This window comes from Kitasatospora sp. NPDC034533 (assembly GCF_055575155.1).
Map to the genome: position 1 here is coordinate 1 of NZ_JBVITE010000065.1, position 48251 is coordinate 48251.

Consider the following 48251-nt stretch of genomic DNA (forward strand, 5'->3'; position numbering starts at 1 on the left):
CGGTTACATTCCGAACCCGGAAGCTAAGCCTTTCAGCGCCGATGGTACTGCAGGGGGGACCCTGTGGGAGAGTAGGACGCCGCCGAACAATTCTTCTGAATGAACCCCCATCCGGTTTCCGGATGGGGGTTCTTCGCGTTTCCGGGCATTCCCGACCTCCTGCCCCCGGACCCTCCCGAACGACCCCCGCCGAGTGGCTGGTCCACCGTCAATATGCCGCTAAAACCGCCTGATCAGCGCACTGATCAGCGGAAAATCTCGTCGCACGCCGTAGTCTCGAAGGCGAGGGGAACAGGTGTCCGGGGGTGTCTCCCGGGCAGGGCCGGATCAAGAATGGTGCTCATGGGACGAGGCAGGCTGCGGATCTACCTCGGGGCGGCCCCGGGGGTCGGCAAGACGTACGCCATGCTCGCCGAGGCGCACCGGCGGCAGGAGCGTGGCACGGACGTCGTGGTGGCGTTCGTGGAGGACCACGGCCGGCGGCGGACCCTGGACATGGTCGCCGGGCTGGAGGTCGTCCTGCGCCAGCAGGTGATGCACCGGGGCGCCCGGTTCTCCGAGATGGACCTGGACGCCGTCCTCGCCCGTCGCCCGCAGGTGGCCCTGGTGGACGAGCTGGCCCACACCAACGTCCCCGGCTGCCGCAACGAGAAGCGCTGGCAGGACGTCGAGGAGCTGTTGGCGGCCGGGATCGACGTGATCTCCACCGTCAACGTGCAGCACCTGGAGTCGCTCGGCGACGCCGTCGAGGGCATCACCGGGGTGCGCCAGCGCGAGACCGTCCCGGACGAGGTGGTGCGGCGGGCGGACCAGATCGAGCTGGTGGACATGTCCCCGCAGGCACTGCGGCGACGGCTGGCGCACGGCAACGTGTACGCGCCGGAGAAGATCGACGCCGCCCTCGCCAACTACTTCCGCCCGGGCAACCTGACCGCGCTGCGCGAGCTGGCGCTGCTGTGGACCGCGGACCGGGTGGACGAGTACCTCCAGAAGTACCGGGCCGAGCAGGGGATCGAGGGCACCTGGCAGGCCCGGGAGCGGATCGTGGTCGGTCTGACCGGCGGGCCGGAGGGGGCGACGCTGATCCGCCGGGCGGCCCGGATCGCGGCCCGGGGCTCCGGCGGTGAGCTGCTCGCCGTGCACATCTCCCGTTCGGACGGGCTGGTGGGCTCCGGCTCGCCGCAGACCCTGATCGAGCAGCGCGCGCTGGTGGAGAGCCTCGGCGGCTCCTTCCACGCCGTGCTGGGCGACGACCCGGCGGCCGGGTTGCTGGACTTCGCCCGCGGCGTGAACGCGACGCAGATCGTGCTGGGCACCAGCCGGCGGCCCGCCTGGCAGTACCTGTACGGACCGGGCGTCGGCACCACGGTGACCCGGGAGGCCGGGGACATCGACGTCCACATGGTCACCCACGAGCACGCCGGGCACGGCCGCCGCGGCAAGATACCCGTCCGCCGGATCACCGACCTGGGCCGTACCCGGACGGTCGCGGGCTGGCTGATCGGGCTGGTGGGCCCGCCGCTGCTGGCGATCGTGCTGGCCACGATCGGCGGGCTGGGGCTCTCCACCGACATGCTGCTGTTCCTGTCGCTGACGGTGTGCGCCGCGCTGGTCGGCGGGCTGCTGCCGGCCATCGGATCGGCGCTGGTCGGCTCCTCGGTGCTGAACTACTACTTCACCCCGCCGCTGCACACCTTCACGATCAACGAGCCGCAGAACATCATGGCGGTGGCGATCTTCACCATCGTCGGCATCTCGGTGGCCTCGGTGGTGGACCTCGCGGCCCGGCGCACCCAGCAGGCGGCGCTCAGCCAGACCGAGGCCCAGACGCTCAGCGCGCTGGCCGGCACGGTGCTGCGCGGCGCGCCGAACGGGGACGGGGTGCTCACCGCCCTGATGGAGCAGGTCCGGGAGACCTTCGGGCAGGAGAGCGCCGCGCTGCTGGAGCGGCCCGATCCGCTCTCCGCCTGGGTATCGGTGGCCACGGCCGGGCCGCGCCCGCCGGAGCGGCCGGAGGAGGCCGACGTGGACGTCCCGGTCGGCGACAGCCTCGCGCTGGTGCTGCGCGGCCGGGTGCTGCCCGGCGCGGACCGCCGCCTGCTCGGCGCCTTCGCCGCCCAGGCGGCCGTGGTGCTGGAACGCCGCCGGCTGGCCCGGGAGGCCGCCGAGGCCCGCCGGGAGGCCGAGGGCAACCGCATCCGGACCGCTCTGCTGGCCGCCGTCTCGCACGACCTGCGCACGCCGCTGGCGGGCATCAAGGCCTCGGTGAGCTCGCTGCGCTCGGCGGACGTCGACTGGGACCCGGAGGACGAGGCCGAGCTGCTGGCCGGCATCGAGGCCGGGGCCGACCGGCTGGACCACCTGATCAACAACCTGCTCGACATGAGCCGCCTCCAGACCGGCACCGTCACCCCGCTGATCCAGGAGACCGACCTGGACGAGGTGGTGCCGTTCGCGCTCGGCGGGGTGCCGCCGGAGTCCGTCCAACTGGAGGTGCCGGAGACGCTGCCGATGGTAAGGGCCGACGGCGGGCTGCTGGAGCGCTCGCTGGCCAACCTGGTGGAGAACGCCGTCAAGTACAGCCCGGACGGCGTCAAGGTGCTGGTCAAGGCCGACGAGCTGCGTCGGCCGGGGACGCCGGCCCGGGTCGAGCTGCGGATCGTGGACCGGGGGCCGGGCGTGCCGGAGGAGGCCAAGGAGAAGATCTTCGCGCCGTTCCAGCGCTACGGGGACGCGCCGCGCGGCGCCGGGGTCGGCCTCGGACTCGCGGTGGCGCGCGGCTTCGTGGAGGCGATGGACGGTACCGTCACCGCCGAGGACACCCCGGGCGGCGGCCTCACCATGGTCGTCAGCCTGCCCGTGGTCGAACGGCCGCCCGAACCGGGGGAGCCGGGCGAGGAGGTCGGTCCGCTCTCCGAGCTGACCACCTGAGAACCGGCCGGGCCCGTCGCCTCCGGCCGGCGGCGCCCGCCGTACGCGGTATCGAAAGTCACACAGCCGGTCCCACAGTCCGTAAGTAGTCCGTGAGTCAGACAGCCCTGAAAGGCGGAGCCCGCACATGACCCGGGTCCTCGTCGTGGACGACGAACCACAGATCGTCCGCGCGCTGGTGATCAACCTCAAGGCCCGCAAGTACGAGGTGGACGCGGCCCATGACGGCGCGAGCGCCCTGGAGCTGGCCGCGGCCCGCCATCCGGACGTCGTCGTCCTGGACCTCGGCCTGCCCGACATGGACGGGGTCGAGGTGATCCGCGGGCTGCGCGGCTGGACCCGGGTGCCGATCATCGTGTTGTCCGCCCGGCACGCCTCGGACGAGAAGGTCGAGGCGCTGGACGCCGGTGCCGACGACTACGTCACCAAGCCGTTCGGCATGGACGAGCTGCTCGCCCGGATGCGGGCCGCCGTGCGGCGCGCCGAGCCGGTGGCCGGGGAGGCGGACTCGCTGGTCGTCACCGAGTCCTTCACCGTCGACCTCGCGGCCAAGAAGGTCAACCGGGACGGCGTCGACGTCCGCCTCACCCCGACCGAGTGGCACCTGCTGGAGGTGCTGGTCCGCAACGCCGGGCGGCTGGTCAGCCAGACCCAGCTGCTCCAGGAGGTGTGGGGCCCCGCCTACCGCACCGAGACCAACTACCTGCGGGTCTACCTCGCCCAGCTGCGCCGCAAGCTGGAGCGCGACCCCTCGCACCCGCGCCACTTCATCACCGAGCCGGGCATGGGATACCGGTTCGAGGGCTGACCGCCGCTGCCCCCGGCGGCCGCACGGCCTGCCCCCGGGGGCCCGGAACCCGGTACCCTTCCGGCATGAGTGGTGACAACAGCAGCGGCCAGCCGCAGGGGCGGTTCCGCCGCATGCTCAGCCGGCTGACCTCCTCGGCCGAGGAGCTGGACGCCGAGGAGCTGCGTCAGGAGAGCGCCGCGGAGTCGGGCTGCACGCCGATCGCCGGATGTGCGGACCGCGAGCTGGTCACCGTCGCGGGCACGCTGCGCACGGTGACGCTCCGCCCGCGGGCCGGTGTGCCCGCCCTGGAGGCCGAACTCTTCGACGGCACCGAGGCGTTGGACATGGTCTGGCTCGGTCGCCGCTCGATCGCCGGGATAGAACCCGGCCGCCGGCTGATCGCCAGCGGCCGGATCGGTCACGCACGCGGGCGCCGCGTGCTGTTCAACCCCCGCTACGAGCTGCGTCCGGTCGGACACGGGAGCGAATGAGCGTGAGCAACCAGCCCGGCGGCGAGGCCGCCGCCCAGCTCGACCCGGCCGCCGACCTCGCGGCCGCGGAGGCCGCCCGCAAGGCCGCCTCCAAGGAGGCCGCCGACACCGTGCTCCAGGCCTTCGGCGGCGTCCGCGGCATGATCGACATGACGCTGCCCGGCCTGGTCTTCATCGTCACCTACAACCTGACCCACCAGGTCAGCACCTCGGCCTGGGCCGCGCTCGGCCTGAGCGCCCTGTTCGTGGTGGCCCGGCTGGCGAAGCGGGAGACCATCCAGCACGCCTTCAGCGGGGTGTTCGGCGTCGCCCTCGGTGCCTGGATCTCGATGAAGAGCGGCAAGGCCGAGGACTTCTACCTGCCCGGCCTGCTCTGGAACGTCGCCTACTCCGTCGCCCTGGCGATCTCCGCCCTGGTGCGCTGGCCGATGATCGGGGTGATGCTCGGCCCGATCACCGGCGAGATGTTCACCTGGCGCAAGGAGAACCCGGGCCGTCTGGCCGCCTACACCAAGGCGACCTGGGCGTGGGTGCTGATCATGGGCCTCAAGCCGGTGATCCTCTTCCCGCTGTACTTCACCCACAACGTCAACCTGCTGGGCTGGCTGAAGGTCGCCCTCGGCATCCCGCCGCTGCTGCTGGCGATGTACGTGACCTGGCAGATCCTGCTGAAGGCGCCGCCGCCGATCAAGGCGCAGTTGGACGACGAGGACGAGCCGGCGAAGTAGCCGGCTCCCCCGGCGGGCGACGGCCGACGGCGGCGAAGCGCCTCGGCGGCGAGGAGCCACGGCGACGGGCCACGGCGAAGGGCCCGCACCCCGGCGAGGGGTGCGGGCCCTTCCGCTGCGCGCGGCGGCTACTGGGCGCCCGAGATGGGCGACAGCAGCTGCTCCAGCTCCTCCTCGCGCTCCTGCGCCGCGACGAAGAGCAGCTCGTCGCCGCCCTCCAGGGTGTCGTCCTTGCCCGGAACCAGCACCCGGCCCTCGCGGATGATGGTCACCAGCGCGGTGTCCTGCGGCCAGGCGACGTCCCCGACCCGGGTCCCGACCAGCTCGGTGTCGGAGGCCAGGGTCAGCTCGACCAGGTTGGCGTTGCCCTGGCTGAAGCGCATCAGGCGGACCAGGTCGCCGACGCTGACCGCCTCCTCGACCAGCGCGGACATCAGACGGGGGGTGGAGACGGCCACGTCCACGCCCCAGGACTCGTTGAAGAGCCACTCGTTCTTGGGGTTGTTCACCCGGGCGACCACCCGCGGCACCGCGTACTCGGTCTTGGCGAGCAGCGAGACGACCAGGTTGACCTTGTCGTCACCGGTCGCGGCGATCACCACGTGGCAGCGCTGGAGCGCCGCCTCGTCCAGCGAGGTGATCTCACAGGCGTCGGCCAGCAGCCACTCCGCCATCGGGACCCGCTCCACCGAGATGGAGTTGGGGTTCTTGTCTATCAGCAGGACCTCGTGGCCGTTCTCCAACAGCTCGCCCGCGATCGAGCGGCCCACGGCACCGGCCCCGGCAATGGCGACCCGCATCAGTGACCCTCCTCCTTCGGCCCCTGCGCGAACGCGGCCTCGACCGCCGTCAGGTCCGCCCGGCGCAGCATCACGTGCACCAGGTCGCCCTCCTGGACCACCATCTGCGGCGAGGGGAGCACCCCCTCGCCGAGCCGGGTGACGAACGCCACCCGGGCGCCGGAGGCCTCCTCCAGCTTGCTGACCCGGTGGCCGATCCAGCGCGGGTCGTACGCGACCTCGGCGAGCTGCACGCCGCCGCTCGGGTCCTGCCACAGCGGCTCGGCGCCGCTCGGCAGCAGCCGGCGAAGCATCTGGTCGGCGGTCCAGCGGACCGTCGCCACGGTGGGGATGCCCAGCCGCTGGTACACCTCGGCGCGGCGGGGGTCGTAGATCCGGGCGGCGACGTTCTCGACGCCGAAGTTCTCCCGGGCCACCCGCGCGGCGATGATGTTGGAGTTGTCACCGCTGGAGACCGCGGCGAAGGCGCCGGCCTCCTCGATGCCCGCCTCGCGCAGGGTGTCCTGGTCGAAGCCGACGCCGGTCACCCGGCGCCCGTTGAACCCGGCGCCCAGCCTGCGGAAGGCGGTCGGGTCCTGGTCGACCACGGCCACCGAGTGGCCCTGTTTCTCCAGCGCTCTGGCGAGGGCCGAGCCCACGCGGCCGCAGCCCATGATGACGATGTGCACCGGCGCTTACCTCACCCGTCCCGAAGGGCTCTTGACCTGCGCAAACACCGTTCAACTCCGTTTCCCGCCCGGTCGTCCGGGACGAGGGTCATCGTGGGGGCGCCGACCCGGCAACGCTCGACAACCAGAGTGTTGCCCGCCGACTCGTATCCGACACGCTAGCCGGTCCACCGAACGCAGTCGCGACGAAGGGGGGGACAAACGGCGGAGCCTCGACCTGGAAGCCCCTACGATTCCTTAACGTGCCTATGCCGACTGACCTTCCGAAACGCATCCTGATCGGGCGCGCCCTACGCAGCGACAAGCTGGGCGAGACGCTTCTGCCCAAGCGGATCGCGCTGCCCGTGTTCGCCTCGGACGCGCTCTCCTCGGTCGCGTACGCCCCCGAGGAGATCCTGCTCACCCTCTCCGTCGCGGGCGCCTCGGCGATCCACTTCTCCTGGCAGATCGGCGTCGTCGTGGCGATCGTGATGCTCGCCGTGGTCGCGTCGTACCGGCAGAACGTGCACGCCTACCCCAGCGGTGGCGGTGACTACGAGGTCGCGACCGTCAACCACGGTCCCGCCGCCGGTCTGGTGGTCGCCAGCGCGCTGATGGTCGACTACGTGCTCACCGTGGCCGTGTCGACCACCTCGGGCGTCGCCAACGTCGTCTCCGCCGTGCCCGCGCTGCGCGGCCACGAAGCGGTCCTGTCGGTGGTCGTGGTCGTCCTGCTGATGGGCATGAACCTGCGGGGGGTCCGCGAGTCCGGAAGCGCCTTCGCCGTTCCCACCTACGCCTTCATGGTCGGCGTGATCGGGATGGTCGGCTACGGCGTGTTCCGGCACTTCGCGCTCGGCCAGGACATGCCGTCCGAGAGCTCCGGCTTCCACCTCGCCGCCACCCCGGGCAACGACTCGCTGGCGGGCTTCGCGATGGTGTTCCTGCTGCTGAAGTCCTTCTCCTCCGGCTGTGCCGCGCTCACCGGTGTGGAGGCGATCTCCAACGGCGTGCCGGCCTTCCGCAAGCCGAAGAGCAAGAACGCCGCCACCACGCTGCTGATGATGGCGAGCATCGCCGTCGTGATGTTCATGGGCATCATCTGGCTGGCCCGGCTGACCGGCGTCCAGATGGCCGAGAACCCGACCGAGCAGCTGGTCGGCGCCTCGCCGGGCTACCACCAGAAGACCGCGCTGGCACAGATCAGCGAGGCCGTGTTCAGCAACTTCACGCCCGGCTTCTACTTCGTGGCCGGCGTCACCGGGCTGATCCTGGTGCTCGCCGCCAACACCGCCTTCAACGGCTTCCCGGTGCTCGGCTCGATCCTCGCCCAGGACCGCTACCTGCCGCGCCAGCTGCACACCCGCGGCGACCGGCTGGCCTTCTCCAACGGCATCATCCTGCTGGCGATCGCCGCGATCCTGCTGATCCTGGCCTTCGACGCCGACCCGAACCGGCTGATCCAGCTCTACATCGTCGGCGTCTTCGTCGCCTTCAACATGAGCCAGTCCGGCATGATCCGGCACTGGACCCGGCTGCTGCGCACCGAGACCGACCAGGCCAAGCGCCGCCACATGCAGCGCAGCCGGGCGATCAACGCCTTCGGCCTGGTGATGACCATGGCCGTGCTGATCGTCGTCCTGGTCACCAAGATCAGCCACGCCTGGATCGCGATCGCCGCGATGGCCGCGCTGTTCGTGATGATGAAGGGCATCCGGCGCCACTACGACCGGGTCTCCGAGGAGCTCATCGCCGCCGAGGAGCCGGACGACGTGGTGCTGCCCACCCGGGTGCACGCCATCGTGCTGGTCTCCAAGCTGCACAAGCCGGCGCTGCGCGCCCTCGCGTACGCCAGGCTGGCCCGGGCCCACACGCTGGAGGCCGTCACGGTCAACGTCGACCCGGACGACACGGCGGCGCTGCGGCGGGAGTGGGACGAGCGCGGCATCGAGGTGCCGCTCAAGGTGCTGGACTCGCCGTACCGCGAGATCACCGGGCCGGTCCTGGACTACGTGAAGAACCTGCGGCGCAGCAGCCCGCGCGACGTGGTCTCGGTCTACATCCCGGAGTACGTGGTCGGCCACTGGTACGAGCACCTGCTGCACAACCAGAGCGCGCTGCGGCTCAAGGGGCGGCTGCTGTTCAAGCCCGGGGTGATGGTCACCTCGGTGCCGTGGCAGCTGGAGTCCTCGGAGCGGCGCAAGCCGCAGAAGGCCTGGTCGGCGCCGGGTGCCGTCCGCCGTGGCGAGCCCCGGGCGCCGAAGGCCGTAAAGTCGAAGGATTCCGCCTCCACCGGTACGAACGCCGGTGACACCCCCGACCGCAGCAAGGACTCCTCCCAGTGACCCGCAACAATCCGTCCCGCTCCTCCGGCGCCTCCGGCAAGGGCGCCCGCCGGGGCGGCTCCCAGCCCGGGCAGGTCTCCCGGCCGCGCTGGGGCCGGCCGTCCCGTCCGGAGGCCACCGACCGCGACGGCCTCACCGCGCGCACCGCGCCGATCGTCCCCGGCGAACGGGGGGACCGGGAGCCCACCGGGCCGGAGGCCGGCAAGAGCGCGGGCAGGCCGGCCGGGAAGGCGGCCGGCAAGGGCGCGGGCAAGGGCGCGGCGAAGGGGGCCGGTCAGGACGCGTCGAAGGGCGCGGCCGGGGCCGGCCGCAAGGCGCCCCGCAAGCAGACGGTGCGGCCGCCCAAGGCGCTCCGCACCGCCGCCGCCCGGCCGTCGCGGCCCGAGGCGCCGTCCGGCGAGCCGCTGGCCGGGCAGCGCTACGAGGTCGAGGTCGGCCCGGTCGCGCACGGCGGCGGGCACTGCGTGGCCCGGCACGAGGGGCGGGTGCTGTTCGTGCGGCACGCGCTGCCCGGGGAGAAGGTCGTCGCGCTGGTGACCGACGGGACCACCACCTCGCGGTTCCTGCGGGCCGACGCGGTGGAGGTGCTGGAGCCCGCCAAGGACCGGATCGAGGCGCCCTGCCCGTTCGCCGGGCCGGGCAAGTGCGGCGGCTGCGACTGGCAGCACGTCACCCCGGGCGGGCAGCGCAAGCTCAAGGCGGCGGTGCTGACCGAGCAGCTGGCCAAGCTGGCCGGGCTCACCCCCGCCGAGGCGGGCTGGGACGGCAGCGTGGAGCCGGTCGGCGGCAAGCTGCCGGCCGGGCAGGTGCCGGCCTGGCGCACCCGGGTGCAGTACGCGGTGGACGCGGAGAGCGGCAAGGTCGGCCTGCGCAAGCACCGTTCGCACGAGGTGCAGGTGATCGACCGCTGCCTGATCGCCGCCGAGGGCGTCACCGAACTGGGCATCGAGGCCCGGGACTGGCCGGGCGTGGCGAGCGTCGAGGCGATCGCCGCGAGCGGCTCCTCCGACCGCCAGGTGGTGCTCACCCCGCGCGACGGGGCCCAGCTGCCGCTGGTCGAGCTGGACAAGCCGGTGTCGATCGCCCGGATCGACGAGCAGGGCGACGTGCACAAGGTGCACGGGCGCGGCTTCGTGCGCGAGCGGGCGGCCGGGCGGACCTGGCGGGTCAGCAACGGCGGCTTCTGGCAGATCCACCCGGAGGCGCCGGAGACCCTCGTCGACGCGGTGCTGGACGGCCTGGACCCGCAGTGGGGCGAGAACGCGCTCGACCTGTACTGCGGCGTCGGCCTGTTCGCGGGCGCGCTGGCCGACCGGGTCGGCGAGGACGGCGCGGTGCTCGGCATCGAGTCCGCCAAGCAGGCCGTCGTGGACGCCCGGCACAACCTGGCCGCGCTGGACAACGTGCGGATCGAGTGCGACCGGGTCGAGACGCTGCTGCCGCGCACCGGCATCACCGCCACCGACCTGATCGTGCTGGACCCGCCGCGCTCGGGCGCCGGCCGCGAGACCGTCGCGCACCTGGTCGGCCTGGAGGCGCGCCGGATCGCGTACGTGGCCTGCGACCCGGCCGCGCTCGCCCGGGACCTGAAGTTCTTCCGCGAGGGCGGCTACCGGCCGGTGTCGCTGCGGGCCTTCGACCTGTTCCCGATGACCCACCACTTCGAGTGCGTGGCGATCCTGGAGCCGGTCGGGGAGTGATCCCGGGCCTTCGGGCGCCCGGTGCGGCAGGAGGCGGCCACCCGTCGGGGGTGGCCGCCTCCGGCGCGTCCGGGGCCGGCTACCCGTTGTGCTCCTCCTCGTCGACGCCGTGCGGGAGGTCGATGCCGTGCTGGGAGGCGAGCCTCAGCAACGAGGCGATCCGGCCCTCGTAGGCCTGGACGCCGTCGGCGTCCCCTTCGGCGCGGGCCGCCGCGAGGTCCCGGCGGGCCCGGTCGAGTTGCTCGCGCAGCTCCTGCTCGAACATCGCTGTCATCCGTGGGCCTCCGCACCAGCCGCTCGGGGAACGCTCGGGGGAGTTTCAGAGTCCCGGACGGTGCGGCACTCTTCAAGTCTCGCTCCGCCGCCGGGGACGAGGGCGGCCGTCGGGCCGGGTACTCGTGGCACCGGTCGCGGGACGGGACGTCGGCCTGCCGGTGACGGCGAGGTTGCGCGGGGGCGTGCGGCAGGTGTGCGGGCGGTGTGCGCGCGCCCTTGTTGTGCTAGCACTTGAGCGCTAGCTTGAACGGCATGGGTAAGAAGCAGCTGAACGTGCGGGTCGACGCCACGACCGCTGAGATGGCCCGGGAGCGGGCGGAGCAGCAGGGGATCAGCATGAACCAGTACATCGAGCGCCTGGTCCAGCAGGACATGGGCGAGTCCGGACGGGCCTTCGTGGACGCGGCCGCCCAGTTCATGAAGGAGTACGAGTCGGCCTTCCTCGCCGAGTTCGGGGAGCCGGGCGACCTCCAGGGCGTGCGCCGTTGAAGCTGGAGGTCGACCTCTCGTGGCTGCTCATGACCGCCGAGCAGTACACACCCGGTGACCCGCAGGTCGCCGACTACGGCTCGCTCCTCGCGGCCGTCACCCGCCACCAGGCCGAGATATTCGACATCGCCGTCTATCCCGAACCGCAGGACCGCGCCGCCGCGCTGATGCACCAGCTGATCCGGGTGCCCGCCCTGGAGAAGACCAACGAGCTCTTCGCGACCGCCGTCGCCTACGCCTACCTGGTCGCCAGCGGCTGCACCGTCGCCACCACGGCCCGCGAGGTGCGCAGCCTCTCCCGGGCCATCCGCGAGGGGCGGCTCGGGGTGTCGGGCGTCGCCGAGCGGCTGGCGGCCTGGGTGGTGGACGAGGCGGAGGGGGAGGAGGTCGGCGGGGCGGACGACGGGGACGACGACTGACTGCCGCCGTCCCCGTCGGGGCCGGGCCGGGGCTCGGCTCAGGCGCGGGTGGCGGCCGGCTCCTGGGGCGTCGCGGGCTCCGGTGCCGCGGCCGGTTCCTGCGTTGCGGCGGGCTCCGGTGCCGTGGCTGCGGCGGGCTCCGCGATCAGTGCGGTGGCGAAGCCGCGGAACCCCGCCCGGCGGTAGATCCGGGCGACGTCCTCGTCGGAGGCGGACAGGAACACCGTCCGCACGCCGTTCGCCCGGGCGTGCGCGACCAGCGCCGCGGTGACCGCCAGGCCCAGCCCGCGCCGGCGGGCGGACGGGAGCGTGCCCACGCCGACCACCTCGCCGACCCCGCCCACCGGGTTGTACTGGCCGGAGCACACCACCGTGCCGGCGTCGAGCGCCGCGGCCTGCACGGTGAGGCCGTCGGCGATCCGCCGGGCGATCCGCTCTGTTCCTCCTTCGGACGTCACCCGCGCGACCTTCTCGGCCAGTTCGGCCACGCCGGCCGCGCCGACCGCGGTGCCCGGGGCGTCGAAGGCCAGGTGCGGGACAGCGATCGCCTCGGCCAGCTCGGGCGCGTCCGCCGCCAGCACCCGCACCTCCACGTGGTCCGGCAGCTCGGGCGCCGGGGCCGGCGCGTCGCGCGGTCCCAGCACCAGCAGCGGGTGCTCGTGCACCGTCAGGCCCGCGGCCTCGACGGCCGCCCGCAGTTCGGGGTTCTGCTCGGCGACCCACTCGAAGGCCTCCGGTGCGCCCAGCTCCCGCTGCCGCTCCAGCACCCGGCGGACGTCCTCGGCGGTGGCGGCCGCCCCGGTGTGGCCGAGGGTCGGGCGGGCGTAGTACGGCCAGCCGGCGTCGTCCTTGCGGACGAACAGGGTCAGCGGTCCGAAGTCCTCGGTGCGGGCGGCACCGCGCGGCACGGCGTCGTAGTAGCGCTCGATCTCGTCGAGCAGGAGGCGGTCGGGAGCAGGATCGGCAGGAGTCACGGCGTGCATCCAAACAGGCGCGGAGCCGGGGTGCCACCCGTTTTCGCCTGCGGTCCGACCCGTCGGCCACGGTCCGGGCGGCGATTGTTGCCCAACGCTTACCCACCCGCAGCGATCTTGCGTGGACGGGGCAGGCATGCTGATGCCTTCACAGCTCCGCCGAGGGGGACGGCGGACGTCTGCACGAGGCGAGGGGGGAAGACAGGCCGATGAGGCTCTGCTTTCTGGTGGAGGAACACTACCGGCGCGACGGCATGCCACTCGATGTGGTGCGCCAACTCGGGGAGTGGGGGCACCGGGTGGACGTGCTGCGCCCCGGGGACTCGCTGCTCGCGATCTCCGAGGAGGTCCGGGCGGGCAGCCACGACGCCTGGGTGCTCAAGACCGTGTCCGGCGGCCCCGGGCTGACCCTGCTGGAGTCGGCCGCCGCGGTCGGACTCACCACGGTGAACGACGTGCGCTCGATCCGCGGGGTCCGGGACAAGGCGATCGCCGCGGTCATCGGGCGCACCCGCGGGCTGCCCGTTCCGGTGACGTACGCGGCCGCGCGCTGGGAGCGGCTGGCGGAGATCCCGGCGTCCGAGTACCCGCTGGTGGTCAAGCCCGCCGACGGCAGCTCCGGGCGCGCCGTCCGGCTGGTCCGCAGCCCCGAGCAACTGGCGCTTGTCGGGCCGGAGCTGGCGGCGGAGGGGCTGCTGATCGCGCAGCCGTACGTGCCCAACTCGGGGACCGACCTCAAGGTGTACTGCGTCGACGGCGAGCTCTTCGCGACGGAGCGCTCCTCGCCGCTGCACCCCGGGCAGGCGGTGCGCGAACGGCAGGTGCCGCTGCCGGGGAGCGTCGCGCGGATCGTGGCGCAGGTCGGCGAGGTGTTCGGGCTGGACCTGTACGGGGTCGACGTGCTGCTCGGGCCGGACGGGCCGGTGGTGGTGGACGTCAACGACTTCCCGAGCTTCCGCCAGGTGCCGGACGCGGTGGCCCGGGTCTCCCGGGCGGTGCTGCGGCTCGCCCGCAGCGGCACGGCCGTCTCGGTGCCCGGTGCGCCGCCCGCCGAGCTGGTGTCCGCCGGTGGCGACCCGTACGCGCAACTGGGCTTCGGGAGCGGGGAGTTGCTGTGAGGATCGGACTGATCACCGGCGATCCGGGGCACCCGGTGCTGGCGGCGGCCGCCGGGCTGCTGGTGCGCCGGGGGCACGAGGTGGCGCTCGTCCCGCCCGCGGGGCCGGTGGCCGAACCCGCGGACGTCTACCTGCTCAAGGCCAGGACGCCGCAGGCGCTCGCGCTGGCGCGGGAGTTGGAGCGCATGGGGGCGCCGGTGGTCAACTCGGCGGCGGCCACCGGGCTGTGCCAGGACCGGGTGCGGATGGCCGACCTCGCCCGAGCCGCCGGGCTGCCCTTCGCGCGGACCGCCGAAGCCGGGCCGCTGGGTGAACTCACCGCCCCGGCCTACCCGTTCGTGGTCAAGAGCCGGCACAGCAGGCGGCACGACCTGGTCGCCCGGGTGGACGGGCCGGACCGGCTGCGGGAACTCGCCGGGCGGTGGCCCGAGGAGCCGGTCGTCACCCAGCCGTTCGTCCCGGGGACGGGCTGGGACCAGAAGCTGTGGGTGGTGGACGGACAGGTGTTCGCGGCCCGGCGGCGGTCCGAACTCGCCACCGGCACCGGGAAGTCGGGGCGGGCGGAGGACTGGGAGCCGTCCGCCGGACGGGCGGCGCTCGCGCTGCGCGTCGGCGAGGTGTTCGGGCTCGACGTGTACGGGGTCGACCTGCTGGACGGGCCGGCGGAGCCGGTCATCGTGGACGTCAACGCCTTCCCCGGGGTGCGCGGCCGGGCGGGCGCGCCCGAGGCGCTCGCGGCGCTGGCGCTGCGGGTCGGGGCGGCTGCGGCCCTGGGCCGCCCTCGGGGCGCGCTCGTGGGTCCGCCGCCCGTGGCCTCGGGCCCGCTCTCGGCCGCGGGCCCGCTGTCGGCCTCGGGGCCGCGCTCCGTCTCGGGCCCGCTCTCGGCCTCGGGCCCGTGCTCGGCGTCCGGCCCGGGAGGGCGCTCGCGGTAGGGCCCACCGGCGGGGTCGGGGTGCCGGGTCCGGCCGGGCGTCTAGGCTGGCTGGCGCCCCGACCGGCCGGGGCGCACGGCGAGAGAAGACGGAACCTTGCTCCAGGACATCGAGCGCTACCTGGCCTGCCCGCACTGCGCGCAGGCCCTCACCCGGCACGACCGCAGCCTGCGCTGCCCGGCCGGGCACAGCTTCGACCTCGCCAAGCAGGGCTACGTCAGCCTCCTCGCCGGCGACGCCCACACCGGCACCGGGGACACCGCGGAGATGGTCGCCGCCCGCGCGGACTTCCTCGCCGCCGGGCACTACCGGCCGATCGCCGAGGCGCTGGCGGAGGCCGCCTCCGCCACCCCGTCCGCCTCCGGCGGGGCCGACGGCCTGGTCGCCGACCTCGGCGCCGGCACCGGCCACTACCTGGCGCACGTCCTGGACGCGCTGCCCGGCAAGGTCGGCGCCGCGCTCGACATCTCCAAGTACGCGCTGCGCCGCGCCGCCAGGGCCCACCCCCGGATCGGCGCCGTGGTGTGCGACGCCTGGCGCCCGCTGCCGCTGCGGGACGCCTCGGCCGAGCTGATGCTCAACGTCTTCGCCCCGCGCAACGGGCCCGAGATCCGCCGGGTGCTGCGCCCCGGCGGCACCCTGCTGCTGGTCTCGCCGACCGCCCGCCACCTGCGCGAACTCGTCGGCGCGCTGGGGCTGCTGTCGGTGGACGAGGACAAGCAGCGGCGGATCGACGAGAAGCTCGGGCCCCACCTGGAGCCCGCGGGGCGACGGGAGGTCGAGTTCACCCTGCGACTCGGCCCGCAGGACGTGCGCACCGTCGTCGGGATGGGGCCGAGTGCCTGGCACACCGACCCGAGGCGGCTCGGTGCCGCGCTCGCGGAGCTGCCGGAGCCGGTCGAGGTGACGGCCTCGGTGACGGTGGCCGCGTACCGGCGCTGAGCGCTCCGGCGCCGTCCCCCGGGCGGGGGCGGGGCGCCACGTTGGGATGAATCTGCCGCGCAGGCACGTTTCTGCCCGGCGGCCTGCGGCTAACCTCCGACGGGTGAATCGCGAAGCCACCAGGCCCGCCGCCCCGGCCCACCGGCGACCGGGCGCCCCGGGGCCCGACCGGCCGCCCGTGCCGCGCCCCACCGTCGAGGAGCTCCGGCTCACCTCGTTCAAGTCCTACCGGCGCGCCGTTCTGCCGCTCGCTCCCCTCACCGTGCTGCACGGGCCTGCCGGGGTCGGCAAGTCCAACGCCCTCGACGCGCTGGCCGTGCTGTCCCGGCTCGCCCTCGGCGAGGAGATCGCCGACTCGCTGGACGGCCTTCCCGAGCGCACCGGCCCGCTCGCCGTACCCGTCCGCGGCGGCCTGGACGGGTGCGTCCCGCACGGGCGGGACGCGATCAACCTCGGGTGCACCGTCCGCTCGCCGCACGGCCTGATCCGGCTCGACGCCGTGATCCGCACCGACGGCCCGGTCCGGATCGCGCGGGAGACGCTCACCCTCGACGGCCGGACCCTGATGGACACCGCCGAGCAGGACGTCCGCAACCGGCGGGTCAACGTCTGCTGGCACAACGACACCCGCCAGGGGGACATCCGGGCGCCGTTCCCCAGCGGCACCCTGATCACCGCCCAGCTGCCGCTGCGGGTCGCCGGTTCGTCGGCCGGGGAGTGCCTCGTCCTCGCCGCCACCGAGGACCTGCTTACCGCACTGCGCGAGGTCTTCCCGCTGCACCCCGTCCCCGCGCTGATGCGCGGCTGGGCCCGGGCCGACCCGCAGGCCCGGCTGCGCGGCAACGCCGCCAACATCTCCGCCGTGATCCACCGGCTGGGCAACGAGTGCCAGCGCCGGTACGGACGGCTGCTGCGCGCCGTGCAGTCCGTCGCACCGCACCCGCTGCTCGGGCTGAGCGTGGCCGAGCGCGAGAGCGAGGGCGTGCGGCGGGTCCTCGCCGTCTTCGACGAGGGGGTCCTCGGGCGCACCGGGGCCGACCAGGCCTCCGACGGCATGTTGCGCCACCTCGCCTTCGCCGCGGTGCTGCTGACCGGGGCCGGGGTGCTCGACCTGGACGTGGCCGCCGAGGTGCCCTGGGCGCACCGGCAGCTCATCGTGCTGGCCGAGGACCTGGGCGCGGGGCTCTCCGTCGAGCAGGCCACCGCGCTGCTGCGGCTGGCCCGGGAGATGGCGGAGCGCAGCCAGCTGCGGGTGGTCGCGGCCCTCCAGGAGCCGGCGGCGGCGCGGGAGGCGCTGGGGGAGCCGCTCGGGGGCGGGGCGGTGCTGGTCGAGTGCCGGCGGGATCCGGACTCGGGGTTCACGGTGCTGCGGCCGGAGCCGGCGCGGGTGCCGGCCCAGGGCGGGTGCGGTCCGGTGGAGGCGGGCCGTCCTACGGGGGACGGCGGTGCCTCGGGGGACGGCGGGGTGGCGCGGGAGGGCGGTGCGGTGCGGGAGGGCGCGGGTCCGGCCGGGGCCCTGGCGGGAGCTGGGGCCGAGGGCCCGGATGCGGTAGACCTGGAGGGGTGAGCGAACGAGTGACGGGGCCGGCGGAGCCCACCGTGGAGGCCTTGCGGCAGCGGTTGGCGGACTTCGCGGCGGCCCGGCGGTGGGAGCCCTTCCACACGCCCAAGAACCTGGCGGCGGCGCTGAGCGTGGAGGCGGGGGAACTGCTGGAGATCTTCCAGTGGCTGACGCCCGAGCAGGCGGCCGCGGTGATGTCGGAGCCGGAACGGGCGCACCGGGTGCGCGACGAGGTCGCGGACGTGCTGGCGTACCTGTTGCAGTTCTGCACGGCGGTGGGGGTGGATCCGCTGGAGGCCCTGGCGGCCAAGATCGAGCGCAACGAGCTCCGCTTCCCGGTGCCGGCGGATGCGGCGGGGGCCGCTGAGAATGCGGTTGCTGAGAAGGCGGTCGGTGCCACTGAAAGTGTGCCTGGCGTCAACTCGGACGTGGGCGACCAACCCTTGTGAGGGACGGAAGTTATCCACACCCCCTGAGTTGTCCACAGGTTCTGACAACGTGGATGCGCTCTCGCGCTCTTCCTCACACGCTCTTCCCGTGACCAGCCGTCACCGCCCGGCCGCCCTCCCGGTGGCGGGGCGGTGACGGCGACAGCGAGCGAGAGGAGCGGTGGCCATGGAGGCGCTGCGACTGATCAAGACCGCCCGGCACGCCCTGGCCGAGGCCAGGCACGTACCGGACGTACTGGCCGAGGCGCGGCAGGCCGCGCTGCTCACCGAGGCGGTGGGCGCCAGGCTGGCGGAGTCGGAGGACGAGGAGATCACCGGTCTCGGGCAGCAGCTGTCCGAGGCGGGGGCGCACGCGGCGGTCTGCCTGGACCGCTCCGTCGTCCGGGCCGCCCTGGTGAGCGGCGGCCGGGCGGCGCGGCTCACCGACCTCGGGGCCTTGGCGCCGGCCCTGGGGGCGCTGGACGGGCTGCTCCAGGAGGTCGGAGAGACGCTGGTGGTGCTGGCCTGCGGAGCGGACACCGAGAGCCTCTACTGGACGTGCATCGACGGTGTGGACGCGGTCTCGGAGTGCAAGGACCTGACGGGGCGGCTGCGCGCGGCGGCGGTCCGGGCCGAGGAGGAGGAGACGGTGGCGCTCGGCGGGGCGGCACCGGAGCGGGCGGGGAGCGGGGCGGCGCCCTTACTGGTGGTCCGGCTCGGCCCACCGGGCGAAACCGGTCCATCCGTCGGCACTGCCCAGCCCTCCTGCGGCGCTCCGCCGGGCGGCAGCGGCCCGCCCGACGGGGGCGGGCCCGCCGAGGCGGAGCGGACTGGGGGCTACCGGGTGCCGGGTTCCTCCAGGGCATCGGAGGCGTCGGGGGCCCCGGCGGGGTCGGACGTGCCGGACGTGCCGGACGCGTCGGAGGTGTCGGTGCCGGTCGGGTAGGCGGCGGAGCCGGCGTCCCGGGGGCTGGTGCCCTGGAGCTCGGCCAGGTCCGCGGAGACGGAGGCGAGCAGTTCCTGCATCTGCTCCAGCAGGCTCTTGGGAGTGGCGGGTCCGGCCGAGGTGCCGTCGGCCGAGCCCGTCGGGCTGCTCGGGAACTGCGGCGTGGCAGATGGTTCGGACATGACGGAACCTCTTCGGATCGCTGGTGCGGTGTGGAGCGGCCCGCGGTGGCTCGGCCCGCACGGCGGGAGGCGGCAGTTGCCCGCCACCGGGGCACCCACCCCCGCCGTAGCACCCAACGAACCGTCCCGGAGGCCGTCACCCGGACACCACTCGATGCGGTCCAACTCCGCGTCGCGGTAAGCCTCCCGGGTGAGCCGGGGTTGCCGTCACGGGGCCGCCTCGGCTAGGCCCCGTCCGGCCGCGAAGCTCCGCGCCGGCGGGAGCGCGGTGAGCCCGGGGTCGCGGCCGAGGCGTGGTCGAACACGCCCGAAGAGGAACGGAGGAAGGAACAAGGGGGCAAACCCACCCCTCGCCACTCTCAACGTATAGCGCATGGGGGGTCTTGCGGCAAGGCCCCCGTGGTGGCGCACAATCGCAGGCCTCAGATCGGAGCTGATGCCATGAACCGCCAGACCACCAGCGCTTTCGACCTTCCCGACCGCCTCGCCGCCAAGGCGAATCCGGCACTGATCGGCGAGGACGAACGACACTTCGAGGCCATCGCGGAGAGTCTGGAGCAGTCGATCGCCGAACTGTCGGACCGCCTCGACGCGCTGCGCCGCGCGCCGGGCGGCCTCGGCCGGGAGGCGATGGACCGGGACATCGAGGTGCACAAGCTGACCGGTCGGCTACGCGCCCTGCGGCGCTTCGGCCTGGACCTGTGCCTCGGGCGGGTCGTCCGCGCGGACGACCCGGAGCCGGTGTACATCGGGCGGCTCGGCCTCACCGACCGCGAGGGGCGCCGGCTGCTGGTCGACTGGCGCTCGCCCGCGGCCGAGCCGTTCTTCGCGGCCACCCACGCCGACCCGATGGGCCTGGCGAGCCGGCGCCGGTACCGCTGGACGCGGGGCCGGATCGCCGACTACTGGGACGAGGTGTTCACCGCCGAGGGCCTGGAGGGGCACGCCGCGCTGGACGACCAGTCCGCCTTCATCGCCAGTCTGGGCAGTGAGCGCTCGGCCCGGATGCGGGACGTGCTCGCCACCATCCAGGCCGACCAGGACGCCGTGATCCGGGCCGGCTCCCGGGGCGCCCTGGTGGTCGACGGCGGCCCGGGCACCGGGAAGACGGTCGTCGCGCTGCACCGCTCCGCGTACCTGCTCTACTCCGACCCCCGGCTCGGCGGTGTGCTGTTCGTCGGACCGCACCAGCCCTACCTGGCCTACGTCGCCGACGTCCTGCCCAGCCTCGGCGAGGAGGGGGTGCGCACCTGCACGGTGCGGGACCTCGTCGCCGAGGGGGCGCAGGCCGGGCCCGAGGCCGACCCGGAGGTGGCCCGGCTGAAGTCCTCGGCCGAGCTGGTGAAGGCGGTCGAGAAGGCCGTCCGGTTCTACGAGGAGCCGCCCACCGAGGGCATGGAGGTCACCACCCACTGGGCCGACCTCTGGCTGAGCGCCGAGGACTGGTCCGACGCGTTCGACGCACCGGACCCGGGCACCCCGCACAACGAGGCCCGCGAGCAGATCTGGGAGGAGCTGGCCACGATCCTGATGGACAAGCTGGACGACACCGAAGGGGTCTCGCCCGAGCTGTTCCGCCGGTCGCTGCGGCAGGACCGCGAGCTGGTCGGGACGCTCAACCGGGCCTGGCCGCTGCTCGATCCGGCCGAACTGGTCGGCGACCTCTGGTCGGTGCCCGCCTACCTGCGGATGTGCGCCCCCTGGCTCGAACCGGAGGAGGTCCGCAAGCTCCAGCGCAAGGCCGCGCCCCAGGCCTGGACGGTGTCCGACCTGCCGTTCCTGGACGCCGCCCGGCAGCGGCTCGGCGATCCGGAGGCGGACCGGCGCCGCCACCGGCGGGAGGCCGCGGTCGCCGCCGAGCGCGCCCGCATGGCCGACGTCATCGGCGACCTGCTCCAGGCCGACGACGACGGCGAAGGGGCGGTGACGATGCTGCGCGGGCGCGACCTCCAGGACACCCTGGTCGACGAGGCGGTCCTGCCCGCCGCCGATCCGGAGCCGCTCGCCGGGCCGTTCGCGCACATCGTGGTGGACGAGGCCCAGGAGCTGACGGACGCGGAGTGGCAGATGCTGCTGCTGCGCTGCCCGTCCCGGAGCTTCACCATCGTCGGGGACCGGGCGCAGGCCAGGCACGGTTTCACCGAGACCTGGCAGGAGCGCCTGGAGCGGATCGGGCTCGACCGGCACACGGTGGCCTCGCTGAGCATCAACTACCGGACACCGGAGGAGGTCATGGCCGAGGCCGAGCCGGCGATCCGGGCCGCGCTGCCGGACGCCAACGTGCCGACCTCGGTGCGCAGCAGCGGCATCCCGGTCGCGTACGGGACGGTGGCGGAGCTGGACGCCGTCGTGGACGGCTGGCTCGCCGAGCACGCCGAGGGGACGGCCTGCGTGATCGGCGCCCCCGGATTCGAGGCGCGCCCGCGGGTCCGGTCGCTGACCCCTGAGCTGTCCAAGGGCCTTGAGTTCGACCTGGTCGTCCTGGTGGACCCGGAGGCGTTCGGAGGGGGCATCGAGGGCGCCGTCGACCGCTACGTCGCGATGACCAGGGCGACCCAGCGGCTGGTGATCCTCAGGAGCTCCTGAGGAAGGCACGGCGGAGGGAGCAGCGGAGGGAGCAACGGAGAAAACGGCGGAGGAAGCACGGCGTACGGAAGGAGGGAGCGAAAGACGGAGAACGGCCCGGGACGCCCCGGGACGCCCCGGGACGCCCCGAGACGGCCCGAGTGGTCCGCAACCGCCCCCGGGCTGCCCCGGACGGCGAGCGGGGCCCGGCGCCATCCGGCACCGGACCCCGACGGCCAAGGTCCGCAGGTCAGTTGTGGGCGTGCAGGTCGGCGTTCAGACCGCCCCAGGAGCCGGAGCGGGCGATGACCTCGACCGCGCCGCTCTGCGAGTTGCGGCGGAACAGCAGGTTGTCCTGGCCGGTCAGCTCGACGGCCTTCGCCACCGTGCCGTCCGGGGTGGTGACCCGGGTACCGGCGGTGACGTACAGGCCGGCCTCGACCACGCAGTCGCTGCCGAGCGAGATGCCGATGCCCGCGTTGGCACCGAGCAGGCAGCGCTCGCCGACCGAGACGACCTGCTTGCCGCCGCCGGACAGGGTGCCCATGATCGAGGCGCCGCCGCCGATGTCGCTGTGGTCGCCGACGACGACGCCCGCGCTGATCCGGCCCTCGACCATGGAGGTGCCCAGCGTGCCGGCGTTGAAGTTGACGAAGCCCTCGTGCATCACGGTGGTGCCGGAGGCCAGGTGCGCGCCGAGCCGGACACGGTCGGCGTGGGCGATGCGCACGCCGGTCGGGGCGACGTAGTCGGTCATCCGCGGGAACTTGTCGATCCCGTACACGGCCAGCTGGCCGCCCTGGGCGCGCACGGCCAGGCGGGCCTGCTCGACCTTGTCCACCGGGACGGGGCCGATGCTGGTCCACGCGACGTTGGCCAGCAGCCCGAAGATGCCGTCCAGGTTCTGGCCGTGCGGCTTGACCAGGCGGTGGCTGAGCAGGTGCAGGCGCAGGTACACGTCGTGGGTGTCGAGCGGCTTCTCGTCCAGCGAGGCGATGGTGGTGCGCACGGCGACCACCTCGACGCCGCGGCGGGCGTCGACGCGCAGCGCCTCGGCCGCGCCGGCCCCGAGCTCGGCCTCGGCCTGCTCGGCGGTCAGCCGGACGGTGCCGGCCGGGCCGGGCTCGGCGGCCAGCGCGGGGGCGGGGAACCAGGTGTCGAGGACGGTGCCGTCGGCGGCGATGGTGGCCAGACCGGCGGCCACGGCGCCGGTCGCCGGGGAGGTGGATTCGAGCGAGGTGGATTCAGCAGTCACACCGTGCACGTTAACCAATGCGGGGCCCCGGTGCCGAACACGCCCACCGGACGGACACGGTCGCCGGACCCGCTGGTCGGCGCCCCGCGAGGGGCGAAAACCCGGTGCCCGGCGCCCCGGCGCTGGGCAATACTTCGGCGGGTGTTCATGTCGATCTCCACCACCGGCAGCGCCGAGAACCCGGCCACGGATCTCGGGTTCCTGCTGCACAAGCACCCCGGCAAGGTCCAGCGGTTCACCACGTCGCACGGCGAGGCCCACGTCTTCTACCCGGAGGCGGGGGACGAGCTCTGCACGGCGGCGCTGCTGCTGGACATCGACCCGATCGCACTGGTCCGCAAGGGCCGCGGCGACGGCAGGGGGCGCGGCGGCTCGCCCGACTTCGCGCTCGCCCAGTACGTCAACGACCGCCCGTACGCCGCGTCCTCGCTGCTCGCGGTGGCGCTGCGCACGGTGTTCCGGTCCGCGATGAAGGGCGCCTGCCCGGCCCGCCCCGAACTGCCCGGCCGGGCCCGCCCGCTGCGGATCGAGCTGCCCGCCGTGCCCGCCAACGGCGCGGGCGAGGGCGGCGGCCCGGCGCTGGTGGTCCGGCTGTTCGAACCGCTGGGCTGGCAGGTGGAGGCGACGGCGGTCCCGTTGGACGAGTCGTTCCCCGAGTGGGGCGAGTCCCGGTACGTGCGGGTCGCGCTCTCCTCCGAGGCGGTACGGCTCGCCGAGGCGCTCCAGCAGCTGTACGTGCTGCTGCCGGTGCTGGACGGGGCCAAGCACTACTGGGTCGCCCCGGACGAGGTGGACAAGCTGCTCGCCGCCGGTCAGGGCTGGCTGGCCGCCCACCCGGAGCGCGCCCTGATCGCCCGTCGCTACCTGTCCCGGCGCTGGTCGCTGACCCGGGCCGCGATGGAGCGGCTGGAGCTGGCCCGGCTGGCGGAGGCGGACGACCGCGAGGTCGAGGAGATCGACAACGCGGTCGACGACCGGCCGGAGGAGGAGACCCCGGCGCCGTGGGAACAGGCGCAGGAACAGGCGAAGGAACAGGAACCGCCGCGGGAACGGGAGCCCCGGCAGCCCTCGCTCGCCGAGCGGCGCCGCACCGCGATCCTCGCCGCGCTGCACGAGACCGGCGCCGCCCGCGTCGCCGATCTCGGGTGCGGCCAGGGCGAGTTGATCGGCGAACTGCTCAAGGACGCCCGGTTCACCGGGATCCTCGGGGTGGACGTCTCCACCAGGGCGCTGCGCGCGGCGAGCCGTAAGCTGGGTCTGGAACGGCTGTCGGAGCGTCAGGCGGCCCGGGTGTCGCTGGCCCAGGGAGCGCTCACCTACACCGACGCCCGGCTGAAGGGCTTCGACGCGGCGGTGCTGTGCGAGGTGATCGAGCATCTGGACCCGCCCCGGCTGCCCGCGCTGGAGTACGCGGTGTTCGGCGCCGCCCGGCCGAGGGCGGTCGTGGTCACCACGCCGAACGCCGAGTACAACGTCCGCTGGGAGAACCTGCCGGCGGGCAGCGTCCGGCACGCCGACCACCGCTTCGAGTGGTCCCGGGCCGAGTTCCGCGCCTGGGCCGAGAAGGTCGCCGCCGCGTACGGCTACGCCGTCGAGCTGCGCCCGGTCGGCCCGCAGGACGAGGAGGTCGGCGCACCGACCCAGCTGGCCCTGTTCACCACCCCGACGCCGAGTACCGCCCCGCCACCGAGCGCGACCCCCGGCCCCGCCCCGTCGACCCCGTCGACCCCGCCGACCCCGACCATCCCGACCATCCCGACCATCCCGTCCACGACGCCCGCTACGCCCGGTACGCCCACGACGCCCGAAGGAGGCGAGCCCCGATGACCGACGACACGACCGACAGCCCTGACGAGAGCCAGGAGCAGGAGCAGGCGCGGAGCACCACCGCCCGCCGACTTCCCGTCACCGATGTCTCCCTCGTCGTCCTGATCGGCACCAGCGGCGCGGGCAAGTCCACCTTCGCCCGCCGCCACTTCCTGCCCACCCAGGTCGTCTCCTCGGACTTCTGCCGCGGCCTGGTCGCCGACGACGAGAACGACCAGTCGGCCTCCGCCGACGCCTTCGACGTCCTGCACCACATCGTCGGCAAGCGGCTGGCGGCCGGCCGGCTGACCGTCGTGGACGCCACCAACGTCCAGCCCGAGAGCCGCCGGCAGCTGGTCGCGATCGCCCGTGAGCACGACGTGCTGCCGATCGCGATCGTCCTGGACCTCCCGCCGGGGGTGTGCGCCGAACGCAACCGCTCCCGCCCGGACCGGCAGCTGCCGGCCCACGTCGTCCCGCGCCAGCACCGCGAGCTGCGCCGCTCGCTGCGCGGCCTGGAACGCGAGGGCTTCCGCAAGGTGCACGTGCTGCGCGGCGAGGCCGAGATCGCGACCGCGGAGATCGAGCTGGAGAAGCGCTACAACGACCTGCGCCACCTCACCGGCCCGTTCGACATCGTCGGTGACGTCCACGGCTGCCGCTCCGAGCTGGAGACCCTGCTGACCCGGCTCGGCTACACCCTCACCCGGGATGCCGAGGGCCGCCCGGCGGACGCCGCCCACCCCGAGGGCCGCACCGCCGTCTTCGTCGGTGACCTGGTCGACCGCGGCCCCGACACCCCGGGCGTGCTGCGCCTGGTGATGGGCATGGTGGCGGCCGGCCACGCGCTCTGCGTGCCGGGAAACCACGAGAACAAGCTCGGCCGGGCGATGGACGGCAGGAAGGTCACCGTCGCCTACGGCCTCCAGGAGTCGCTGGACCAGCTGGCCGGGGAGAGCGAGGAGTTCCGCGCCGAGGTCCGCGCCTTCATGCGCGGGCTGGTCAGCCACTACCTGCTGGACGGCGGCGCCCTGGTGGTCTGCCACGCGGGCCTGCCGGAGAAGTACCACGGCCGCAACTCCGGCCGGGTCCGCTCGCACGCGCTGTACGGGGAGACCACCGGCGAGACCGACGAGTACGGCCTGCCGGTGCGCTACCCCTGGGCGGAGGAGTACCGGGGCCGGGCGCTGGTGGTCTACGGCCACACCCCGGTGCCGGTCGCGAGCTTCGTCAACAACACCATCTGCCTGGACACCGGCTGCGTCTTCGGCGGCAGTCTGACGGCGCTGCGCTACCCGGAGCGCGAGCTGGTGAGCGTCGAGGCCGAGCGCGAGTGGTACGCCCCGGTGCGCCCGTTGGTCACCGACGCTCCGGGCGCCCGGGAGGGCCGTCCGCTGGACCTGGCCGACGTGGCCGGGCGCCGGATCGTGGAGACCGGGCTGCACGGGCGGGTCGCCGTCCGGGAGGAGAACGCCGCGGCGGCGCTGGAGGTGATGAGCCGCTTCGCGCTGGACCCGCGGCTGCTCGCCTACCTGCCGCCGACCATGGCGCCGAGCGCCACCTCCCGCCGGGACGGCTACCTGGAGCACCCGGAGGAGGCCTTCCTCGGCTACCGCGCGGACGGCGTGCGGCACCTGGTCTGCGAGGAGAAGCACATGGGCTCGCGCGCGGTGCTGCTGGTCGCCCGGAACGGGGCCGCGCTGGAGCGCCGCTTCGGGGTGGCCGGGCCCGGCGCGATCTGGACCCGGACCGGCCGCGCCTTCCTCACCGACGAGGAACTGACCGGTGCCGTGCTCGACCGGGTCCGGGAGGCCGCCGAGCGCGCCGGACTGTTCGAGGAGCTGGCCTCCGACTGGCTGCTGCTGGACGCCGAGCTGATGCCCTGGTCGCTGAAGGCGGTGGAACTGCTGCGCCGCCAGTACGCGGCGGTCGGCGCTGCGGCGGGCGCCGCCCTGCCGGAGGTGTTGTCCGCCCTGGAGCGGGCGGCCGGGCGCGGCCTGGACCTGGCCCACCTGACCGCCCGCCAGCGCCGGCGCGCGGCCGACGCCCGGGCGTTCACCGAGGCGTACCGGCGCTACTGCTGGCCGACCGAGGGGCTGTCGGGCATCCGGCTCGCGCCGTTCCAGCTGCTGGCCGCCGAGGGGGCCAATCTCGCGGTGCGTCCGCACGACGAGCACCTGGCCTGGATCGACCGCCTGGTGGACGCCGACACGACCGACGGCACCACCGACGACAAGACCGACGGCACCACCGACGGCACCGCCGAAAGCACCACCGACGGCACGGCCGCCGGCCGGGCCGAGCGCAAGGAGCCGGTGCTGCACCGCACCCGCCGGGTCCTGGTGGACACCGAGGACGAAGCCTCGATGGCCGCCGCCACCGAGTGGTGGGAGGAGCTGACCGGCGCGGGCGGCGAGGGCATGGTGGTCAAGCCGCTGGCCTCGCTGGTGCGCACGGCACGCGGCGAGGGCCGCCCGGGCGGCCTGGTGCAGCCCGGAGTGAAGGTGCGCGGCCGGGAGTACCTGCGGATCATCTACGGCCCCGACTACACCGAGCACCTCGACCGGCTGCGCCTGCGCGCGCTGGGCCACAAGCGCTCGCTGGCGCTGCGCGAGTACGCGCTGGGCATGGAGGCGCTGGACCGGCTGGCGGCGGGCGAGCCGCTGTGGCGGGTGCACGAGCCGGTCTTCGCGGTGCTCGCGCTGGAGTCGGAGCCGGTCGACCCGCGCCTGTAGGGGCGGCACCGGACGGCCGCGAAGGAGGGGAGCCTGACCCGGGCTCCCCTCACCCGCCCCGCCGCTGCATAGAAATTCTGGGGATCGTATACACTTGCCCTTTCTCTCGGTCCATCACCCCAGGAGCCCGGCATGGCCTTCAACCTCCGGAACAGACACTTCCTCAAGGAGCTCGACTTCACCCCCCAGGAGTTCCGCTTCCTGGTGGACCTCGCCGCCGGGCTCAAGGCAGCGAAGTACGCGGGCACCGAGCAGCCCCGGCTGCGCGGCAAGAACATCGCGCTGATCTTCGAGAAGACCTCCACCCGCACCCGCTGCGCCTTCGAGATCGCCGCCCACGACCAGGGGGCCAGCACCACCTACCTGGACCCGGCGGCCTCGCAGATCGGCCACAAGGAGTCCATCAAGGACACCGCCCGGGTGCTCGGCCGGATGTTCGACGGCATCGAGTACCGCGGCCACGGCCAGGAGATCGTCGAGGAGCTCGCCGAGTACTCCGGCGTGCCGGTGTGGAACGGCCTGACCGACGAGTGGCACCCCACCCAGATGCTGGCCGACGTGCTCACCATCACCGAGCACACCGCCAAGCCGCTCCCCGAGGTCGCCCTCGCCTACCTCGGCGACGCCCGCTCCAACATGGGCAACTCGCTGCTGGTCACCGGCGCCCTGCTCGGCATGGACATCCGGATCGTCGCCCCCCGTGAGCTGTGGCCGACCGAGGACGTGCGCAAGTCCGCCCAGGCTCTGGCCGAGACGACCGGCGCCCGGATCACCCTGACCGAGGACGTGGCCGAGGGCGTGGCCGGCGCCGACTTCCTCTACACCGACGTCTGGGTCTCGATGGGGGAGCCCAAGGAGGTCTGGGCCGAGCGGATCGAGCTGCTCAAGCCCTACCAGGTCTCGATGGACACCGTCCGGGCCACCGGCAACCCGGCCGTCAAGTTCCTGCACTGCCTGCCCGCGTTCCACGACCTGGGCACGGTGGTCGGGCGGCAGATGTACGAGGCGACCGGCATGTCCGAGCTGGAGTGCACCGACGAGCTGTTCGAGTCCGCGCACTCCATCGTGTTCGACCAGGCCGAGAACCGGCTGCACACCATCAAGGCGGTCCTGGTCGCCACCCTCGGCTCCTGACCGCCCCGACCGGTCCGGCTGGGCTCACCGGCCCGACCGGCTTGACCGGCCCACTCGGCCCGGAGGACTCCCCGGCCCGCCCCGGAGGAGCGCCCGGCCTCAGCCGTCCAGCTTGACGCAGGCCACCCGGTCGCCCGCCGCGTGCGAGCCCGTCTCCTGCGAGCCCGCCGCGTGCGAGCCCGTCTCCTGTGAGCCCGCCGTGTGCGAGCCCGTCTCGTACGGGCCCGCCGCGTGCGGGCCGGCCGGGGTGCCCGCGTGCAGCACCAGCGAGCGCGCCTCACCCGGCCGCGGCTGCCAGCCCACCGCGGTGGTCGCGGTGCCCGCGCCCTGCCCGTCGGTGCGCAGCACCAGCCGCAGCTCGTTGCGCTCGTTGGCGTACGCCGGGTCGGTGGAGGGCTGCACCGGGTCGACCCGGTCCTGGTAGTGGGGCCCGGAGGAGGCCGGGTCGGCCCCGCAGTCACGGGTGTGCAGGTGCACCGGGAACTCGTGGTCGGGGGCGAGCCCGGAGACCGTCAGGGTGAGCACCGTCCGCCCGGGCACCGAGCGGTCGGTGACGACCCGGGCGTGCGAGCCGTACGGCACCAGGTCGCTCGCGTAGCTGATGGCGGCCGGCGGGACGAAGGCGGTGGCCGGGTCGAAGTCGGCCTCGACCACGGAGACCGGCGAGGCGGCGGGGGCGAGCAGGGCCAGCGGCAGCAGGGCGGCGGCGAGCGGAGCGGGCATTGGGCGGGCCTTCCACGGGCGGGGCGACGGTCCCCCTGCTAACGCGGCGGGAGCTCCGAGGACACCGCCGGCCCGCCCGGGCGGAGGGCGCGCCGGGTGTCACGGGCTCGGTCCGCGTCGCGCCCGCGAGGAGCGGTGAGGGCCCCGCGGGCGGATCCCGCCCCTCTCGCCGACCGGCGGTTCCGGTGGTGAGCTGGTGATGGTGCCGCTGACGGCAGCCCGGGTCGTGGTGGGCGCGGTCCGGTCGGGAGGCCGGAGCGCGAGCGGTGCGGCCCGGAGAGGATGTGAGTCAGGCCATGCACTATGGTTTATCTCGACATCGAGATAACTGCCCCTTACGCTATATCTCGACATCAAGATACTTGCCGAGAGGCGCTCACCGGCGATGCGGGAAAGGTAAGCCTAAGTAAGGCTGACCTTACCACCGCGTGGCGGCCGGATACCGCACGAAGCACCCAGAAGGAGTCAGTCGTGTCCGCGAACAGCTTCGACGCCCGCAGCTCGCTGCAGGTGGGCGACGAGTCGTACGAGATCTTCAAGCTCTCCGCCGTCGAGGGTTCCGAGCGGCTGCCGTACAGCCTCAAGGTGCTGCTGGAGAACCTGCTCCGCACGGAGGACGGCGCGAACATCACCGCCGACCACATCCGCGCCCTCGGCAACTGGGACGAGAACGCCCAGCCGAGCCAGGAGATCCAGTTCACCCCGGCCCGCGTGATCATGCAGGACTTCACCGGCGTGCCGTGCGTGGTCGACCTCGCCACCATGCGCGAGGCCGTCAAGGAGCTGGGCGGCGACCCGGCGAAGATCAACCCGCTGGCCCCGGCCGAGCTGGTCATCGACCACTCGGTCATCGCCGACAAGTTCGGCACCAAGGACGCGTTCACCCAGAACGTCGAGATCGAGTACGGCCGCAACAAGGAGCGCTACCAGTTCCTGCGCTGGGGCCAGACCGCGTTCGACGAGTTCAAGGTCGTCCCGCCGGGCACCGGCATCGTCCACCAGGTCAACATCGAGCACCTGGCCCGCACCGTCATGGTCCGCGGCGGCCAGGCCTACCCGGACACCTGCGTCGGTACCGACTCGCACACCACCATGGTCAACGGCCTGGGCGTGCTGGGCTGGGGCGTCGGCGGCATCGAGGCCGAGGCCGCGATGCTGGGCCAGCCGGTCTCCATGCTGATCCCGCGCGTGGTCGGCTTCAAGCTGACCGGCGAGCTGCCGGCCGGCACCACCGCCACCGACCTGGTGCTCACCATCACCGAGATGCTGCGCAAGCACGGCGTGGTCGGCAAGTTCGTCGAGTTCTACGGCGACGGCATCGGCTCCATCCCGCTGGCCAACCGTGCCACCATCGGCAACATGTCGCCGGAGTTCGGCTCGACCTGCGCGATCTTCCCGATCGACGCCGAGACGATCAACTACCTGAAGCTCACCGGCCGTGACGAGAAGCAGCTCGCCCTGGTCGAGGCGTACGCCAAGGAGCAGGGTCTCTGGCACGACCCGGAGCACGAGCCGGTCTACTCCGAGTACCTGGAGCTGGACGTCTCCACCGTCGTCCCGTCGATCTCCGGCCCGAAGCGCCCGCAGGACCGCGTGGTCCTGGCCGAGGCCGCCGAGAAGTTCGCCGAGGCGCTGCCGACCTACTCCGCCGAGGCGTCCAAGCCGACCGCCGTCACCGCCCCCGACGGCTCGTCCTACGAGATCGACAACGGCGCGGTCGTGATCGCCTCGATCACCTCCTGCACCAACACCTCCAACCCCTCCGTCATGCTGGGCGCCGCCCTGCTGGCGAAGAAGGCCGTGGAGAAGGGCCTGCGCGTCAAGCCCTGGGTCAAGACCACCCTGGCGCCCGGCTCCAAGGTCGTCATGGACTACTACGAGAAGGCCGGCCTGCTCCCGTACATGGAGAAGCTGGGCTTCAACCTGGTCGGCTACGGCTGCGTCACCTGCATCGGCAACTCGGGCCCGCTGCCCGAGGAGGTCTCGGCCGCCGTCAACGAGTCCGACCTGGCGGTCGTCTCGGTGCTCTCCGGCAACCGCAACTTCGAGGGCCGGATCAACCCCGACGTCAAGATGAACTACCTGGCCTCCCCGCCGCTGGTGGTCGCCTACGCCCTCGCCGGCAACATGAACGTCGACATCACCAAGGACGCCCTGGGCCAGGACGCCGACGGCAACGACGTCTTCCTCGCCGACATCTGGCCGTCCGAGCAGGAGGTCGCCGACGTCGTCGCCGGCTCCATCGACGAGGCTATGTTCGACAAGGGCTACCAGGACGTCTTCGCCGGCGACCACCGCTGGCAGTCGCTCCCGGTCCCGACCGGCAACACCTTCGAGTGGGACGCCGAGTCCACCTACGTCCGCAAGCCCCCGTACTTCGAGGGCATGGCCAAGACCCCGAGCCCGGTGACCGACATCGCCGGCGCCCGCGTCCTGGCCAAGCTGGGCGACTCGGTCACCACCGACCACATCTCCCCGGCCGGCAACATCAAGCCGGGCACCCCGGCGGCGCAGTACCTGACCGCCAACGGTGTCGAGAAGCGCGACTTCAACTCCTACGGTTCCCGTCGCGGCAACCACGAGGTGATGATCCGCGGCACCTTCGCCAACATCCGCCTGCGCAACCAGATCGCGCCGGGCACCGAGGGCGGCTACACCCGCGACTTCACCCAGGCCGACGCGCCGGTGTCGTTCATCTACGACGCCTCGCAGAACTACCAGGCCGCCGGCATCCCGCTGGTCGTCCTGGCCGGCAAGGAGTACGGCTCCGGCTCGTCCCGCGACTGGGCCGCCAAGGGCACCGCGCTGCTGGGCGTCAAGGCCGTCATCGCCGAGTCCTACGAGCGCATCCACCGCTCGAACCTGATCGGCATGGGCGTCCTGCCGCTCCAGTTCCCGGAGGGCGAGAACGCCGACTCCCTCGGCCTGACCGGCGAGGAGACCTTCTCCATCACCGGCGTGACCGAGCTCAACGAGGGCCGCACCCCGAAGACCGTCAAGGTCAAGGCGGGCGACAAGGAGTTCGACGCGGTCGTCCGCATCGACACCCCCGGTGAGGCGGACTACTACCGCAACGGCGGCATCCTGCAGTACGTGCTGCGCTCGCTGATCGGCTGAACCGAGGCACGGGCCTAGAGGGGCCGGACCGCACCACGCGGTCCGGCCCCTTTTGCATGCTGCGCCGGTTGCCGCCACCCCCTTGTGCGGTGAACGGTGGATGGACTAAACCTCTGTGCCATCTGGTCCAGACCATTTGACGACGCTTCAGAGAACAGGTCCGGTATGCCCACTCGCGCCTCAGCCCTGCTCGCAGCCGCCACCGCCGCCGCGCTGCTCGCCGCTCCCGCCACCGCCCACGCCGACAACGGAGGGCACGGCCCGAAGCTGAAGGGCCAGCGGGTCGGCTACTTCACCCAGTGGGGGGCCCAGAGCTCCGCCAAGCGGGTCCAGGACTCCGGCCAGGCGGGCAAGCTCACCGTCATCAACTACGCCTTCGGCAACGTCTCCGCCGAGGGCACCTGCTTCGAGAGCAACGAGCCCGGCCAGGGCGACGCCTACGACGACTACCAGCGCTCCTTCTCCGCCGCCCAGTCGGTGGACGGCGTGGCCGACGCCCCGGGGCAGCAGCTGAAGGGCCACTTCAACCAGCTGCGCAAGCTCAAGGCGAAGAACCCCCAGCTTCGCACGGTCATCTCGCTGGGCGGCTGGTCCTGGTCGAAGTACTTCTCCGACGCCGCCGCCACCGACGCGTCCCGCAAGAAGTTCGTCTCCTCCTGCATCGACCTCTACCTCAAGGGCGACGTGCCGGTCCTGCCCGGCTCCTCGGAGGGCGGCAAGGGCGCGGCCGCGGGCGTCTTCGACGGCATCGACATCGACTGGGAGTACCCGGGCGGCGGCGGGGACGACGGCAACGTGGTCCGCCCCGAGGACGGGCGCAACTTCACCCTGCTGATGGAGGAGTTCCGCACCCAGCTGGACGCGCTGAGCGGCAAGAAGGGCAAGCACTACCTGCTGACCGCCGCCGTCGCCGCCAACGAGACCGTCGCCGACCGGCTCGAACTGCCGCAGCTGAGCGAGTCGGTGGACTGGCTGAACGTCATGACCTACGACCTGCACGGCCCGTGGGAGGGCAAGGGCCCGGCCAACCACCAGGCCCCCCTGTACTCCGACCCGACCGACCCGGACCCGCGCCGGCGCAGCACCGACTCGTCCGTCAACCACTACCAGGACCGCGGCATGCCCTCCGAGCAGCTCGTCGTGGGCGCCCCGCTGTACGGCCACGGCTGGACGGGCGTCGCCCCCGGCAAGCGCGGCGGCCTCTACCAGAGCGCCACCGCGGCGGCGCCCGACCACTCGTACCAGGAGATCAACAAGCTGCCGGGCAAGGTGTACCTGGACCGCGACCACGGCGCGTCCTGGAAGTACGACGGCACCACCTTCTACAGCTACGACACCGCCGAGGTCCTCACCGAGAAGGCGCGGTACACGCGCTGGAACGACCTCGCCGGGGTGATGGTCTGGTCGCTGGACGGCGACGACGACCAGGGCAGCGCGCTCGCCGCGCTGGACCGCGGCCTGACCCGCGGCTGACCGGCCCCTCCCCGGGGCCCGAGCCCTCCTCGCGCCCGGGCCCGCCGCGGCCGCACCCGCGGCGGGCCCGCTTACGTCGGCCGTTGCCGGCGGCCGTCCTGCCGCCGGGACCGGCCCACCGCCGAGGAGCAGTGATGTTCGACCTCATCGTCATCGTCAGGGTCACCGAGCCGGACGGCGTCCCGGCGGTCGCCGGCGCGCCGGCCCGGATGCGGCCGCTGTGCCTCGCCGAGGACGGCTGCGTCAGCTGGGAGGCGTACCACTCGCAGGCCGACCCCGCCCGCTTCGTCCTGGTGGAGCGCTGGGCGAGCCGGGAGGCCTGGGAGGCGCACGACGACGGCGACGCGGTCCGGAAGGTGTACGTCCCGGAGGTCCTGCCGCGGGTCGAGCGCGAGGCACACCCCAGCGCTCCGGTCCCCGCGCCGCAGCTCTGAGTCGAGAACCCGCAGGCGCCCGGCGCTCGCCGCAGTGCCCACGGTCCGTCAGGCCCCGCCCGCTCCCCGGCTTCCAGGAGCGGGCGGGGCCCACGGCCGTTTCGGCGTACGGGCCGTCAGGCGCGGTCGCAGGCCTGCGCCCGCAGCGCGCGGGCCAGGTCGTCCCGGCGCTCCAGCACCAGGCGGCGCAGCGCCGGCGCCGCCTCGGGGTGCCCCGCCAGCCAGGCGTCGGCCTCGGCCAGCGTCTGCTCGTCGGTCTGCGCGATCGGGAAGAAGCCGCCGACGATCCGCATCGCGATCTCGATGGTCCGCTCGGCCCAGACCCGCTCCAGCAGCTTGAAGTACGGCGCCGCGTAGAGGGCCGTCAGGTCGCGCTGGGCGGGGATCGAGAAGCCCGCGGTGTTGGCCTCGACCAGGGCGCTCGGCAGTTCGTCCGAGTCGATCACCGCCGACCAGGCGGCGGCCTTGGCCTCCGCGGTGGGCCGGGCGGCCAGGCACTGGGTGTGGTGCCGCTTGCCGCTCGCGGTGTTGTCGGCGGCCAGCTCGGCGGCCAGCTCCTCGTCGGTGGCCTGGCCGGCCGCGGCCAGGGCCAGCCACAGCGACCAGCGCAGCTCCTGGTCCACCTCCAGGCCGTCGATCCGGGCGCTGCCGGACAGCAGGCCGCGGACCAGGCCGAGGTGCTCGGCGCCGCCCGCCGTCTGGGCGAGGAAGCGGGCCCAGGCCAGCTGGTGGTCACTGCCGGGGACGGCCGCGCGCAGCTCGCGCAGGGCGCCGTCGGCCAGCAGCCGGCCGCCCTCGGCCCGCCACGCCGGGTCGGCGTACAGGTCGACGGCGGTCTTGGCCTGGGCGTGCAGCGACTGGAGCACGCCGATGTTGCCCTCCTGGCCGGCGAACCGCAGCACCAGGGCGACGTAGTCGCGGGCAGGCATCAGGCCGTCCCGGGTGAGGTTCCAGACCGCGGACCAGGCCAGCGCCCGGGCCAGGCCGATGGGCCGATCGGTCGCCTGCTGCCCGGTGCCGGTCAGGGAGGGATCGTCGTGGATGTCGCCGAGGCCGGTGCGCAGCGTCTCCAGCGACTCCTCGTCGAAGCGGATCTTGCAGTACGTCAGGTCGTCGTCGTTGAGCAGCACCAGCGCCGGGCGGGGCAGGCCGACGGCCTCGTCGACCACGGTCCGCGCCCCGGTGACGTCCAGCTCGATCCGCCCGGTGCGCACCAGGGCGCCGTTCGCGTCCCGGTCGTACAGGCCGACGGCGATCCGGTGCGGGCGGGCGACCTCGCCGTCCTGGAGCACGGCCAGCTCGGTGATCCGGCCCTCGGCGTCGGTGGTGACCTGCGGGGTGAGCGCGTTGACCCCGGAGGTCTGGAGCCAGGCGGCGGCCCAGGCCTTGAGGTCGCGGCCGCTGGTCTCCTCCAGCACCTCCAGCAGGTCGCCCAGCTCGGTGTTGCCGAAGGCGTGGCGCTTGAAGTAGCGGCGGGCGCCCTCGAAGAACGCCTCCGAACCGACGTATGCCACCAGCTGCTTGAGGACGGAGGCGCCCTTGGCGTAGGTGATGCCGTCGAAGTTGAGCTTGGCGTCCTCCAGGTCCCGGATGTCCGCGGTGATCGGGTGGGTGGTGGGGAACTGGTCCTGCCGGTAGGCCCAGGCCTTGCGCTGGTTGGCGAAGGTGACCCAGGCCGAGGAGTAGCGGGTGCGGGCGCCGATCAGGCCGTAGGAGCCCATGAAGTCGGCGAAGGACTCCTTCAGCCACAGGTCGTCCCACCAGCGCATGGTGACCAGGTCGCCGAACCACATGTGCGCCATCTCGTGCAGGATGACGTTGGCCCGGCCCTCGTACGCGGCGTCGGTGACCTTCGAGTGGAAGACGAACTCCTCGCGGAAGGTGACGCAGCCCGGGTTCTCCATCGCGCCGATGTTGTACTCGGGGACGAAGGCCTGGTCGTACTTGCCGAAGGGATACGGGTAGTCGAACCGCTCGTGGAAGAAGTCCAGTCCGAGCTTGGTGACGCCGAGGATCTCGTCCGCGTCGAAGTGCGGGGCCAGCGACTTGCGGCACATCGCGGAGAGCGGGATCTCCAGCGCGGTGCCGTCGGCCAGTTCGCGGCGGTAGTGGTCGCGGGCGACGTGGTACGGGCCGGCGACGACGGCGGTGAGGTAGGTGGAGATCGGCTTGGTCGGCGCGAACTCCCAGGTGCGGGCGTCCCCTTCGGCGGTGACGTTCTCGTGCGGTGCGTTGGACCACACGTCCCAGGCGGCCGGGGCGGTCACCGTGAAGGTGAACGGGGCCTTCAGGTCGGGCTGTTCGAAGTTCGCGAACACCCGGCGGGCGTCGGCCGGCTCGTAGTGGGTGTACAGGTAGGTCTCGCCGTCCACCGGGTCGACGAAGCGGTGCAGGCCCTCGCCGGTGCGGCTGTAGGCGCAGTCCGCCTCGACGGTCAGCACGTTCTCGGCGGCCAGGCCGTCGACGTGCACCCGGGCGCCGTCGTAGGCGGTGGCCGGGTCGAGGGCGCGGCCGTTGAGGGTGACGGAGCGGACGGCCGGGGCGAGCAGGTCCAGGAAGGTGTCCGCGCCGGGCTGGGAGCAGCGGAAGGCGACGGTGGTGGTGGAGCGGAAGGTCCCGGCCGCCTGGTCGGGGGCCGAGGTCACGTCCAGCCGGACCCGGTAGCCGTCCACGGCCAGAATGCTGGCCCGCTGCTGCGCCTCGTCGCGGCTGAGGTTCTTGCCCGGCACGGCGGTACTCCTTTGTCCGGCTCGCACGGTGGTGCGCCTGGTGGGTGGTGCGGTCTCGGCGCGGGTGTGTGGTCCGCGCGCGGGGTCATCCTTTCACGGCCCGCTCCGCCAGTACCATTGCACAGAACCGCCCGCCCGCGCCGGAATCAGCCGCGCGGGGCGGGTGTTGGCGCTCTCGGGGGCGGAACACCTCCCTGCCTCGGACCACCTCACGAAGGACGACTCCCAGTGACGACTGCCGCTGAGCGCAAGACCGCCGACTTCTGGTTCGACCCGGCCTGCCCCTGGGCGTGGATGACGTCCCGCTGGCTGATCGAGGTCCAGCAGCTGCGTCCGGTCGACGTGAACTGGCACGTGATGAGCCTGTCGGTGCTCAACGAGCACCGGGACCTCCCGGAGAACTACCGGGAGCTGCTGGACAACGCCTGGGGCGCGGTGCGGGTCTGCGTCGCCGCCGCCCAGCAGCACGGGCCGCAGGTGCTGGGCCGGCTCTACACCGAGCTGGGCCTGCGCTTCCACAACCAGGGCCTGCCGCAGAACCGGGAGACCATCGAGGCCGCGCTGGTGGCCGCGGGCCTGCCCGCCGAGCTGGCCGACGCGGCGGACACGGACGCCTACGACGAGGCCCTGCGCGCCTCGCACAAGGAGGGCATCACCCTGGTCGGCGAGGACGTCGGCACCCCGGTGATCGCGGTCGAGGGTGCGGACGGCGAGCGGGTCGCCTTCTTCGGCCCGGTGGTCACCCCCGCCCCGAAGGGCGAGGCTGCGGCCCGGCTGTGGGACGGCACCCTGCTGGTGGCCTCCACCCCGGGCTTCTACGAGATCAAGCGCACCCGTACGGACGGCCCGTCCTTCGAGTGAGGGTGGGCCGGGGGTAGCCGCCCCCGGAAACGCGGCGAGGGCCCGGTACCGATCGGTACCGGGCCCTCGCCGTGCGGACGGAGGGTCAGTGCGGGCGCCGCTCGGCCGGGGCGGCGGCGTCCCGGCGCTGCTTGAGCAGTCCGACGACGCTGAGGACCGCGACGAGCACGCCGGCCGCGTACAGCTGGTCGCGGTTGCCCGCGGTGGTGGTCATCAGGGCGAGGATGCCGACCACGCCGGCCAGCGCGACCCAGGTCAGGTACGGGAAGCCCCACATCCTGACGGTGAGCAGCTCGGGCGCCTCGCGCTCCAGCCGGCGGCGCATCCGCAGCTGGGACACGCAGATGAACAGCCAGACCACCAGGATCGCCACGCCGGTGGTGTTCATCAGCCAGGTGAACACGGTGGCCGGCCAGAACTTGGAGGCCAGCACCGCGCCGAAGCCGAACAGGCAGGAGGCCAGCACGGCGCGGCGCGGCACCCCGCCGCTGACCTTGGCCAGCGCCTTGGGGCCCTGGCCGCGGCCGACCAGCGAGTACGCCATCCGGGAGGCGCCGTAGATGTTGGCGTTCATCGCGGACAGCAGCGCGATCAGCACCACCACCTGCATGATCACGCCGGCGGCGGGTATCCCGAGGTGGCTCAGCACGGTGACGTACGGGCCGTCGGCGACGACCTTCGGGTCCTTCCAGGACACGAGGGTGACCACCAGGGCCATCGAGCCGATGTAGAAGATCGCGATCCGCCACACCGCGGTGCGCACGGCGTTGGCGACGTTCTTCTTGGGGTCGTCGGACTCGGCGGCGGCGATGGTCACCGTCTCCATGCCGCCGTACGCGAAGACCGAGGCGAGCAGGCCGACGATCAGTCCGTCGACGCCCTTGGGCAGGAAGCCGCCCTGGCCGGTGAGGTTCTCGACGCCGGGGGCGCCGGGGCCGATCACACCGGCGATGCCGAGCCCGCCGAGGACCAGGAAGGCGACGATCGCGGTGATCTTGATCGCGGCGAACCAGAACTCGAACTCGCCGAAGTTCTTCACCGCGGTGAGGTTGCTGGAGCAGAAGAACGCCATGAACAGGCCGACCCAGATCCAGACGGAGACGCCCGGGATCCAGCCGTTGACGATCTTCCCGGCGGCGGTGGCCTCCGCGGCGACACCGCAGCACAGCATCACCCAGTACATCCAGCCGGCCGTGACCCCGGCCCAGGGGCCGATCTCCTTCTCGGCGTGCACCGAGAACGAGCCGGAGGCGGGGCGGGCGGCCGACATCTCACCGAGCATCCGCATGATCAGCATGACCAGGAGGCCGGAGAGCACGAACGCGAGGATGACCGCCGGGCCGGCGGCCGCGATGCCGGCGCCGGAGCCGACGAAGAGGCCGGCGCCGATCACGCCGCCGAGGGCGATCATCGACAGGTGGCGCTGCTTCAGGCCGTGGGCGAGTTGCTGTCCCGACGCCGGGCTCGCGGTCGGCTGGGGGCCGTGAGGCGTCCCGGTCGCCGGAGGAGCGGAAGTGGGGGGCATAAGGGGTGGATCCAGACTGCTGTGCGGTGAGCGGTACGAGCTGTCCAATATCCGGCGATATCGCTGTCCATGCCAAAGATGACCGACCAGGGCCCACCATGCGGACCTCCCCGGAGCCCATCGTGACCGCCTGATGGCTGGGCGTGATCAACGGTCGGTTCCGACAACCCCCGAGGCCGGGGGTTTGTCCGAAACCGACCCCGTTCGCCCGGGGGATCACCGCGTAGGTTCACAGGTGTTCACTCACCTGGACTCTTCTGGAGGAGACCCGATGGCCATTGCCACCACCCCGATACCGCGTCGCGCCGTCCTCGCCGACCTGCTGCCCGCCGCCTCCACCCGCCTCGGCGCCCAGGCCCGCGACCTGGCCCTGGTGGCCGGCGGCGCCGCCCTGACCGGCGTGGCCGCCCAGCTGTCGGTGAACGTCCCCGGCTCGCCGGTGCCGGTCACCGGCCAGACCTTCGCCGCCCTGCTGGTCGGCACCGCGCTCGGCGCCCGCCGCGGCGTCGCCTCGCTCGCGCTGTACCTGCTGGCCGGCATGGCGGGCCTGCCCTGGTTCACCGGGGGCGCCACCGGCTGGGCCTTCCCGACCTTCGGCTACGTGCTCGGCTTCGTCGTGGCCGCCGCCCTCACCGGCGCGCTGGCCCGCCGGGGCGCCGACCGCACCCCGGTCAACACCGCCGCCACCATGGTCCTCGGCAGCCTGGCCATCTACGCGGTCGGCGTCCCGTACCTCGCCCTGTCGCTGCACGTGCCGCTCGCCCGCGCCGCCGAGCTCGGCCTCTACCCGTACCTCGTCGGCGACGCCCTCAAGGCCGCCTTCGCCGCTGGCGCCCTGCCGCTGGCCTGGAAGCTGCTCGGCCGGCGCTGACCTGCGCCCGGCGGGCGCACCCGCCGCCGGCGCACCCGTTGTCGGGCCCGGGCGCACGCGCATGCCACACTCATGGGCATGCGCGTGTACCTGGGCTCCGACCATGCCGGATACGAACTGAAGAACCACCTCGTGGAGTGGCTCAAGGGGGCCGGCCACGAGCCGGTCGACTGCGGGCCGCACATCTACGACGCCGAGGACGACTACCCGCCGTTCTGCCTGCGCGCCGCCGAGCGCACCGCCGCCGACCCGGAGGCCCTGGGCATCGTGATCGGCGGCTCGGGCAACGGCGAGGCGATCGCCGCCAACAAGGTCAAGGGCGTCCGGGCCGCGCTGGCCTGGAGCGTGCAGACCGCCGAGCTCGGCCGCCAGCACAACAACGCCAACGTGATCTCCATCGGCGGCCGGATGCACACGGTCGAGGAGGCCACCGAGTTCGTCGAGGTCTTCCTCAAGACCCCGTACAGCGGCGAGCCCCGGCACACCCGCCGGATCGAGATGCTGAGCGAGTACGAGACCACCGGCGAGCTCCCGCCGATCCCGGCCCACCACCCGCAGGGCTGATCCCGCCACCCACACCCCCCGGCGGCCGGTCGCACGCTTCCGTGCGACCGGCCGCCGCCGTCCCCGGCGCCCCCGGGACGGCCTCCGCGGCCGCGCGACGCCTGTGGGATCGGCCACAGGACCCGGCGCACGGACACCCGCCGCACGCCGGGCACACGCACCACCCGCCGGGTTCGTGCGCCCAACCCCCACACGGCCCCTCGCGGCCCGCCCACCCCCGCCCCGATCGGCCGAAACCCACCGGGCACCCAGCGCTCCGGCGCCCGCACCCGCCCCCGGCCCGTCGACGCCGGGCGGTGCCCGTGGATAGGGTCGGACCCCATGGCTGGCAGAGCGCCGGGCACCAAGCCCCAGACGACTGCGACGAGGCCCGGCGCCGCCCCGGCGTCCGAGTCCGTGACGGCCCGGTTGCGCAAGAGGGTCCGCCGGGTCCGCCGAAGGCTGCGCACGGCCGGGGTGGACTACTTCCGCGGCGGCGCCGCCGACTGGCCGGTGCTCTGCGCGCTCGCCCTGCTCGTCCCGCTGCTGATCCTGCTCAACATCTGGATGCCCGACTGGGCCCCGCCCACCTCCCTGGTCCTGCCGATCCTGGCCGGCGCCCTGCTGCTGCGCCCCGGCAGCCTGGTGGTGCTCTACGCCCTGGCCGCGCTCGGCCTCTCCTCCGAGTCCGTGATCCACACCGGCCAGCGGGTCGCCAGCGACAACCCCGAGGCCTACCTCTACGGCGTGACCCCGGGCGCGGCCCTGGTGGTCGGCGCCGCCGGCGTGGGCGGCCTGCTGCTCGCCCAGTTCCGCGCCCGGGTCGGCGTGCCCTGGTGGGGCGGCTCCACCATGCTCTTCGACCTGCGCGAGCGGCTGCGGGTGCAGAGCCGGGTGCCCGAACTGCCGGACGGCTGGCACGCGGACATGGCGCTGCGCCCGGCCGGCGGCCAGTCCTTCTCCGGGGACTTCGTGGTCGCCGCCCGCACCGGCCCCGGCCAGCGGCTGCTGGAGGTGGTCCTCGCCGACGTCTCCGGCAAGGGCATGGACGCCGGCTCCCGGGCCCTGCTGCTCTCCGGCGCCTTCGGCGGCCTGGTCGGCTCGCTGCCCGCGCACGACTTCCTGCCCGCCGCCAACGGCTACCTGCTGCGCCAGTCCTGGGAGGAGGGCTTCGCCACCGCCGTCCACCTGGTGCTGGACCTGGACACCGGCGAGTACGAGCTGCTCTCCGCCGGGCACCTGCCGGGCATGCAGCGCCTGGCGGGGGAGGGGCGCTGGGAGGTCAAGCAGGCCGACGGCCCGCTGCTCGGGATCTACGACGGCGCCAAGTTCGAGGGCGTGCGCGGCCGGCTGAACCGGGGCGACGTCCTGATGCTCTGCACCGACGGCATGGTCGAGGCGCCGGGCCGGGACCTCGCGGAGGGCATGGACCGGCTGATGGGGGAGGCGGACCGGGTGGTCCCCGGCGGCGGTCCCGGCACCGGCGCGGGCGCCGCGGCCGCGCTCATCGAGACGGTCGCCCGGGACATCAACGACGACCGCGCCCTGCTGCTGCTCTGGCGCGACTGACGGCCGGTCGGACCGTCCTCCCGGCACATGCCACCGGCAGTGCCGCTGTCAAGCCTGGTAGCTGATCTTCAGCCAAATCGGACGCCCCGTCGATGGACCGGACCTGCGGCTTCCGTTACCCGCCCCCGGCCGTTTTCCGGCCGCTCAGCCCGGCCCCGCCGACGATTCGTCAGGACAACTCCGCTATCGTCCCGGTCGGCGGAAACTCGTCCCGCACCGCAGGATATGGCGTTGGGCTGACTTTCAGACCTTTACGCAACCAGCACGGTCGACCACACTGAGTCCGGGCGGGACTGTTCAGGATTCGGGGGATGGGGGGTGTCACGTGCGGCACGGAGAACAGCGGTCGACCGTGGGCTCCCCGGCCGGCGGTGCGCCGGACGGTCCGCGATTCCGCCTCGGGACCGTCGGACAGGCCGGGGTCCGGCTTTCGCAGGTGCCGCCGGGTGGTGGCACCCCGCTATGAAAACGAGGAAGTGAGTCCGGGTGGCACTCTCCGTCTCCGCACTGGTCCTGTTCGCGATCCTGTGCATCATCTTCATCCGCAACAAGCAGATGAAGATCCCGCACGCGATCGTCGCCGCCCTGTTCGGCTTCATGCTGCACGAGACCACGGTCGCGACCTCGATCAACTCCCTGCTGGCCAACCTCGCCCACAGCATCTCCGGCATCACCGGAGGCTGATCCGGCCGGGCCGCCCGCACCCCCGACCGGGGTCACCGGCCGGCCCGTCTGGCCTCCCGCCAGCGAGCGAACAGTCCCCGGGGGCGGGCCGCCGCCGGGGCCGGGACACGCATCGGTGCGGGTGCCTCGGCACCCGCCGACGCGCGCTGCCCCGATGCCGTCGGCTCGGCCGTCAGCAGGACGAACAACCGCGCCCAGCACAGCCGTTCACCCCGCGGCCAGTCCAGCGCGCGCAGCGCCGCGGACGCCGCCTCGGACACCTCGCCGCCCACCCGGACCTCGGCGACGTCGTCCCCGGCCTTCCCGCCCAGGAAGAGCTTGACGCCCACCGGCCCGGGCACCGTCAGCTCCGCGCGCAGCGCGGGCGCCAGCGCCGGCAGCACCCGGTGCTCGGCCAGCCAGCCCGCCAGGTGCTCGTTGCCGAAGCCGAACACCGCGGCCGGGCCCTGCACCGCGTGCCAGCCCGGGAGTTCGGGCAGGTCCGCGTGGTCGGCGTGCACCCCGTACCGCTCCGCCGACTCGACCAGCACCGAGGCGGTGGTGGTCGCCCACATCCGCACCGCGTTGGCGAGCTTCTCCTCCTCGGTCTTGCCGAGGCCGGCCGCGCAGTCCCACACCACCGGGGCGTCCGCCCGGCCCAGGTGCAGCACGAAGCCCAGGTCCACGTGCCCGGCGCCGTCGTCCCCGGGGTGCTCGCGCACCGCCACCGCGGTGGTGCCGGGGCCGCGGACCACCTCGCCGTCCGGGTGGAACACCTGGCCCAGCCGCGCCATCTCGCGGACCACGCAGCGCTGTATGACGGCCAGTCGCTCCTGCGGACGCACCGGACTCCTCCACCTCGGGAGCGCGGCGCCGGGGGCAGCGCTCGAACGCGCTCGAACGCCGCCGAGGCTATCGGCCCGACAGCCCACCGGGAAACCACCCGGACCGTCCGGCTCTCCGGTCGCGAAAATGTCGCGGATGCCCCATTTTGGGCAGCGGAACCCGACAGCCGTCCGCCCGGAGAGCCCGCATGCCCCGCACCGCCGCCCCGACCCCGCCCGCCCTCCTCGCCCCCGGTCCGGCGCCGTTCGGCCCGGTCTCCGACGGCGGCCTGGTCGCCGAGATCGAGGCCTACCTCGCCACGCTGCCCACCCCCGCGCGCACCCCGGTGCCGTACGTCTGCCGGTACGGCAGCACCCTGCGGCCCTGGCACGCCGGCCACCCCGCGCCGCCCCGGGCCACCCTGCTCGACCGGGCGCTGAACCGGCCCGCCCGCCCCGTCCCGGTCGCCGTGGCCGACCACCTGCGGCTCGCCTCCCGCTACATCGGGGCGCACGGCTGGCTCCAGGGCGCGATGTGGGACGAGGCCGGCCGGGTCTGCCTGCTCGGCGCCCAGGCCGCCGTCCTGGCGCACGGCTACGGGACCCCCGCCACCGTCCGCACCGCCCGGGTCCAGCTGATGGAGGTGCTGCACGCCACCGGCCGCCCGGCGCGCTCCCCGGACGAGTACAACGACCGCCCCACCACCCGGGAGGGCGACGTCCACCAGCTGCTGGACCGGGCCGCCGCCCGGGCCGCCGGACTCGGCCTCTGAACGCGGGGCGGACGCCTCGGGCGGGCGCCGCGCGGCCGGCGCGGGGCCCGGAAACGTCGACGGCCCCGACGCGCTGGGCGCACCGGGGCCGGACCTGTGGAGCGGGCGACGAGAATCGAACTCGCGTGACTAGTTTGGAAGACTAGGGCTCTACCATTGAGCTACGCCCGCACGACCCTCCGAGCCGTCACCGGCCGGAAGTTCGGGGGACAGCCTACCTGGTCCGGGCGCCCGTGTGCACACCGCGTCGCGCACACCCCCGCGCGCCCGCCCGGCCGGGGTCGCGCGGTATAAACCGCGGCCGCGCCCGCGCGGAACAAGCGGAACAAGTCGGCGAGCCCGCGCAGGCCCGGCGTGTACGCTTCCTCTCGGCACCACGGGGTGTGGCGCAGTTTGGTAGCGCGTCCGCTTTGGGAGCGGAAGGCCGTCGGTTCGAATCCGGTCACCCCGACAGTGCGGCAGGGTCTCGCCCACCGGGGCGGGGCCCTGTTCTGTGTCGGAGCTCCGGGGCGGCGGTACGGTGGCGTCTGGCGTCCGCCTTTCGTGGTACCGGTAGGATGGGGCGCTGGCGGTAGTCCCTGTGGCGTCCACCCAGGTCAACCGCACGAGGGCGAGGAGTCAAGCTCACCGTCCACCCCACGGGAGATGCAGCTCCAACCGCCCATCGCCCGTCTCGTCCGAACCCCCTTCCGGCCCCGGCCGGGCGGCGGGGACGGGCGGAGACAACCTGACCGCAAGCCCATAGGAGACCAAACCGTGAAGAGCGCCGTCGAGACTCTGAACCCGACCCGGGTTCGACTCACCGTCGAGGTGCCCTTCGAGGAGCTCAAGCCCAGCCTCGACGCGGCGTACAAGAAGATCAACCAGCAGGTCTCGGTCCCGGGCTTCCGCAAGGGCAAGATCCCGAACCGGGTCATCGACCAGCGCTTCGGCCGTGGCGCCGTGCTGGAGGAGGCCGTCAACGACGCCCTGCCGCGCTTCTACACGCAGGCCGTCGACGAGGGCAAGATCGAGGTCCTCGGCCAGCCCGACATCACCAACATCGAGGGTGTCGAGAAGATCGCCGACGGCGGCGACCTGAAGTTCACCGCCGAGGTGGACGTCCGCCCCGAGATCACCCTGCCGGAGTTCTCCTCCATCGAGGTGACCGTCGACCCGATCGTCGTCTCCGACGAGGACGTCGAGAAGTCGCTGGAGCAGCTGCGCGAGCGCTTCTCCTCGGTCAAGGACGTCGAGCGCGCCGCCGCCGCCGGCGACATCGTGGTCGTGGACCTGGTCGCCAAGGTCGACGGCGAGGTGCCGGAGGACGGCACCGCCACCGGCGTCAGCTACGAGATCGGCTCGGGCCGCCTGATCGACGGCATCGACGAGGCCGTCGTCGGCCTGTCGGCCGGCGAGGAGAAGACCTTCGAGACCGAGCTCAAGGGCGGCACCCAGGCGGGCAAGACCTCCGAGGTCACCGTCACCGTCACCGCCGTCCAGGAGAAGGAGCTGCCGGAGCTGGACGACGAGTTCGCCCAGCTGGCCAGCGAGTTCGACAGCCTGGAGGACCTGCGCGCCGACTCCCGCAAGCGCCTGGAGCGCATGAAGGAGTACGACCAGGCCACCCAGGCCCAGGAGAAGGTGCTGGACGCGCTGCTCGGCCTGGTTGAGATCGAGTACCCCGAGAAGCTCCTCAAGGACGAGATCGAGACCCGCAAGCACAACGTGGAGCACCACCAGCTCCAGCCGATGGGCCTCACCGTCGACGCCTACCTGGAGACCCAGGGCAAGACCCGCGAGGAGTGGGAGGCCGAGATCGAGGAGCAGGCGAAGAAGGGCATCAAGACCCAGTTCGTCCTGGACCAGATCGTCGCCAACGAGGAGCTGGGCGTCAACCAGGAGGAGCTGACCGAGCACCTCATCCGCCGCGCCGCCGGCTCGGGCCTCACCCCGGACCAGTTCGCGCAGCAGGTCGTCCAGGGCGGCCAGGTTCCGCTGCTGGTCGGTGAGGTCGCCCGCGGCAAGGCGCTGGCCACCGTGGTCGAGGCCGCCAAGGTCGTCGACACCGAGGGCAACGAGGTCAACTTCGACGACGAGGACGAGACGGGCGAGACCGTCGAGGCCGCCGCCGAGGCCCCCGCCGCCGAGGACGGCGCCGCCGAGGAGAAGACCGAGGCCTGAGTGCCCCGGTAGCCCCCCGAGGCAGCCCAGCGGGCCCGGACACCGTACGGTGTCCGGGCCCGCTGTCGTCCCGCCTGGCCCGCCGGACCCTGCGCTCACAGCGAACAGTTCTGCGTGAGGGATTCTGCGGCCCGGCCTGCGCGTTAGGGTCCTTGGACAGCACCAATCACGACGTGATACCCGAAGCTGTGCGACACCGTGACGGCCGTGGAACGACCGTCCAAACCGACTGAGCAGGTGGCTAAGTGACGTTCCCGCAGATGCAGATGCCTGGCCCGATGGCGCCGCACGCCGCCGCTGGTGACGTGCTCGGCGGCCTTGGCGACCAGGTCTACAACCGGCTGCTCAACGAGCGGATCATCTTCCTCGGCCAGGCGGTCGACGACGACATCGCCAACAAGATCACCGCGCAGCTGCTGCTGCTGGCCGCGGACCCGGACAAGGACATCTTCCTCTACATCAACTCCCCGGGCGGCTCGATCTCGGCCGGCATGGCGATCTACGACACCATGCAGTACATCAAGAACGACGTCGTCACCATCGCGATGGGCATGGCCGCCTCGATGGGCCAGTTCCTGCTCACCGCGGGTGCCCCCGGCAAGCGCTTCTCGCTGCCGAACTCGACGATCCTGATGCACCAGCCCTCCGCGGGCCTCGGCGGCTCCGCCACCGACATCCGCATCCAGGCGGAGCAGCTGCTGCGCACCAAGAAGCGGATGTCCGAGCTGATCGCCCACCACAGCGGCCAGACCTTCGACCAGATCACCGCGGACTCCGACCGCGACCGCTGGTTCACCCCGGAGGAGGCCCTGGAGTACGGCCTCATCGACGCGATCATGCACAGCGCCGCGGACGTCCCCGGCGGCGGCGGCACGGGCGCTGCCTGAGCCCAGGCCCGGCCCGCGAGACCACAGCCCCAACGCCCCGGAGGACAAGGACCCCCATGAACATCCCCAGCCTGTCGGCCGCCCAGGCCCGCGTCGAGGACATGCGCGCCGAGGGCCGCTACATCGTCCCGCGCTTCGTCGAGCGCACCACGCAGGGCATCCGCGAGTACGACCCGTACGCCAAGCTGTTCGAGGAGCGCATCATCTTCCTCGGCTCGCAGGTGGACGACGTCTCGGCGAACGACATCATGGCGCAGCTGCTGTGCCTGGAGTCGATGGACCCGGACCGCGAGATCCAGATGTACATCAACTCGCCCGGCGGCTCGTTCACGGCCCTGACGGCCATCTACGACACCATGCAGTACGTCAAGCCGGACATCACCACGGTCTGCATGGGCCAGGCGGCCTCCGCCGCGGCCGTGCTGCTCGCCGCCGGCACCCCCGGCAAGCGGATGGCGCTGCCGAACGCCCGGATCCTGATCCACCAGCCGTACACCGAGACGGGCCGCGGCCAGGTGTCCGACCTGGAGATCCAGGCCAAGGAGATCTTCCGGATGCGCGAGCAGCTGGAGGAGATGCTCTCCAAGCACTCCAACAAGTCGGCGGAGCAGGTGCGCGACGACATCGAGCGCGACAAGATCCTCACCGCCGAGGAGGCCGTCGAGTACGGCCTGGTCGACCAGATCATCTCCACCCGCAAGACCTCGCTGACCTCCTGAGGCCGGCCAGGTACCCTCCCGGCCCGCCATCGGGTGGGGCGGGGCCCGTCGGGGGGGGGGGGGGGGGGGGGGGGGGGGCCCCCCCCCCCCCCCCCCGGGGGGGGGGCGGGGGGAAAGAGGGAGGGAAAACAAGGCACGAAAGCATCGCGGGCGACCTCACCCCACCGGCGGGACAAGAAAACA

39 protein-coding genes, 2 tRNA genes, 1 rRNA gene and 1 pseudogene are annotated in these 48251 nt (G+C 73.2%); 32 read left to right on the forward strand and 11 right to left on the reverse strand.

Annotation, left to right across the window (positions count from 1 at the left end):
- From rrf to ACZ55U_RS31980, 5 genes are all read left to right on the forward strand, one after another.
- Positions 1-88 (forward strand): 5S ribosomal RNA (gene rrf, locus ACZ55U_RS31960); the annotation flags it as partial.
- A 254-nt stretch (positions 89-342) separates the two neighbouring features.
- Positions 343-2931: a sensor histidine kinase gene (locus ACZ55U_RS31965; RefSeq protein ID WP_465531754.1), complete on the forward strand. Its 2589-nt coding sequence runs from the start codon at positions 343-345 to the stop codon at positions 2929-2931.
- Between the two features lie 127 nt (positions 2932-3058).
- Positions 3059-3739 carry a response regulator gene (locus tag ACZ55U_RS31970; protein ID WP_465531756.1) on the forward strand — a complete coding sequence of 227 codons (681 nt, stop codon included), beginning with the start codon at positions 3059-3061 and terminating at the stop codon, positions 3737-3739.
- Positions 3740-3804: 65 nt separating this feature from the next.
- Positions 3805-4212, forward strand: a complete 408-nt coding sequence (locus ACZ55U_RS31975; protein WP_465531758.1) for an OB-fold nucleic acid binding domain-containing protein — start codon at positions 3805-3807, stop codon at positions 4210-4212.
- 2 nt (positions 4213-4214) lie between these two features.
- A complete protein-coding gene (locus ACZ55U_RS31980; protein WP_465531760.1) occupies positions 4215-4940 on the forward strand; it encodes a DUF3159 domain-containing protein in 726 nt (241 codons plus the stop codon).
- Between the two features lie 128 nt (positions 4941-5068).
- Here the strand turns inward: ACZ55U_RS31980 and ACZ55U_RS31985 are convergent, their stop codons facing one another.
- A complete protein-coding gene (locus ACZ55U_RS31985; protein ID WP_380702877.1) occupies positions 5069-5740 on the reverse strand; it encodes a potassium channel family protein in 672 nt (223 codons plus the stop codon).
- Positions 5740-6408, reverse strand: coding sequence for a potassium channel family protein (locus ACZ55U_RS31990; protein ID WP_465531762.1), 669 nt, complete (start codon positions 6406-6408; stop codon positions 5740-5742). Before ACZ55U_RS31990 ends, ACZ55U_RS31985 begins: the two co-directional genes overlap by 1 nt.
- 248 nt (positions 6409-6656) lie before the next feature.
- Between ACZ55U_RS31990 and ACZ55U_RS31995 the strand changes: the two genes are divergently transcribed.
- Positions 6657-8732, forward strand: a complete 2076-nt coding sequence (locus ACZ55U_RS31995) for an APC family permease (protein ID WP_465531764.1) — start codon at positions 6657-6659, stop codon at positions 8730-8732.
- 404 nt (positions 8733-9136) lie between these two features.
- Complete coding sequence (locus tag ACZ55U_RS32000) at positions 9137-10432, forward strand: class I SAM-dependent RNA methyltransferase (protein WP_465531824.1); 1296 nt, start codon at positions 9137-9139, stop codon at positions 10430-10432.
- Between the two features lie 79 nt (positions 10433-10511).
- On the opposite strand, the gene ACZ55U_RS32005 is transcribed toward ACZ55U_RS32000, so the two are convergent.
- Positions 10512-10706 carry a hypothetical protein gene (locus ACZ55U_RS32005; protein ID WP_465531766.1) on the reverse strand — a complete coding sequence of 65 codons (195 nt, stop codon included), beginning with the start codon at positions 10704-10706 and terminating at the stop codon, positions 10512-10514.
- A gap of 254 nt (positions 10707-10960) precedes the next feature.
- Here ACZ55U_RS32005 and ACZ55U_RS32010 point away from each other — a divergent pair, with 254 nt between their 5' ends.
- Both ACZ55U_RS32010 and ACZ55U_RS32015 read left to right on the forward strand, forming a co-directional pair.
- On the forward strand, positions 10961-11197 hold the full coding sequence (locus tag ACZ55U_RS32010) for a toxin-antitoxin system HicB family antitoxin (protein WP_465531768.1): 237 nt from the start codon (positions 10961-10963) through the stop codon (positions 11195-11197).
- On the forward strand, positions 11194-11616 hold the full coding sequence (locus ACZ55U_RS32015) for a fic family toxin-antitoxin system, toxin component (protein WP_465531770.1): 423 nt from the start codon (positions 11194-11196) through the stop codon (positions 11614-11616). Before ACZ55U_RS32010 ends, ACZ55U_RS32015 begins: the two co-directional genes overlap by 4 nt.
- Before the next feature lie 38 nt (positions 11617-11654).
- Here the strand turns inward: ACZ55U_RS32015 and ACZ55U_RS32020 are convergent, their stop codons facing one another.
- A complete protein-coding gene (locus ACZ55U_RS32020; RefSeq protein ID WP_465531772.1) occupies positions 11655-12599 on the reverse strand; it encodes a GNAT family N-acetyltransferase in 945 nt (314 codons plus the stop codon).
- 200 nt (positions 12600-12799) lie between these two features.
- On the opposite strand from ACZ55U_RS32020, the gene ACZ55U_RS32025 reads away from it, so the two are divergent.
- The 6 genes and pseudogenes from ACZ55U_RS32025 to ACZ55U_RS32050 all read left to right on the forward strand — a co-directional run bounded on the left by ACZ55U_RS32025 (position 12800) and on the right by ACZ55U_RS32050 (position 18517).
- Entirely contained in the window at positions 12800-13708 is a 909-nt protein-coding gene (locus ACZ55U_RS32025) for an ATP-grasp domain-containing protein (protein WP_465531774.1), read from the forward strand.
- Positions 13705-14640: an ATP-grasp domain-containing protein gene (locus ACZ55U_RS32030; protein WP_465531776.1), complete on the forward strand. Its 936-nt coding sequence runs from the start codon at positions 13705-13707 to the stop codon at positions 14638-14640. The genes ACZ55U_RS32025 and ACZ55U_RS32030 overlap by 4 nt, the downstream gene beginning before the upstream one ends.
- A gap of 96 nt (positions 14641-14736) precedes the next feature.
- Entirely contained in the window at positions 14737-15582 is an 846-nt protein-coding gene (locus tag ACZ55U_RS32035) for a putative RNA methyltransferase (protein WP_465531778.1), read from the forward strand.
- A 103-nt stretch (positions 15583-15685) separates the two neighbouring features.
- Positions 15686-17149 carry an AAA family ATPase gene (locus ACZ55U_RS32040; protein WP_465531780.1) on the forward strand — a complete coding sequence of 488 codons (1464 nt, stop codon included), beginning with the start codon at positions 15686-15688 and terminating at the stop codon, positions 17147-17149.
- An 8-nt stretch (positions 17150-17157) separates the two neighbouring features.
- Positions 17158-17484: pseudogene (locus tag ACZ55U_RS32045) on the forward strand (nucleotide pyrophosphohydrolase); the annotation flags it as partial.
- Positions 17485-17758: 274 nt separating this feature from the next.
- Entirely contained in the window at positions 17759-18517 is a 759-nt protein-coding gene (locus ACZ55U_RS32050; RefSeq protein WP_465531782.1) for a DUF6099 family protein, read from the forward strand.
- Here ACZ55U_RS32050 and ACZ55U_RS32055 read toward each other — a convergent pair.
- Positions 18409-18699 (reverse strand): hypothetical protein, encoded by a 291-nt coding sequence (locus ACZ55U_RS32055; protein WP_465531784.1) that lies wholly within the window; start codon positions 18697-18699, stop codon positions 18409-18411. The genes ACZ55U_RS32050 and ACZ55U_RS32055 overlap by 109 nt on opposite strands.
- Before the next feature lie 441 nt (positions 18700-19140).
- On the opposite strand from ACZ55U_RS32055, the gene helR reads away from it, so the two are divergent.
- Entirely contained in the window at positions 19141-21285 is a 2145-nt protein-coding gene (helR, locus tag ACZ55U_RS32060; protein WP_465531786.1) for an RNA polymerase recycling motor ATPase HelR, read from the forward strand.
- A 229-nt stretch (positions 21286-21514) separates the two neighbouring features.
- Here the strand turns inward: helR and dapD are convergent, their stop codons facing one another.
- The gene (gene dapD / locus ACZ55U_RS32065; protein WP_465531788.1) at positions 21515-22519 is read right to left on the reverse strand and encodes a 2,3,4,5-tetrahydropyridine-2,6-dicarboxylate N-succinyltransferase; all 1005 of its coding nucleotides are present in this window, start codon (positions 22517-22519) and stop codon (positions 21515-21517) included.
- 141 nt (positions 22520-22660) lie between these two features.
- Between dapD and ACZ55U_RS32070 the strand changes: the two genes are divergently transcribed.
- The 3 genes from ACZ55U_RS32070 to argF all read left to right on the forward strand — a co-directional run bounded on the left by ACZ55U_RS32070 (position 22661) and on the right by argF (position 28194).
- Positions 22661-24346: a 3' terminal RNA ribose 2'-O-methyltransferase Hen1 gene (locus ACZ55U_RS32070; RefSeq protein ID WP_465531790.1), complete on the forward strand. Its 1686-nt coding sequence runs from the start codon at positions 22661-22663 to the stop codon at positions 24344-24346.
- Positions 24343-27060 (forward strand): polynucleotide kinase-phosphatase, encoded by a 2718-nt coding sequence (locus tag ACZ55U_RS32075; RefSeq protein WP_465531792.1) that lies wholly within the window; start codon positions 24343-24345, stop codon positions 27058-27060. The genes ACZ55U_RS32070 and ACZ55U_RS32075 overlap by 4 nt, the downstream gene beginning before the upstream one ends.
- A gap of 132 nt (positions 27061-27192) precedes the next feature.
- Complete coding sequence (argF, locus tag ACZ55U_RS32080) at positions 27193-28194, forward strand: ornithine carbamoyltransferase (RefSeq protein WP_465531794.1); 1002 nt, start codon at positions 27193-27195, stop codon at positions 28192-28194.
- A gap of 99 nt (positions 28195-28293) precedes the next feature.
- Here argF and ACZ55U_RS32085 read toward each other — a convergent pair whose 3' ends face one another.
- A complete protein-coding gene (locus tag ACZ55U_RS32085) occupies positions 28294-28917 on the reverse strand; it encodes a superoxide dismutase family protein (protein WP_465531796.1) in 624 nt (207 codons plus the stop codon).
- Between the two features lie 471 nt (positions 28918-29388).
- Here ACZ55U_RS32085 and acnA point away from each other — a divergent pair, with 471 nt between their 5' ends.
- The 3 genes from acnA (at position 29389) to ACZ55U_RS32100 (ending at position 33941) form a co-directional block, all read left to right on the forward strand.
- Positions 29389-32034 (forward strand): aconitate hydratase AcnA, encoded by a 2646-nt coding sequence (acnA, locus tag ACZ55U_RS32090; RefSeq protein WP_465531798.1) that lies wholly within the window; start codon positions 29389-29391, stop codon positions 32032-32034.
- 165 nt (positions 32035-32199) lie between these two features.
- On the forward strand, positions 32200-33507 hold the full coding sequence (locus ACZ55U_RS32095) for a glycoside hydrolase family 18 protein (protein WP_465531800.1): 1308 nt from the start codon (positions 32200-32202) through the stop codon (positions 33505-33507).
- A gap of 134 nt (positions 33508-33641) precedes the next feature.
- A complete protein-coding gene (locus tag ACZ55U_RS32100; protein ID WP_465531802.1) occupies positions 33642-33941 on the forward strand; it encodes a putative quinol monooxygenase in 300 nt (99 codons plus the stop codon).
- Positions 33942-34057: 116 nt separating this feature from the next.
- Here ACZ55U_RS32100 and pepN read toward each other — a convergent pair whose 3' ends face one another.
- A complete protein-coding gene (pepN, locus tag ACZ55U_RS32105; RefSeq protein ID WP_465531804.1) occupies positions 34058-36670 on the reverse strand; it encodes an aminopeptidase N in 2613 nt (870 codons plus the stop codon).
- A gap of 228 nt (positions 36671-36898) precedes the next feature.
- Between pepN and ACZ55U_RS32110 the strand changes: the two genes are divergently transcribed.
- Entirely contained in the window at positions 36899-37531 is a 633-nt protein-coding gene (locus tag ACZ55U_RS32110; protein ID WP_465531806.1) for a mycothiol-dependent nitroreductase Rv2466c family protein, read from the forward strand.
- Positions 37532-37616: 85 nt separating this feature from the next.
- Here the strand turns inward: ACZ55U_RS32110 and ACZ55U_RS32115 are convergent, their stop codons facing one another.
- Positions 37617-39056, reverse strand: a complete 1440-nt coding sequence (locus tag ACZ55U_RS32115; protein ID WP_465531808.1) for an amino acid permease — start codon at positions 39054-39056, stop codon at positions 37617-37619.
- Positions 39057-39327: 271 nt separating this feature from the next.
- Here ACZ55U_RS32115 and ACZ55U_RS32120 point away from each other — a divergent pair, with 271 nt between their 5' ends.
- From ACZ55U_RS32120 to ACZ55U_RS32135, 4 genes are all read left to right on the forward strand, one after another.
- Positions 39328-39927: a biotin transporter BioY gene (locus ACZ55U_RS32120; RefSeq protein WP_465531810.1), complete on the forward strand. Its 600-nt coding sequence runs from the start codon at positions 39328-39330 to the stop codon at positions 39925-39927.
- A 78-nt stretch (positions 39928-40005) separates the two neighbouring features.
- On the forward strand, positions 40006-40491 hold the full coding sequence (locus ACZ55U_RS32125; protein ID WP_465531812.1) for a ribose-5-phosphate isomerase: 486 nt from the start codon (positions 40006-40008) through the stop codon (positions 40489-40491).
- 321 nt (positions 40492-40812) lie between these two features.
- Positions 40813-42039: a PP2C family protein-serine/threonine phosphatase gene (locus ACZ55U_RS32130; RefSeq protein WP_465531814.1), complete on the forward strand. Its 1227-nt coding sequence runs from the start codon at positions 40813-40815 to the stop codon at positions 42037-42039.
- Between the two features lie 486 nt (positions 42040-42525).
- Positions 42526-42723: a hypothetical protein gene (locus tag ACZ55U_RS32135; protein WP_049648957.1), complete on the forward strand. Its 198-nt coding sequence runs from the start codon at positions 42526-42528 to the stop codon at positions 42721-42723.
- Between the two features lie 32 nt (positions 42724-42755).
- On the opposite strand, the gene ACZ55U_RS32140 is transcribed toward ACZ55U_RS32135, so the two are convergent.
- Positions 42756-43547 (reverse strand): DUF6348 family protein, encoded by a 792-nt coding sequence (locus tag ACZ55U_RS32140; protein WP_465531816.1) that lies wholly within the window; start codon positions 43545-43547, stop codon positions 42756-42758.
- A 188-nt stretch (positions 43548-43735) separates the two neighbouring features.
- Between ACZ55U_RS32140 and ACZ55U_RS32145 the strand changes: the two genes are divergently transcribed.
- Positions 43736-44299, forward strand: a complete 564-nt coding sequence (locus ACZ55U_RS32145) for a DUF6197 family protein (RefSeq protein ID WP_465531818.1) — start codon at positions 43736-43738, stop codon at positions 44297-44299.
- Positions 44300-44396: 97 nt separating this feature from the next.
- On the opposite strand, the gene ACZ55U_RS32150 is transcribed toward ACZ55U_RS32145, so the two are convergent.
- Positions 44397-44470: transfer RNA gene (locus ACZ55U_RS32150), tRNA-Gly, on the reverse strand.
- Between the two features lie 206 nt (positions 44471-44676).
- Between ACZ55U_RS32150 and ACZ55U_RS32155 the strand changes: the two genes are divergently transcribed.
- The 4 genes from ACZ55U_RS32155 (at position 44677) to ACZ55U_RS32170 (ending at position 48068) form a co-directional block, all read left to right on the forward strand.
- Positions 44677-44750 (forward strand) — tRNA-Pro (locus tag ACZ55U_RS32155).
- Positions 44751-45055: 305 nt separating this feature from the next.
- Positions 45056-46462, forward strand: a complete 1407-nt coding sequence (gene tig, locus ACZ55U_RS32160) for a trigger factor (RefSeq protein WP_465531820.1) — start codon at positions 45056-45058, stop codon at positions 46460-46462.
- Positions 46463-46728: 266 nt separating this feature from the next.
- On the forward strand, positions 46729-47349 hold the full coding sequence (locus ACZ55U_RS32165) for an ATP-dependent Clp protease proteolytic subunit (RefSeq protein WP_396301361.1): 621 nt from the start codon (positions 46729-46731) through the stop codon (positions 47347-47349).
- A 56-nt stretch (positions 47350-47405) separates the two neighbouring features.
- Complete coding sequence (locus ACZ55U_RS32170) at positions 47406-48068, forward strand: ATP-dependent Clp protease proteolytic subunit (protein ID WP_465531822.1); 663 nt, start codon at positions 47406-47408, stop codon at positions 48066-48068.
- The last annotated feature ends 183 nt before the right edge of the window (positions 48069-48251 follow it).

What these genes read in the sequence shown, in the direction of transcription:
- ACZ55U_RS31965 (WP_465531754.1), top strand. Translation starts at nt 343, where the DNA reads ATGGGACGAGGCAGGCTGCGGATCTACCTCGGGGCGGCCCCGGGGGTC.
- ACZ55U_RS31970 (WP_465531756.1), top strand. Translation starts at nt 3,059, where the DNA reads ATGACCCGGGTCCTCGTCGTGGACGACGAACCACAGATCGTCCGCGCG.
- ACZ55U_RS31975 (WP_465531758.1), top strand. Translation starts at nt 3,805, where the DNA reads ATGAGTGGTGACAACAGCAGCGGCCAGCCGCAGGGGCGGTTCCGCCGC.
- ACZ55U_RS31985 (WP_380702877.1), bottom strand. Translation starts at nt 5,740, where the DNA reads ATGCGGGTCGCCATTGCCGGGGCCGGTGCCGTGGGCCGCTCGATCGCG.
- ACZ55U_RS31995 (WP_465531764.1), top strand. Translation starts at nt 6,657, where the DNA reads ATGCCGACTGACCTTCCGAAACGCATCCTGATCGGGCGCGCCCTACGC.
- ACZ55U_RS32005 (WP_465531766.1), bottom strand. Translation starts at nt 10,706, where the DNA reads ATGACAGCGATGTTCGAGCAGGAGCTGCGCGAGCAACTCGACCGGGCC.
- ACZ55U_RS32010 (WP_465531768.1), top strand. Translation starts at nt 10,961, where the DNA reads ATGGGTAAGAAGCAGCTGAACGTGCGGGTCGACGCCACGACCGCTGAG.
- ACZ55U_RS32020 (WP_465531772.1), bottom strand. Translation starts at nt 12,599, where the DNA reads ATGCACGCCGTGACTCCTGCCGATCCTGCTCCCGACCGCCTCCTGCTC.
- ACZ55U_RS32025 (WP_465531774.1), top strand. Translation starts at nt 12,800, where the DNA reads ATGAGGCTCTGCTTTCTGGTGGAGGAACACTACCGGCGCGACGGCATG.
- ACZ55U_RS32050 (WP_465531782.1), top strand. Translation starts at nt 17,759, where the DNA reads ATGGAGGCGCTGCGACTGATCAAGACCGCCCGGCACGCCCTGGCCGAG.
- ACZ55U_RS32055 (WP_465531784.1), bottom strand. Translation starts at nt 18,699, where the DNA reads ATGTCCGAACCATCTGCCACGCCGCAGTTCCCGAGCAGCCCGACGGGC.
- helR (WP_465531786.1), top strand. Translation starts at nt 19,141, where the DNA reads ATGAACCGCCAGACCACCAGCGCTTTCGACCTTCCCGACCGCCTCGCC.
- ACZ55U_RS32075 (WP_465531792.1), top strand. Translation starts at nt 24,343, where the DNA reads ATGACCGACGACACGACCGACAGCCCTGACGAGAGCCAGGAGCAGGAG.
- argF (WP_465531794.1), top strand. Translation starts at nt 27,193, where the DNA reads ATGGCCTTCAACCTCCGGAACAGACACTTCCTCAAGGAGCTCGACTTC.
- ACZ55U_RS32085 (WP_465531796.1), bottom strand. Translation starts at nt 28,917, where the DNA reads ATGCCCGCTCCGCTCGCCGCCGCCCTGCTGCCGCTGGCCCTGCTCGCC.
- ACZ55U_RS32095 (WP_465531800.1), top strand. Translation starts at nt 32,200, where the DNA reads ATGCCCACTCGCGCCTCAGCCCTGCTCGCAGCCGCCACCGCCGCCGCG.
- ACZ55U_RS32100 (WP_465531802.1), top strand. Translation starts at nt 33,642, where the DNA reads ATGTTCGACCTCATCGTCATCGTCAGGGTCACCGAGCCGGACGGCGTC.
- ACZ55U_RS32115 (WP_465531808.1), bottom strand. Translation starts at nt 39,056, where the DNA reads ATGCCCCCCACTTCCGCTCCTCCGGCGACCGGGACGCCTCACGGCCCC.
- ACZ55U_RS32120 (WP_465531810.1), top strand. Translation starts at nt 39,328, where the DNA reads ATGGCCATTGCCACCACCCCGATACCGCGTCGCGCCGTCCTCGCCGAC.
- ACZ55U_RS32125 (WP_465531812.1), top strand. Translation starts at nt 40,006, where the DNA reads ATGCGCGTGTACCTGGGCTCCGACCATGCCGGATACGAACTGAAGAAC.
- ACZ55U_RS32130 (WP_465531814.1), top strand. Translation starts at nt 40,813, where the DNA reads ATGGCTGGCAGAGCGCCGGGCACCAAGCCCCAGACGACTGCGACGAGG.
- ACZ55U_RS32145 (WP_465531818.1), top strand. Translation starts at nt 43,736, where the DNA reads ATGCCCCGCACCGCCGCCCCGACCCCGCCCGCCCTCCTCGCCCCCGGT.
- ACZ55U_RS32165 (WP_396301361.1), top strand. Translation starts at nt 46,729, where the DNA reads ATGCCTGGCCCGATGGCGCCGCACGCCGCCGCTGGTGACGTGCTCGGC.
- ACZ55U_RS32170 (WP_465531822.1), top strand. Translation starts at nt 47,406, where the DNA reads ATGAACATCCCCAGCCTGTCGGCCGCCCAGGCCCGCGTCGAGGACATG.